Here is a 56741-nt window from a genome sequence, read left to right as displayed (position 1 = left end):
TAGGACACCTGGCGGCGCCGGTTCGTTGCAGCCGGTGAGCGGTGGCTGAGCTCGACGCGTCAGCCGGCAGGCGGCGGGGGCGCGTCGCCCGACCGGGTGGGCACGCTCGGCGCCGCGGAAGGGTCAGCCGTCGTGCCCGGGTGCGGCGTCACGGGCGCGCTGCCGATGCTCGACTGGCCACCGACGGCGATGCCGGCCTTGGCGAGGATGTCGCGCCCCTGCTGGGCCACCTTGTGCTCGGCGAAGACCTCGTAGCGGGTGGCCACGACCTGGCTCACCGACGAGAAGTCGCGCGCACCACGCGTGAAGGCGTAGCCGACCAGCGACCAGATGAGGCCGAACACCGCCCCGTACAGAGCGGTCGACAGCAGCAGGGTGAGGGCGCTGGTGGGCTTCGAGAACAGCGACAGGATGAGCCCGACGAAGAGGCCTAGCCAGACGCCGGAGAGCAGGCCCCCGAGCGCGACCCGACCCCACGTCAGCCGGGCGGTGACCCGCTCCAGCTGCTTGAGGTCGGTGCCGACGATGAGGCAGTTCTCGACCGGGAACTGGTTGTCGGACAACGTGTCGACGGCCTTCTGGGCGTCCTCGTACTTCTCGAAGACGCCGAGCGACATGGGGTACTCCAAGGACAGCGTCGCGAATCCCTGGCGTCCCCCCGGACCCTTCGGTTGCAGGCTCATGTCACCATCCTCGCATCCGGCGGGCCGGGTATCGGGTTCGTCAGGCCTTGAGCTTGTAGTCCTCGACGAGCCGCCGGCCGATGATCATCCGCTGGATGTCGGCGGTGCCCTCGCCGATGAGCAGCATCGGGGCCTCGCGGTAGAGGCGCTCGATCTCGTACTCCTTGGAGTAGCCGTAACCACCGTGGATGCGGAAGCTGTCCTCGACGACCTGCGAGCAGTACTCGGACGCAAGGTACTTCGCCATGCCAGCCTCGAGGTCGTTGCGCTGACCCGAGTCCTTCTTGCGGGCGGCTTTGACCATCATCTCGTGCGCGGCCTCGACCTTGACGGCCATGTCGGCGAGGCGGAAGAGCACGGCCTGGTGGTCGACGATCTTCTTGCCGAACGTCTCGCGCTGCTGCGCGTAGGAGACCCCGAGCTCGAAAGCCCTTCTCGCGACACCGCATCCGCGGGCGGCGACGTTGACGCGGCCCACCTCGACGCCGTCCATCATCTGGTAGAAGCCCTTGCCCGGCTCGCCGCCGAGGATCTGCGCGTCGGTCGTGCGGTGCCCCTCGAAGATGAGCTCGGTCGTGTCGACGCCCTTGTAGCCCATCTTGTCGATCTTGCCGGGCACCGTGACGCCCTGGGCGGTCTCGCCGAAGCCCGACTCCTTGTCGACGAGGAAGGTCGTCATGTTCCGGTAGACCGAGTCGGCACCGGTGTCGGTCTTGACGAGCACGGCCACGAGGTTGGCCGAGCCACCGTTGGTGAGCCACATCTTCTGGCCGTTGATGGTCCAGTCGCCGTCGTCGCCCTTGACGGCCTTGGTCTTGATGGCGGACACGTCCGAGCCGCAGCCCGGCTCGCTCATCGAGAAGGCGCCGCGGATCTCTCCGGTCGCCATCTTCGGCAGGTAGTGCTGCTTCTGCTCCTCGGTGCCGTGCTGGAGCACCATGTAGGCGACGATGAAGTGCGTGTTGATGATGCCGCTGACGCTCATCCAGCCGCGCGCGATCTCCTCGACACAGAGGGCGTAGGTCAGCAGCGACTCGCCGAGACCGCCGTACTCCTCGGGGATCATCAGGCCGAAGATGCCCATCTCCTTCATGCCGTCGACGATGGCCTGCGGGTACTCGTCCTTGTGCTCGAGCTCCGTGGCGACGGGGATGATCTGCTCCTCGACGAACTCGCGCACGAGCTTGACGAGCTCGTGCTGCTCCTCGGTGAGGCCTTCGGTCTGCTGGAGTCGGGACATGCGGGGATCGCCACCTTGCGAGTGCGTCGGGCTGGGACAACTCCGACCGAGTATGCCGCCGCGCCGGCTGCCCGGTCAGCGCGCTCGCGTGTGAGTACCGACACCTGTGTCGTGGGTCACCGCAGGCCGTCCTACCAGAGCTGTCCGAAGCCGACCTTCTTCGACTTGACCGGGCCCTCGAGGGTCGAGCGCTGGCTGAAGTCGCCGGCCTTGAGTCCTGCGGTGACCGTGCGCAGCAGCTCGGTGCGCGTGGCCCCGGGCACCTCCCTCATGGCCTTGAGGAAGAGGTAGGTGAAGGCGCCGTTGGAGCGGCCGTCGAAGGTCGCGTCGGACGCCGTCTGGTCGGGTCTGCAGGCGGCGAACAGCACGGGCTTGCTGGCCGTGCCGCGGCTCCTCGTCAGCTCGACGAGGGCCTTGCGGTCCACGGTGCGCACCGGCACGACGGCCCGCAGCGCCCGGGTCTGCTCCAGGCCGCGGCGGGTCGGCGCGGGGAGGAACCGTGGCTTGCGGCCGAGCAGCTGGGCCTGCATGACCTCGTCGAGGTCCTTGAGGCCCGTGCCGCTGTGGCAGGTGTCGAGCAGCACCTCGAGCAGCACCCCGGACGGGACCCGGGCGAAGAGGTCGCGCAGCTCGTCGTCGACGATGACGGTGTCGCGGTCCCACTGGTCGCCCTTCTGGCGGATGTCGTAGCACGCGAAGGCCTCGTCGAGCCCGTCGGGCTCGTCGTCGCCGCCCGGCTCGTTGGGCACCTGGGTGCCGTGGCTGGAGATCGTGAGGACGAGGTGGTCGCCCGCCTTGGCCGTCGTCACGAGCTGGGTCAAGGCCGCCATCACGGCCTTCTTCGTCGCGGCCGCGTCGGTGAGCACGGTCGTCGACCTGGCGGTGAAGCCCAGTGGCCGCAACGCCTTCGCGATGTCGTTGGCGTCGTTGGCGCAGCCGGCGAGCCAGCTCGTCTGCGGCAGCGACGCGAACTCGTTGATCCCCACGCACAGAGCCCTGCGTGCCATGGTCGTTCCTTCCTTCTCCTGAGCCCACCAGAGGGTGGGATCGACTGGGGCGTATGCCGTCTCAGACCGTCTCGAGCACGGCGTCGGGTCTCGCGTAGACGACGTACGCGAGCCAGGTCGGGTCGCCCGCGTCGCGTGCGGCCTCGCGGGCGACGGCGCTGGCGCGTGACATCTGGGTGCCCTTGAGCAGCTCGTCGTAGAGCGTCTCGACGAAGACCCTCGCCGGCTCCTCCCGGACCGACCAGAGGCACGAGACGAAGGCCGAGGCCCCGGCGTCGAGGAACGCCTTGGCGAAACCGCCGACGGTGGTGAGCAGCTCGCCCGAGCGCCCGGTCTGGCAGGCGTTCAGCACCACGAGCGGGCCGGCGACCTGTGGGTCGGTCCAGTCGGCGTTCTGCTTGACGTCGTTGGAGCTGAGGTACTGCTCGTGCACGGTCGCGCCGCGCCTCTGCCCGCGGAGCAGGACCTTGGCATCGGCGATGTCGTCGGAGCGCGCGGCTCCGTGGCCGGAGAAGTGCAGCAGGTCGAACCCACCCCCGCGCAGCAGCCGTTCGACGCCGTCGGGCGTCGCAGTCACGGGCTTGGCACCGAACCGCTCCTTGAGGTAACCGGCCTCGGCGACCCCGACGTCGTTCTTGAACATCGGGTTCGCGTAGACGGGGCAGATCGAGCGGGCCCGACCGCGACGCACCCGCATGCGCTGCGGGGGGAAGCTGCCGAGCTGCCACCGCACCAGTCCACCGGAGGCGAGGAAGCGCGGCGTCGTGCCCCGTTTGCCGCGTGGCGGCTTGAGGTGAACGAGCTCCCACGGGACGGAGGGCTCGTCGGTGTAGACGATGAGGTCGTGCACCCGGTCCCGGTGCTCCCAGAGACAGGCCTGCAGGTCCTCCGGGAAGAACTGGTCGAAGAGCAGCGTGCCGGTGTTCTGCAGCTGTGACATCCTCTGGCGCGCAGTGAGATCCGGGTCCTTGATGACCCGCTCGACCTCCGTGATGCGTTGCTGCACGAAGTCGTCCGACCCGATGATGGGCGCCGACTCGAACGTGCGGACGGGCTCGCCCGGCACGAGGCGGAGCGCGTAGCTGTAGACCCGCTCCCCCGTCACCCGGCGGCTCTCGACGATGTCGAGACAGGGCACACCCTGGAGCTCGGGGGCATCGACCCCCGTGTGGACCACCGCCGTCACCGGTTGCGGTTCGAGCAGCGTCGAGCCCGCGGCAGCGGCCTCGAGCGACAGCGTGGCGATGATCACGCTGCCCTGCCGGAGCACGATCGTGACCCGCACCGGCCCGACGGCGAGGGCCCGCACACGGAACGTGAGCTCGGCGGCCCAGTCGTCGCTGGCGGGCAGGCCGAACGGCTTGGGCGCGGGCTCCAGCACCTGGGCGTTGTCCTTGGCGTAGACCTGCACGCTCACGGCCTGCGTCGCATCGACCTGGACCGACTCGGCGACGTGGACCGTTCCGGCGGTGGGCGTGAGTGCCACGCGGGACAGGCGGATCCGCACGGTGAACTCCGACCCGGATGTCACCGTGGACGGCATCTCGGCGGCCAGCTCGGCACGCGTGTCCAGAGTCGGCCCGGGCCCTGGTGGGGGCTCGGCCGCCGGCGCCGGAGGCGGTTCGGCTTCCGCTCCCACCGGCTCGGCCGCGTCGGGGAGCTCGAGACCCCGGTCGTCGGGTGGCAGCGCCGCCGTCATCCAGTCCGGCAGGTGCGACTCGTCGTCAGAGGCGCCGAGGCCGAGCGGCAGCCACTGTGAGATCTGGCCGATCACCTGGAGCTGGGCGAAGTAGTTGACGTGGTGGACGACGTCGTTGGTGCCGAGCGCGCACGTCTCGGTCACGTGGAGCCCGGAGCCACCGACCGTCGACATCGAGTCGGTGTCGACGACGAGGTCGTTGCGCCCCTCGAAGAGCCCGTCGACGAAGCCCTCGGCCAACCGGACCGCGAGCTCCCGGGGGAACTCCGGCGGGTTGTGGTGGTCGTCGAAGAGCGACACGTGGAAGTCGGAGGTCACGGCGTACCACCTCGGCTCGTCGCGCCGCCGAGCGGCCCGCACCGCGTCGAGGGCGGTCACGAAGGCCCCTCCCGGGCGCATCGCGGCCAGGCCCGGCACGCCGTCGTCCCCGGCCGCGCTCGACGCGAGGAGCTTCACGAGCGCCCCGACGCCGCGCACCACACCACCGACGATCGCGCTGAACGGGGCGCCACCGGGCACGAGAGCGAGAGCGCCCGCCGTCACCATGACGAGGTTCGTGTAGAGGTCGACGAGGTCGTGCCAGCGTTCCGGGTCCGCAAGGTGCGTTCCGGCGTTCGTCGCTGCGACGAGCACGACCGAGCCGACCGTGGCGCGCAGCCCCGAGGCCGGCAGCACCGCCTCGACGAACGAGCGCGTCACGAGCCCCCCGCGACTGTGCGTGATGACGTCGATGACGAGCTCGCCGCCGAACGGCTCGAGAAGCGCCAGCAGGTCACGGGCGTTGCGCTCCGGGTCGACGCTGAGCGTGCGGTGGTCGAAGCCGAGAACGGCGTCGTATGCCGACACCAGCGTGTCGACGAAGCCCTCGGCCCCCGGCGTGACCGCGAGCGCGCCGAAGGCACCGGCCGTCGAGGAGAAGGTGCCGTGCACGAGGAGCAGCACCCGGGCGGGGTATTCGGTCGGGAGCCCCACCGCACCGATCGACTCGACCGGCTTCCACGCGTCCAGCGAACCGCCGGTCACGTGCACGAGCCCGGTGCGCACGCCGGACTCGAGGTGCTCGATGACCTCGTCGACGACGGCCGGCACGGCGAAGCGCAGGACGACGGCCTGCAGCGCGCCGTGTGCGAGGTGGCCGAGCAGGCCACGGTCGGAACGGTGCATCACTCCCGCACGAACGCCTTCGCGCGTCTTGGGACGCGTCGGTGGCCGCGGCTGCGTCGGCAGGGCGAACGAGACGGTTCGCCCTCCGGGGTCGACCGACCGGGTCCGCTCCCCGGCGCCCCCACGCACCGGCAGGTGCCACGAGTAGACCCCGTCGCGTTCGAGCAGCACGACGGCGTCGTCCCCGGCGTGCACGTCGACGTCGATGTGCACGGTGCCCCGTCGGTTCGGGGCAGGTGGCGCGTCGAGGTCGCGCCCGCGACGGGGTGCCAGGTCGATGCGGTCGACGACGACGAAGTCGCTGTCGCCGAGGAGGCCGACCAGCGCAGCCCGTTCGGCCGCGCGTGGACCGGGAAGCGGAAGATCTCGGTCCGCACGGTCCGGAGCACCGGCAGCGGACACGTCGTAGTCGCGGGGGGCGCGCACGCGCACCGCTCCCCCACCGAAGGACGCGGACGGCATACCTGGGCTCCCTCCCTGACGCTCCTCCTGCTGACACCGTAGAGGCGGACGAGGGGCTTGGTGATACAACGCCGGAACCCGTCGCGATGGGTAGCGCTCCCCATTCCGCGCCGGTCGCCGCGCTCCTACGGTCGGTCCCGCGGGGCGCCACAGGGGAACCCCGACGACGAAGGGACAAGACATGGGTTCCACAACCCTGCGGCGCCGTCCGGGTGCCTCTCGAGCGGCGCGCGCCGTCAGCACGATCCTGGCGGCCCTGGCCGTTGCGGCAGTCACCGTCATCGGGCACGAGGCGCCCGCGCAGGCCGTCACGTCGCTCACCACCCGCCAGCTGCAGCAGGACCTCTGGGGCCTGCTCTACTACGCGGGCCCCATCGACGGGGTCAACGGCTCGGGCACCAAGGCGGCCGTCAAGGCCTTCCAGAAGGACAACTGCCTCGGCCAGGACGGCGTCGCGGGGCCGGCCACACAGCCCAAGGTCATCGCCAAGGTCAAGGCGGTCCAGGCGAAGGCGGCCACGACGGCTGACGGCATCTACGGCCCGGTCACGACGAGCAGGGTCAAGGCGTACCAGAAGGCGCACGGCATACCGACGGGCGGACAGGCCGGCCCGCAGACGATGCGTGCGATGGGGATCACCCCGGTGCTCAGCTGCGCCCCCAAGCCGCCGACCGGGGGCTCGACCGTCGGCGGCACCATCTTGCGCACCGAGGTCCTGGCCCGGGCGAAGTACTGGACCGACCAGCGGGTGCCGTACAGCATGAACCGCTACACCGGCGACCCGCACGGACGCCAGTACCGCACTGACTGTTCGGGATTCGTCTCGATGGCGTGGCACCTCTCGTCGTCGCTCTCGACGGTGACGCTGCCGAGGGTCTCGCACCGCATCACCAAGAGTGAGCTGCGCCCCGGTGACGTGCTGCTCAAGGGCGGCCCCGGGTCGGCAGGCGCCTCGGGCCACGTCGTGCTCTTCCGCGGCTGGGCCAACTCGGCCCACACGTCGTACTACGCGAGCGAGGAGTCCGGCTCGCACGGTGCCATCGCCCGCACGGTCCCCTACCCGTACTTCTCCGGCTACGGCACGTTCCTGCCCTACCGGTACAACAAGATCGCCGGCTGAACCACCGGCGAAAACCGGTTGCACTCCGTGTGCCGCTGCGCCAGTCTCTACCCGAGCGCTGCGGCACACGGCCGCGCACCAGGACCCAAGGAGGGTGACATGTCCATCACGGCTCCGGGCACGCCTGCCCACACCCCTTCTTCCTTGGAGTTCTCTTGTCATTCCACGCTTTTCACGAAGACGAGCACGAGGTCTTCGACGCCCGCCTGACTGGCAGGCGGCCCGCCGACCTCGACGTCGAAGACTTCGCGTACGACTCGCTGCCCGATGCGCCGCCGGAGGGCGAGCGGTGGTCGAGCTGGGACGGCGCGACCCACGGTCCCAAGCCGCGGCCCGACTGGGTCATCACCGACCTGGGCGCGGTCGAGACCGACCTCGGCGTGCTGAAGACGGGCAAGGAGGCCGACGTCCACCTGGTGCGCAGGTGGGTGCCGGGCTCCCCTGACCGAGACGTCATCATGGCCGGCAAGCGCTACCGGTCGAGCAAGAACCGCCTCTTCCACCGCGACTCGGGCTATCTCGAGGGACGGCGCGTGCGCAAGTCGCGCGAGACACGGGCCATCCGGACCCGCACCTCGTTCGGCAAGGAGCTGATCAGTGGCCTCTGGGCCTTCGCCGAGTTCGAGACGCTGGTCAGGCTGTGGCACGAGGGGCTGCCCGTGCCCTACCCCGTGCAGATGTCCGACGACGAGATGCTGATGGAGTTCATCGGCTCTCCCGACGGGCAGGCCGCACCGCGGCTCGCCCAGACGAGGCCCGACCCGGTCCTGCTGCCGGTGCTGTTCGAACAGCTGCGCGAGGCGATGCTCGGGCTCGCCGAGCTCGGCTGGGCGCACGGCGACCTGTCGCCCTACAACGTGCTGCTCGACGGCCAGGGCGACGAGTCGCGGCTGGTCCTCATCGACTGGCCACAGGTCGTCGACGTCATCGGCAACCCGCACGGGCCGGAGTTCCTCGAACGGGACACGCACAACATGTGCGACTGGTTCACTCGTCGTGGGTATGCGGTCGACGAAGGTCTGCTCTTCGGTGACCTGATCGCCGCGGCGACGTCCCGCTGGTGACCGAGGCGAGGACCGCAGAGAACAGCCCGGTGGAGGCCACCCGTTCGTGGGGTGACCTCCACCGGCTGTCAGGCCCGTCCGCATGCAGTCGGGCGCGGCTCGGGGTCAGCTCACGTTGACCTTGCTGATCCGGGTGCCCCAGTTGGCCAGCGACGTCCGTGTGCCGCCGCAGGACCCGACGGGCGCGGTCGTGTACTGCGCCAGCGTGCACGACTGCCCGATGTACTCCGACGCGATCCAGATCGACTTGCCGTCGACGGCGGCCGCACCGTAGTCACCCCAGCGGGGACGTGCCGGCGCCGGGTCGTTGAAGACCTTCGTCCCGCTGAAGCCGTCCTGGGGGCCGACGCCTTCGGCCGCCACCGTCACGTCGCCGGCCCCCGCGAGCGCGTCCATGCTCGTGTAGGCCGCGCTCGGGAAGTGGTCCGCACCGACCAGGGTGAACGCCATGACGCCGCGTCCGCTCGGGGTCACGCCGATCGCCGGATAGGTGACGTTGTTGCCGGCGACGGCCACGTAGCCGCTCTTGGCGAGCGATGCGCTGAGGCCGCCCGAGACTGAGGGCTTGACGACGAAGTACTCGATGCCTGCCTTGTTCTCCCCGCCCACCGTGATCGCGGTGTCGAGAGCGCCCCAGAGCTTGCCGTTCGCCAGCGTCACCTGCTGCATGCGGGTGTCATTGCTGTCGAGCGGCGACTCGGCCTCCGGCTTGAACGGGTCCGGCACTCCGAGAAGGAAGCTCGTCGCGCACGGGTCCGAGTTGAGGCACTCGACGAGCGGCACGGGGCCCACCTTCTGGTCGGCCTTCGGCGGCACCGCATATCCGTTCACCGGGAGCACGACGTGGCTGAGGGCGACGGCCGGCGTGCCACCGAGGCTGGAGGTGTTCGTCAGCGCCCACACGAGGAGCTGGGTCGACGAACCGCCACCGTTGGCCTCGTCCGCTGCGTTCGAGCTGAGGAAGTACTCCGTGCCTCCCGCGCCGGTCGCGAACTGGCCGGGCGAGGACACTGCCGGCCAGACAGTGAAGCCCGCGTTCCCGTTGTCCATCCCCGCAGTGTCGACCTGCGTCACCGCGACGGTCGCCGAGTTCGCGGCGAGAGCTGCCTTGGAGAAGGCGTAGACCTGCGCACCATGGAAGCCGTCGGCGAAGAACGGGTACTCGTTCGTCGTGATGTAGAAGCCGTTCGCGTCGGCGCCGATGTGCGGGTAGTCGCCCAGGCAGAAGCCGCCGGCGCACTGGTGGTCGGGCGTGCCAGCGGTCCCGTTGTCCTGCGCGGCCAGCCGGTAGACCTTCCACGAGCCCGTCGGGTCGGCCGTGGTGCTCACAGCGGTGTCGAGGTGGTTGGTGCCGGTGAAGTCACCTGTCCCGGGGTCAACGTCCAGCGTCAGCACGGTGAGGAACCAGCGCTGGGACGCCGCGTCGAACAGGCAGCTCGGGTCGGTCACGAACGGGCCCTGAACGTTCGTCGTGCGGTTGATCGCCGCGGGGTAGCCCAGGAACGTGTTGAGGTCCACGACGCCGGTGACCGCGATGCCGCTCGTGTCGAAGACTCGCAGCACGTCGTTGGTGGCCTCGAGAACCCTGCCGTTACCGACGCACAGGCCTTGGTCGGGTGGTTCGAGCGAGAACTGGTTGCCGCCGTTGGCGAGACGCTGATTCCGGTGGTTCAGTCCCGCGAAGCTCAGCGCCAGGTCGGTGTGCGACTTGGTGACTGTCGAGCTCGCAGCGTGTGACCCGCTCCGGCCGGGCCGGCTGTTGGATCGGTTCGTGATGACCTTGTCCGAAGGTTGTGCACCTGCGTCGGAACCGCCCGCCCGGATCTCGGGGAACTGGAGTCCGTCTGCGCCGGTCGACACCCGGCCGAACTGAGCGGAGCCACTGCTCGAGATGAGCCGTGTGAGACCAGTGCCGCTGGCGACGGCCTGCTGCGGAGCCAGGGCGACCACGCCACCGGCCAGTGCGAGCGCGGCAACTGTCGCGCCCACGAGCGGGCTACTTCTGAAGAGCTTCCATTTCATGACGCCTCCATGCCTCCACGCATTCGGGCCGGCGACTGTGACATGGGTCACGCCCAGTCAGAACGGTAGGCCGCACAGGGTGGTGGTGGGAAGTGATCTGGCGTTCTCGTCGAACACGGGCTCGGCTCTCCGGCGAGCCGAGAGTGCTCTTCGAGGGGAAACAGCCTGACACGCAGCACATTTCGGTCACGACGGAATGTGCCGGTGGTGCTCACTCGTCCAGGAAGTCGGCAGGGTGGCCGAACTTGCCCGAGTGCACGAACGCCTCGAGCGGCAGGCGCGAGCGTGGTAGGCGCGCCCGGGAGCGAACCCAGTCCGGCATCTCGGCGTCGCCGTCCGGCCCCGCGGGCAGGCCGAGCGCGATGCCCGTCGTCACCGCCCAGTGCGCCGGCACCGCGAAGGCCTCGGCGGCCGCCCGGTGGTCGAAGCCGCCGAACTGGCGCACCTGCAGCCCCATCGATCGGGCCTGCACGGTGATGTGCGCGACCGCCTGGCCGAGGTCGAACATCGCGTAGTCGCTGTAGGCGATCTCGTGGTCCTCGTCGGTCGCGACCTGGTGCAGGGTCAGGATGATGGCCGAGGCCGACGGGGCCCAGACCTGGTTGGCCGACGACAGCAGCTCGACCATCGCGGCGTGGGTGTCGTCTCCGCGCAGCCCGACGATGAAGCCCCAGGGCTGCGAGTTGCCGGCCGAGGGCGACCAGCGCGCCGCCTCGAGGATCGCGCGCAACGCGTCCGGCGACAGCGTGTGGGAGCGGTCGTAGACGAGGACGCTCTCGCGGTCGCGCAACAGGGGCGTCAGCGTCTCCGGCTGCGCCGTCGGTCCCGCAGGCGTGTGCCGTCCGTTCGGCACCGTGGTGTCACTCACGTCGCGCTCACCTTCCTGACCCGGTCGCCGGCCTTCTCACCCACGGTCAACGATGCCCGACGCCGCTCTCTTCCCCCGCCACCTGTGCCCAGCGCCACTCCCCCGACCAATCGAGAGAACACTCCGTCACGCCCGGCGCCGGCCGACGGACCGCCACGACACGGCATACGGAGGCGTGCGCGTGCAGGAACGCCGCGTTCGTGGCGGTCCGTCTGCCGCGGTCAGTACGCGCGGCCGACGACGGCGAGCACGCCCTCGTCGTCCTCGGACCCGGGCACGGACCCGTCGGGCATCGTCAGACAGCGGACCGTCACGGCCGACTCGGCGAGGGTGGCCTCGCCCTCGGTCCCGAGCGTCGACCACGGGATCGTGGCCCAGCCGGTGCGGGCCGCCTCGGCGGCCTCGCCGAGGGTCGTGACCGCGGAGGTGTTGGCCTGCTGGTGAGCCAGCGCGGCGGCATACAACGTGCCGTGGTCCTCGTCGAGCGCACTCGTCACGGAGTCGACGACGCCTCCGAGCGGGACGGCGGTCTTGTCGCCGGCCACGCGCCGGGCCACGGTGACGCTGCCCTCGGCGAGGTCACGGGGACCGACCTCGACGCGCACCGGGATGCCCTTGAGCGCCGCGTCGACCGCCCGTCGCCCGAAGGGGGTGTCGACACGAGCGTCGAGCTCGGCCCGCACGCCTCGGGCGAGCAGGTCCGAGACGAGCTGCTCGGCCGCCGCGACGACGCCTTCACCGTCCTTGACGACGAGGACCAACGCCTGGACGGGCGCGAGTCGCGGAGGCACACGCAGGCCGGCGTCGTCGCCGTGGCACATGATCAGGCCACCGAGCATACGGGTCGAGGTTCCCCACGACGTCGTCCAGCAGGTCTCCTGGCGCGACTGCTCGGAGAGGTAGGTGATGTCGAACGCCTTGGCGAAGTTCTGCCCGAGCTCATGGCTCGTGCCCATCTGGAGGGCCTTGCCGTCGCGCATCATCGCTTCCAGCGCAAGGGTGTTCGTCGCCCCGGCGAAGCGCTCGCGAGCGGTCTTGCTACCGAGAACCACTGGCATCGCAAGGATCTCGCGCATGAACACGGCGTAGACGTCGGCGTGGATGCGCCTCGCGTACGCGCGAGCTTCCGCCTCGGTCGCGTGTGCCGTGTGACCCTCCTGCCAGAGGAACTCGCTGGTGCGCAAGAAGACTCGCGGCCGCATCTCCCAGCGCACGACGTTGGCCCACTGGTTGAGCAGCAGCGGCAGGTCACGGTAGCTCTGGGTCCACTTCGCCATGTACTCGCCGATGACCGTCTCGGACGTCGGGCGCACGACGACCTTCTCCTCGAGCTCCTTGCCGCCGGCGTGCGTGACGACCGCGAGCTCGGGACTGAAGCCCTCGACGTGCTCGGCCTCGCGGGTGAGGTAGGACTCGGGGATGAAGAGCGGGAAGTACGCGTTCTTGGCGCCGGCCTCCTTGATGCGCCGGTCCATGTCGGCCTGCATGCGCTCCCAGATCGCATAGCCGTACGGTCGGATGACCATGGTGCCGCGCACCGGCCCGTTGTCGGCCAGCTCCGCCTTGGCGACGACGTCCTGGTACCAGCGGGGAAAGTCCTCTGACTGAGGAGTGAGCACGGTCTTGGGCATGGGGCCGATTCTACGGACGGCACCAAATCAGGCGACCCGTGAGCGGGTCCGCAGGGCAGTCGAGCCCGTCAGGGGGCCAGCCCGCTCAGGCGTGCTCCATCGTGGCGACCATGAAGGCCTGCCACGCCTCTCGTGAGTCGGCCAGCTCACCCGGGCCACCGGCCTGCTCGAGGATGCGGGACGTGGCGTCCCTCGTGACGTCGTCGAAGTCGCCGGTCGTCTCGACGTCGGTGCGGCCCCAGACGTGGCGGCACATCGCCTGCACTGCCTGCACCTGTGCGTTCGAGCGGCGGATCAGCCGCGGCAGCTCGGGGCCGAACCGGCCGATGTCGACGTGGATGTGGTTCACATGGGCGTCGTCGAAGAGGTAGGTCAGCACGTCGGCGAACTCGTGGTGGAGGCCGGCGGCCGTGCGCCAGTAGAGCGACAGCCGACGGCGCAGCTCGCTCGCCGGCGCGTCGCGCCACTGGTCGTGTCGCAGGGAGGTGAGGTCGCGGCCACCGGCACGCAGCCGGGCGATGTCGATCGCCTCACCGGAGCTGTGCCACGACGTCGACGACCCGCGGACCCACGCGCCGTACGACCGGATCTCGTCGGGCGCCTGGCCGACGTGCTGGCGGTGGAGGGCGAGCCACTGGTCGAGTCGGGCGCCGAACGTCTCGGTCACGTAGTAGGTGGCCGGCCGCCCCGTGACCTCGTACGCGTACGTCGCCGGCCCGATGCGACGCCGCGCCTCGAGGGCACGGTAGTCCACGGGCTGCGGGTCGATCCGCAGCTCGGGTGGCGCCGGCTCGGCGAAGCCGGAGAGCTGCGGGAGGGACGGGAGACCGGGACCGCGCGAGACGGCATACGCCCCACCGACGGCCACGGCCCCGACCGCTCCGATCGTCAGGAGGCGGCGGCGCGTCACCCCCGACCGGGTCGCCCGAGCGTCCGGGTCGGGCGAGGTCGCCCGTCCGCGCTCCGTCGTGTCGGAATCCATGACTGCTCCAACGTCCGACGGCACGTGTCCGATCCCGGCGTGGAACCGCAACGGGCGGCCGGCCCTCCGACCGGCACGAACGCGCTGCCCGCCCGGGCGGACGACAGGGACGGAGAGCCATGGCCAGGTGTGCGCAGTGCGGCAAGCAGGTGGGTGGGCTGGGCGGCGTGACGGGGGGCCTCGTGACGACCGCGACCGGTCGCCGGCTGTGCCGCCCGTGCAACGACCGCCTCCTCGGAACGGCGGCCGGCATCATCGCGGCGGGGGCCGACGCATCGACGAGCGAACAGCTCGGGTCGGGCATCCTCACCGCCGGCTGGCTGGAGCGGGTCCGGGCTGCTCGCCGCCGGGGTCGGGGCGACTGAGCAAGCCTCCCGCGGGGCGGCATGCGCGAGGCCTACGCTCCCTCCATGTCGACTGCAGCGACGCCGCGACGCCGCACGGTGGTGCGTGCCGCTCTCGGCATCGGATCCACAGCAGTCCTGGCTGGGGTCACCGGCTGCGGTGGCGCACCTGACGGGGCGACACTGTCGGACGGCGTGCTCGACTCGCGGTACAGCCCCGACCGGCCTCGGTGGCGGCTCGCCGTGCCCGTCGGCAGGCCCGCGCGCGGGCTCGTCGTCGCGCTCCACGGAGCCGGCGGTGATGCCGACAACGCGTTCGGCCTGGGCTACGCCGACGCGGTGGCAACCACCGGCCTGGCCCTGGTGTCCGTCGACGGAGAACGCAGCTACTGGCACGCGCGCTCAGACGGCACCGACACGGGAGCGATGGTCCGTGACGAGCTGATTCCCTTGGCCCTCAGTCGATCCGGGCTGCCACAGTCGACGCGCATCGGACTTCTCGGGTGGTCCATGGGCGGGTTCGGCGCGTTGCTCATCGCGAGCGATCTCGGGCCTCGGCGCGTGACGGGGGTCGTCGCGGCGAGCGCGGCGCTCTGGCTCCGCGGCTCCCAGACGCCCGCCCGCGCCTACGACGGCAAGGCCGACTTCGACCGGCACTCCATCTTCAACCGGCTCGACCGGCTCGCCGATGTCCCGGTCCGGCTCGACTGTGGCCTGTCCGACCCGTTCATCGCCGCCAACCGCACTCTCGCGGGACGCCTCGTCGAGGTCGAGACCCACTTCGAGCCGGGCGGCCATGACGACGCGTGGTGGAGCGGCCACGCCGCGGCCGAGATGGGCTGGCTCGCGGAGCGAGGTTGACATGGACCTCCGGACGACCCGGCTCACCCACCGGCTCACGCTGCCAGGCGTCGAGGGTGCGCTGTCCACCGGCTTCGTGCCCTACGCCCCCGTCACCGCAGCAACGAACGTCGGCTACGACCTGCGCGATGCCGCGGCAAGGGTCATCTTCTCGGCCCGCTCCTGAGCGTCGGGTCAGGACAGGGCGGCGATGGCCTCCGCCGTGGCGAGCACCTTCTGCGCCGTGTCGACGTGGAGGTTCTCGATGAGGCGACCGTTGAGGGTGGCGACGCCGCGCCCCTCGGCCTGGGCCCGCTCGAACGCGGCGATGACTGCACGAGCGTCGTCGACCTGCGCCTCGCTCGGCGCGAAGACCTCGTTGGCCGGCTCGACCTGGCCGGGGTGGATGAGCGTCTTGCCGTCGAAGCCGAGCTCGCGCCCCTGCCGGGCCTCCGCGAGGAAGCCCTCGGTGTCCTTGACGTCGTTGAAGACCCCGTCGACGATCGCGACGCCGGCCGCCCGGGCCGCGAGCAGGGCGAGCTGCAGGCTCGCCGAGATCGCTGCACGACCGGGCACGAAGGTTGCGCCGAGCTCCTTGTAGAGGTCGTTGGTGCCGAGCACTAGGCAGGCGAGGCGCCTTGACGCACGGGCGATCTCCTCGGCGTGCAGCACGGCCACGGGCGTCTCGACCATCGCCCAGAGTCGCGTGCGCTCGGGTGCCCCGGCCGCCTCGATGGCAGCCACGAGCCCGCGGACCTCGTCTGCGGAGTTCACCTTCGGCACGACGATCGCGTCGGGTCCGGCGGCAGCTGCCGCGGCGATGTCGGCATCGTGCCACTGCGAGCCGATGCCATTGACGCGGATCGTCACCTCCCGACGCCCGTAGTCACCGGATCGCGCTGCGGCACAAGCATTCTCACGAGCCGCTTCCTTGGCGTCGGGAGCGACGGCATCCTCGAGGTCCAAGATGAGTGCGTCGACCGGAAGCGACTTGGCCTTCTCGAGCGCGCGCTCGTTGGAGCTCGGCATGTAGAGGACGGAACGGCGGGGGCGGTACGCGTCGGCACCGGCGGCATACGCCGTCTGCTCGGGCACGGAGTCAGCCTTCCTGCGTGGCAGGCTCGGCGGCATACAGCTCGGCGAGCGCGGGGTCGGTGCTGGAGAGGCGCTCGGCAAGCTCGACGATGACGAGGCACTGCTTGAGGCTCGCGTCGTCCTCCATCTTGCCGTCGAGCATCACGGCGCCGGTGCCGTCGCCCATCGCGGCGACGACACGGCGTGCATGGGCGACGTCCTCGGCCGACGGGCTGAAGACGCGCTTCGCGATCTCGATCTGCACCGGGTGCAGCGACCACGTGCCGACGCAGCCGAGCAGGAAGGCGTTGCGGAACTGGTCCTCGCACGCCACGACGTCCTGGATGTCGCCGAAGGGCCCGTAGTACGGGTAGATACCGTGCATCGCGCAGGCGTCGACCATGCGGGCGATCGTGTAGTGCCAGAGGTCCTGCTGCGCTGTGGCGCGTGACCCCTGGATGGCGCCGTCGACCGGGTCGGTGCGCACGAGGTAGCCGGGGTGGCCGCCGCCGACGCGCGTCGTCTTCATGCGGCGGTCGGCAGCGAGGTCGGCCGGGCCGAGCGAGAGGCCTTGCATGCGAGGTGAGGCGCCGCAGATCTCCTCGACGTTCACCATGCCGCGCGCGGTCTCGAGGATGGCGTGCACGAGGATCGGCCGGGTCAGGCCGGCCTTCGCCTCGAGCTGGGCGAGCAGTCGGTCGACGTAGTGGATGTCCTCGGCGCCCTGCACCTTCGGCACCATCACGACGTCGAGCTTCTCGCCGACCTCGGTGACGAGCGTCGTGAGGTCGTCGAGCGCCCAGGGGCTGTCGAGGGCGTTGACGCGGGTCCAGAGCTGGGTGTTCTCGCCGAAGTCGGTGGCCTTCGCGATCTCCACGAGCCCGGCGCGCGCAGCCTCCTTGCGGTCGGCCTTGACGGCGTCCTCGAGGTTGCCGAGCAGCACGTCGACGGTGCCGACGAGGTCTGGCACCTTGGCTGCCATCTTCGGGTTGCTCGGGTCGAAGAAGTGGATGACCCGGGACGGGCGGGCTGGCACCTGCGCCAGGGGCGTCGGCGCCCCCACCGCGAGCGGCCGGAAGAAGTCCTTGGCGCTGCGCATGGGCGCCAACGTAGCAACGGCCCCGAGACCCGCGTTATGACGACAGTCACGCCCACCGCCGAAGAGTCCGGCATCACTATGGTGGCGGTGTGACCGAGCGTGCGACCGAGCCAGCAACCCCGCCGGCGACCCCGCCCACGACCGGCGACACGACGGGCGCCCCGACCGGCGACCCGACCGGCCGCCCGACAGACCCGCACGGTGCACCGAGCGATCGGCAGGTGGGTCAGGAGGCCGGGCCGCGGCAGGCCAACGCGTCGGCGCTGCTGGGCGAGGCCATGACGAAGTCCGGCCTGCTCTGGATCGAGGTGTCCGACGACCGCACCTGGCCGGCGTGGCACGTCTGGGACGACGGGGCCGCCCTCGTCGTCAGCGGCCCCGGTGAGCAGCCGCTGCCGTGGCTGCCCAAGGAGGTCCGGGTCATCCTTCGCAGCAAGGACACCGGCGGCCGACTGCTGACCGTGCGGGCCCACGTGCACGTGCTCGAGCCCGGCACGCCGGAGTGGCAGCGCGCCACCGAGCTGCTGCGCGCCTCACGCCTCAACGCCGTCGACGACTCGGTGACCCGGTGGGCCGCCGAGTGCACCGTGACGGCGCTCGTCCCCTTCGACAGCCCGCTCGAGTCACCGGGGGCGTATGCCGCCCACGACCACCGCGAACCACCGGCGCGCACCGCGGCGACCACCACGTCGTGGCGCCCGTGGCACTGGGGCGGTCGCGGCGAGGAGAAGGCCGAGCGCAAGCGACTGCGCGACGAGCAGAAGGCCGCACGTCAGGCCGCCAAGGAGCGCGCCAAGCTGCGCAAGAAGCGCCAGCGACGTGGCGGCCGACGTCGGGCCCGCTGAACCCATAGCCTTGGCCCATGAGTGCGAGCACCCGAGTCTTCGTCGCACGCCTGACCGGGCTGAGCGTCTTCGACCCGCTCGGCGACCAGGTCGGTCGGGTGCGCGACGTCGTCGTGATGTTCTCGGCAAACCGGCCCGAGCCGCGCGTCATCGGTCTCGTCGTCGAGGTGCCGGGCCGGCGTCGCGTCTTCGTGCCGATGACGCGAGTCACCTCCATCGACGCGGGTGCCGTCATCACCACCGGCCTCGTCAACATGCGCCGGTTCGAGCAGCGCACCAACGAGGTGCTCGTCGCCGCCGAGCTCTTCGACCGCGCGGTGCGGGTCACGACTGCTGACGCCATCGAGGCCGGCATCGCCGACGCCCTCGTCGAGGACATCGCCATCGAGCAGGGGCCCCGTCGCGACTGGCTGGGCACCCGGGTCTTCGTGCGCCAGGCGCCGACCGGGATCTCCCCCGCCTCCAAGGCCATGTCACGCCTGACCCGACGCCGCTCCGGCAAGACCATGCTCGTCGACATCCGCGACGTGGTGGGGCTGCACCAGCAGGCCGGCGCGCAGAGCGCCGAGCGCCTCCTCGAGACCTACGACGACCTCAAGGTCGCCGACCTCGCCGAGGTCATCCACGACCTCAACCCGAAGCGACGCGCCGAGGTCGCCGCCGCCCTCGACGACGAGCGCCTCGCCGACGTCCTCGAGGAGCTCCCCGAGGACGACCAGGTCGAGATCCTCGCCGGCCTCGCCAACGAGCGCGCCGCCGACGTCCTCGAAGCCATGGAGCCCGATGATGCGGCCGACCTGCTCGCCGACCTGCCGCCCGAGCAGGCCGAGCAGCTGCTCCAGCTCATGGAGCCCGACGAGGCGGCGCCGCTGCGTCGGCTGCTCTCCTACGACGAGAACACCGCCGGCGGCATGATGACCACCGAGCCGGTCGTGCTCGGACCCGAGGCGACCATCGCAGAGGCGCTCGCGACCGTGCGCCGCGAGGAGCTGGCCCCCGCGCTCGCCTCGATGGTCTACGTCTGCCGCCCGCCGCTCGAGGCCCCGACCGGCCGCTACCTCGGGCTCGTCCACATCCAGCGCCTGCTCCGCGAGCCGCCCCACGGCGCCGTCGGGTCGATCATCGACAAGGAGATCGAGCCCCTCGCCGCCGGCGCCTCGCTCGAGACCGTGACCCGCACACTCGCGACCTACAACCTCGTGTCGCTGCCCGTCGTCGACGCCGACGGGCGCCTCATCGGGGCGGTCACCGTCGACGACGTGCTCGACCACATCCTGCCCGAGGACTGGCGTGAGGAGCGGCACGAGCTGGAGGTGCGCCCGTGAGCGAGCGCACCGAGCGGCGTACCGGCCCCCGGGCCGTGCGCGGCGACAAGCTCGACCAGCCGCAGGAGCAGCGGGCCCGCGTGCTCCCGCGGCTCACCTTCTCCCAGGAGGCGTTCGGGGTCCTGTCCGAGAGGTTCGCCCGCCTCATGGGTACGGCCGGCTTCCTCATCGGCATGACTGTGTTCGTCGCCGCCTGGATCCTCTGGAACGTGCTGGCGCCGGCTCGCCTGATCTTCGACGAGTTCCCGTTCATCTTCCTGACGCTGATGCTCAGCCTGCAGGCCTCCTACGCCGCCCCGCTCATCCTCCTCGCACAGAACCGCCAGGCCGACCGCGACCGCGTCGCGCTCGAGCAGGACCGGGCGCGCGACGAACGCAACCTCGCCGATACCGAGTTCCTCACCCGGGAGGTCGCCTCGCTCCGCCTCGCCCTGCGTGAGCAGGCGACCCGCGACTTCGTCCGCAGCGAGCTGCGCGGCCTGCTCGACGAGCTCGAGGACCGCGCCCTCATCCGGAACGCCGACGACTCCCCAGCCCCACGACGGGCGGACTAGCCCAGGCTCACGGCGTACCAGACCGTCACGTCGCTCGGCGGGGCAACATCGGTGTGTCGCGGTAGACAGCGGGCGTGGTCGGGAGGCCCGGCGCCGCGGCATACGATGGAGGACATGTCTGTCCCCGAGCTGCCCAGCCGTGACGCCATGCTCACGGCGCTGTCGAAGGTCAACGACCCCGAGATCCGCAAGCCGATCACCGAGCTCGGCATGGTCAAGTCGGTCGAGATCGACGACGCCGGCCGGGTGGCCCTCGCGATCTTCCTCACGGTCTCCGGCTGCCCGATGAAGGAGACGCTCACCAAGGACTCCAGCAACGCGCTCCTCGCACTCGAGGGCGTCACGTCCGTCGAGATCGAGCTCGACGTCATGAGCGACGAGCAGCGGGCCGAGCTGCGCTCGCAGCTGCGTGGCGGGGCTCCCGAGAAGGAGATCCCGTTCGCCAAGCCCAACAGCCTCACGCGGGTGTATGCCGTCGCCTCCGGCAAGGGCGGCGTCGGCAAGTCCTCGGTGACCGTGAACCTCGCGGCCGCGATGGCCGAGCAGGGCCTGCGGGTGGGCGTCGTCGACGCCGACGTCTACGGCTTCTCGGTGCCGCGGATGCTCGGTGTCGAGCAGCGCCCGACGCAGGTCGACGACATGATCCTGCCGCCGATCAGCCACGACGTGAAGGTCATCTCGATCGGCATGTTCGTGCCCGGCAACCAGCCGGTCGTGTGGCGCGGCCCGATGCTGCACCGGGCGCTCCAGCAGTTCCTGGGCGATGTCTTCTGGGGCGACCTCGACGTGCTGCTGCTCGACCTGCCGCCCGGCACCGGTGACATCGCGATCTCCGTCGCGCAGCTCATCCCGACGGCTGAGATCCTCGTCGTGACCACGCCGCAGCAGGCAGCCGCCGAGGTGGCCGAGCGGGCTGGCTCGATCGCGCTGCAGACCCACCAGCGCGTCGCGGGTGTCATCGAGAACATGAGCTGGCTCGAGCTGCCCGACGGCACCCGCCAGGAGATCTTCGGCTCCGGTGGCGGCCAGGCCGTCGCCGACTCGCTGAGCAAGAGCATCGGCGCCCCGGTCGAGCTGCTCGGCCAGATCCCGCTCGACACTCGACTGCGCGAAGGTGGCGACACGGGGACTCCCGTCGTGCTGGGCGAGCCCGACACCCCCGCCGGAGTGGCGCTGCGCGGCATCGCCCGCGGTCTCGGCGCCCGCGCCCGGGGTCTCGCAGGCCGCTCTCTCGGCCTCACCCCCGCCGGTCGCTGACCCAGAGACACCTCCAGCCCCAACCCATCGAGTGCGCAGTTTCCGACGTCGGAAACTGCGCACTCGACTCAGGCGAGGGAGTCGACCCAGGCGCGGTGCAGGTCGGAGAACCTGCCTTCGCCGCCCTCGATGAGCTCCTGCGGGGCGCCGTCCTCGACGATGCGCCCGTGCTCCATGACGAGCACCCGGTCGGCGATCTCGACGGTCGAGAGCCGGTGGGCGATGACGATCGCCGTGCGGCCGGCGAGGATGGTGTGCAGGGCCTGCTGCACCAGCCGCTCGGACGGGATGTCGAGAGACGACGTGGCCTCGTCGAGGATGAGCACGGCCGGGTCGGCGAGGAAGGCTCGTGCGAAGGCGACGAGCTGCCGCTGGCCGGCGCTGAGCAGGCCGCCGCGGTTGGACACCTCGGTGGCGTAGCCCTCGGGGAGCGCGGTGATGAAGCCGTGTGCGCCGAGGGCTCGAGCGGCGCGCTCCACCTGCTCGTCGGTCGCGTCGGGTCGGCCGAACCGGATGTTGTCGGCGACCGTGCCCGAGAAGAGGTAGTTCTCCTGGGTGACCATGACGACGGCCCGGTGGAGGTCGTCCGACCGCACGCTGCGCAGGTCGATGCCGTCGAGCAGCACGGCCCCGCCGGTGGGGTCGTAGAAGCGCGTCGCGAGCTTGGCGACGGTCGTCTTGCCGGCCCCCGTGGTGCCGACGAGGGCGAGCGTCTGGCCGGCCGGGACGGAGAGGTCGAGGTCGGGCAGCACCGCCGTGCCGGCGACGTACTCGAAGCTCACGTGGTCGAACCGCACCTCGCCCCGCGCGTCGGTCAGAGCCGCGGGCGCCGTCGGCTCGGGCACGTCGGGGGACTCCTCGAGCACCCCGGACAGCTTCTCCAGCGCCGCCGACGCCGACTGGAAGGTGTTGTAGAACTGCGAGATCTCCATCATCGGCTCGAAGAACTGGCGCAGGTAGAGCAGGAACGCGGCGAGCACGCCGACGGTGACCTCTCCGTTGAAGGCGAGGTAGCCGCCGTAGAGCAGCACGATGGCGATGGTGACGTTGCCGATGAGGCGGATGCCTGGCATGAACCAGGCCACCAGGCGGAAGGCCCCGAGGTTGGCTTGGCGGTACTGGTCGTTGACGTCGTCGAAGATCTGCTGGTTGCGCGGCTCGCGGCGGAACGCCTGCACGGCGCGGATGCCGTTCATGGACTCGACGAAGTGGACGATGACGAGGGCGACCTTCTCGCGGGTCGACCTGTAGCTGCGCGCCGACGCCTTGCGGAACCAGTTGGTGAGCCAGGCCAGGAACGGGCCGCAGAGCAGTGCCACGAGGCCGAGCTTGAGGTCGAGCACGAGGAGCAGCGCCGACGTGCCCGCGAGGGTGAGTGCGGCGGTGACGAGCCCGTCGAAGCCGGTCTCGAGCATCTCGTAGATGGCATCGACGTCGGAGGTCTGGCGCGAGATGACCCGACCGGAGGTGTAGCGGTCGTGGAACGCCGGGCTCAGGTGCTGGAAGTGGCGGAAGACCCGCCGGCGGATGGAGAGCAGGATGTCCTGTCCGATGGTGCCGGAGCGGACGAGGAACAGGTTGCGGGCGACGGCCTGCGTGACCGTGGCGAACAGGACGATGCCGACGACGAGCAGGAGCGGCTCGAGGTCGCCCGACTCACGGATCGGCGGGATGCCGACGTCGATGCCCTCCTTGACGAGGTAGGGGATCGAGAGACGCGCGGCGTTCTCGACGACGACGACGACCATGAGCAGCCACAGGGCCTTGCGCCACGGCCGCAGCAGGTCGCGCAGGAGCCGGCGCGAGCGGGTGGCGAGCCGTGCAGAGGTCTCGGCGGTCAGCTCGCCCTCGATCTCGTCGGCGGCCACGCCGCGCCAGCGCTGCGCCTCGTTGGTCGGCTGGGCAGGCGCGCTCATGCCCGCACCTCCTCGGACGAGTCGTGCTCCGTGTCGTGCGCGGTGTCGGACTCGTGTTCGGTGTCGTGGTCGCAGTCGTGTTCGGTGTCGGGGTGGAGATCGCCCTCCGGGACGGGGTCGGCGGCGAGCAGCTCGCGGTAGGCGGGCACCGTGTCGAGCAGCTCGCGGTGGGTGCCCACGTGCGTGATCGTGCCGCCCTGGAGCAGCGCCACCCGGTCGGCGAGCAGCACGGTCGAGGCCCGGTGGGCGACGATCAGCCCGGTCGTGTCGGAGAGCACTCGGGAGAGGGCCTCCTCGACCAGCTTCTCCGTGTGGACGTCGAGGGCGGAGAGGGTGTCGTCGAGAACGAGCACGGCAGGCCGCGAGAGGACCGCCCGGGCGAGCGCCAGCCGCTGGCGCTGCCCTCCGGAGAGCGACATGCCCTGCTCGCCGATGCGGGTGTCGAGCCCCCACGGCAGCTCGTGCACGAAGCCGGCCTGCGCGATCTCGAGTGCCGCAAGCACGTCGTCGTCGGGTGCGTCTGCGCGGCCCAGGGTGACGTTCTCGCGGGCGCTCATCGAGAAGAGCGTCGGCTCCTCGAACGCGGTCGCCACGAGGCTGCGCAGCTCGCCGAGCTCGAGGTCGCGCACGTCGACGTCGTCGATGGTGATGCGCCCCCGCGTGACGTCGAACAGCCTGGGCACGAGCGCCGTCAGCGCCGTCTTGCCCGTGCCGGTGGCGCCGACGAGCGCGAGCGTCTCGCCCGGGGCGAGGTCGAGGTTCACATCGCGCAGCACCAGCTGGTCGGGCGCGTCGGGGAACGCGAAGTCGACGTGGTCGAACCTCAGGTGCCCACGGCGGGCCGCGGCCGGGAGCTCGCCCGAGACGATGTCGGGTGGCGTGTCGAAGATCTCGAGCACGCGAGCGGCCGCGGTCATCGCCTCCTGCGACATGGCGAGGATGACGCCGAGTGAGGAGACCGGCCAGACGAGCGAGAGCATCAGGGTGATGAAGGCGACGAGCTCGCCCGGGGTCAGCGCGCCGCGCCCGACACCGATCGCCCCGAGGAGCAGCACGACGACGACGGCGAGGTTGGGGATGACCTCGAGGAAGGTCCAGAACTTCGCCGACAGGCGCACCTTGTCGATGCTCGTCGCACGCAGCTCGAGGGCGGCGCGGTCGTAGCGCTCGGCGACGTGGTCGCTGCGACCGAACGACTTGATGACGCGGATGCCGACGGCCCCCTCCTCGGCCTGGGTCGCGAGGTCGCCCTGCTGGTCCTGGACCCGGCGTGACACGACGACGTAGGCCTTCTCGAATCGCATCGAGAGCCAGATGATCGGCACGGCAACAGCGACCACGACGAGGCCGAGCGGCCAGTACATCGTGAGCAGCACGATGGTGACGGCGACGAGCTGCAGCACGTTGACGACGAGGAAGAGCAGGCCGAACCCGCTGAAGCGCCGGATCGCCGAGAGGTCGGTCGTGGCGCGGGAGAGCAGCTGGCCCGACTGCCACCGGGAGTGGAAGCTCATCGGAAGGCTCTGCAGCCGTTCGTAGAGGTCGCGGCGCAGGTGGGTCTCGAGGCCGAGCACGGCGTTGGACTGCACCCATCGGCGCACGAAGATCAGCACCGCCTCGAGCACCCCGAGGGCCAGCGCCAGCAGGCCGAGCGGCAGCACCGGGGCGAGCTCGTGCCGCGTGATGGGCCCGTCGATGAGGGCCCTCGTGACGAGCGGGATCGCGATGGACAACCCGACCCCGGCCAGGGACGCGGCGAACATGACGACGAGCGCCCACCGGTGCGGGCGCAGGTAGCCGCGCAGGCGCCATAGCGAGTGGACGGAGGCGGGTGGCTGCGAGGCTGGTCGTTCAGGCATCAAGGGTTGACGATATCCCCGAGCACCGACAGCGATACCTCTGGGTCAGATCTTTCGCGTCAGGCCGCCGCGATCCGCCTCGATCCGCCACATCGGACCGGGCCCAGGCCGTCAGGTCGCCTCTGTGTCCCAGGGCGTCGGCACCGTCGGATCGTGCCAGCGCGGGGCGCTGACCGGCTTGTCGACGACGGGATCAGGCTCGGCCTCCTCCGGCGGGGAGGACAGGGCATCGCGCACGATCTTGCGCGGGTCGTACTGGCGCGGGTCGTAGGCCCGCCAGTCGACGTCGGAGAACTCCGGACCCATCTCGTCCTTGAGCTGCTGCTTGGCCCGGTCGGCCATCGTGCGGGCCTGTCGCACGAACTTGCCGAACTTGGCGGCGTACTCCGGTAGTCGCTCAGGCCCCAGGATGACGATGGCGAGCAGACCGAGCAGGAGCAGCTCCCACCCGTTGATGTCGAACACAGTCCCTCGCTTCCAGCGCGTCTCGGCTGCGCCATCGTACGTCGGCAGGCCGGGAGCTACTTGGGAGGCTCCGCCTCGAGCGTCATGCTCAGCTCGATCTCCTTGCCGCCGCGCTCGACCTTGAGCTTCACGGTGTCGCCGACGGCCCGCGCGCGGATCGCGACGATGAGCTGGTCGGGCGTGCGGATGCGCTTGCCCTCGAAGCCGACGACGATGTCGCCGCCCTTGACGCCGGCCTTGGCGGCGGGCCCGCCGGCCGTCACCGCACCCGGGGTGGCGAGCACCTGGGCGCCGTCGCCGGAGAAGGTGCGGTCGAGCGAGACACCGATGACCGGGTGGGTGGCCTTGCCTGTGGCGATGAGCTGGTCGGCGGTGCGCCGGGCCTGGTCGCTGGGGATGGCGAAGCCGAGACCGATGCTGCCGCCGGTGGAACCGGTCGTGCCCGGGACGCGGGCGATGGCGCTGTTGATGCCGATGACCTCGCCGCTCATGTCGAGCAGCGGACCGCCCGAGTTGCCGGGGTTGATGGCCGTGTCGGTCTGGATCGCGTTGATGTACGAGGACTCGGAGCCCTCGCCGGCGGTGACCGGTCGGTTCAGCGCGCTCACGATGCCGGTGGTCACCGTCTGGTCGAGCCCGAGGGGCGCCCCGACGGCGATCACCTGGTCGCCGACGACGACCTTGTCGGAGGGCCCGAGCCGCAGCGGCGTCAGGTCGGTGCGGGCGATCTTGAGGACGGCGAGGTCGTAGCTCGTGTCGCGCCCGACGATCGTGGCCTTCTGGGCGTCGCCGTTGCTGAGCACGACCTCGATGTCACCGTCTGGAGCCGCAGCGACGACGTGGTTGTTCGTCAGCACGTGTCCCTTGTTGTCGATGACGAAGCCGGACCCCGTGGCCGAGCCCTCGCTGCCGCCGTCGACCTTGATGGTGACGACGCTGGGCAGCGCCACCGCGGCGATGTTGGCGACGGACCCCGGCGGTCGCGCGGTGGCGCCCGGCCCCGGCTCGGGAAGGGTCGAGACGCCGCTGTTGATGCGGCCCTCGGCAAGCTGCCCCGCCACCCCGCCGACGACACCGGACAGCAGGCACAGGCCTGCCACGGCTGCAACGAGACCGCCCCGGCGTCGACGCGCAGGAGGAGTGGGCTCGTCGGTCAGCAGGACGCCGCCCCCGGCAGGCGCGTCGGGCACCGTCTGGCCGTGGGCCGGCCCCTCCGGGCCTGCGCTCGCGTATGCCGTCGCGCCGGCTGCCGCTGCCGTGCCGAGGCCTGCGCCCGCCCCGCCGCCGTCTGGGCCGCCTGCAGGGCTGCCGGAGTCGGCCGCGGGACCGGATGTCGGGCGGCCGGTCGCCGCGTCGGGCACCGGCGGAGCGTACGCAGAGCGGTGCGCCTCGTCGGCGCGCGCGTCGGCACGGTCGCTGCCCCAGGGGCTGTCGGCCTTGGCCGGAACGCCGGCGCCCTCGCCCGGGTGCTCGCCGCCGAAGACGTCGAACCAGGCGTCGTCGCCACTGTCGTCGCGCTCAGAGCCCGTGTCACCCGCACCGACCGAGCCACCGACCGAGCCACCGACCGAGCCACCCGTCGAGGCACTGCTCGAGACCGGGGCGACCGACACCCGGGGCTCGGACGTGGGTGCCGCCGACGTAGGCGGAGGGGCCGCGGGGATGGCGCGGGTGTCGTGCAGGTCGATGATGCCGGTCTGCTCGCGCTCGGGGGCCGGCGCCCAGGCGTTCGGCCCTCCCTCGCCCTCCGGTCGTGCAGGCCCAGCGGGCTCGGGGGCCTGCACGCCCGGGGTCGGCTCGCGGTCCGGCGTCGTCGACTCGTCGGTCATGGGCCTGATTGTGCCGAACCGACATCGGCACCACGCAAGAGGGCCTTGGCCCCGGAGGACGTGGGTGCGCGGTTGACGACCCGGGTCGTGACGACCCAGTAGGCGGGTCGGCCGCCGAGGTCGGTGCGCTGCGAGTCGCGCGTGGTCACCCGGCTCACCGGAAGGGCCGTGCCACCGAGGTTCGAGGAGCCCGCCGGGTTGGCACCGAAGCTCGCCGCCGGTCCACGCACCACGGCGGTGCGGGTGCCCGGGACCGGGGTGATGGCCAGGCCCCACGCCGCGGCGACGGAGGCGCCCGCGGCGATCGAGGCGACGACGGCGGCACGCATCGGCGAGCGGTGCAGGGCCGGGGCCGTCGGGCGCACCGTGGGCACCGGGTCGTAGGACGGCGCTGACGGCATACGGAAGCCGAGAGGTGGCATCGGGACTCGCGGCGCACCGGGCGCCGGGGCTGCCTGGGCGGGGACCGCCGAGGCGAGGCCCATGAGCGAGGTGCGCAGGCTCATCGGCACGCCGGTGTCGGCACGCAGTGACGCGACGATGCGCCGCTCCTGGTCGGCGGCGGCGCGACACGTCGTGCAGCACACGACGTGCTTGTCGTAGAGGTGCATGAGCGCAGGCGGGAGCGCGTGGTCGACGTAGGCCCGCACGTGTCCCTTGAGGTGCGGCGTCACGACATCACCCCCGGCCCCATCAGCGCGTGCTCGCCGCGACTCGACGACCGGGAAGGCGCAGGCCGGCGCGGCCGGTGCGCGTGCCGGGCTTGGCAGGACGGGCCGCAGCAGCGACCTCGGGTGCGCGGTGGGCCAGCGCCTCACGCAGCTGGGCGCGGCCGCGGTGGATGCGGGAGCGCACCGTGCCGAGCTTGACGCCGAGCGTGGCGCTGATCTCCTCGTAGGAGAGGCCCTCGATGTCGCAGAGCACGACCGCGGCGCGGAACTCCGGGGCGAGCGCGTCGAGGGCCCGCTGCACGTCGTCGTCGAAACGGGCGTCGTGGTAGGTCTGCTCCGGGCCCTTCTCGTAGCTCGGGAGGCGACCGGCGGCGTCGTCGGGCAGTGCGTCGAAGCGGATGCGCTGCTTGCGGCGCATCTTGTCGAGGAAGACGTTCGTGGTGATGCGGTGCAGCCAGCCCTCGAAGGTGCCGGGCTGGTAGGAGTGCAGTGACCGGAATACGCGCACGAAAACGTCGTGCGTCAGGTCCTCGGCGTCGTGGGGGTTGCCCGTCAGGCGGTACGCGAGGCGGTAGACGCGGGCCGAGTGCTGCTCCACGATCTCCTCCCAGGTGGGAGGCGTCCATGTCGAGTCGGCCTGCTCCCCGGGGGCGGGAGAGGTGGACGTCACGCTGGTGCTCACGGGGGAACGGGGCCTTTCACGGGGACGGTTCAACGACAAGAACGCCGTCGATGGTCGATTCGTTCCCACTGATCGTCCCGAGTCAGGCTGTCCGGGCGCCAGCCGGAACCTGTGGATCGGCTGTGGGGGCGAGCTCGGGCGGGTCACCGGGCGGCCACCGACAGTCGCCGGCTGGTCACGGCGACTGCTCGCCGCCGTCGCGCGGTACGGCCTCGTGGTGGCGGCGACCGTGCGTGCGGCGCTCCTCCTTCATCTCCGCCTCGAAGAGGTGGCGCCGTCCGTCGACGAGTTCGTCCCTGGCGAGCTGCTCCAGCCGCTTGAAGGTCGCGTAGTAGCCGTCGTCGTACTCCTCGACGATCTGGAAGGTCCACCTGCCCTCGACGACGTTGCGCCCGACGAGCTCGGTCGAGACGGTGTCGGCGAGCTCTGCGTGGCCCGAGTCGCGCAGCAGGTCCACGGCCTCGCCGAGGGCCAGGTCGGCCATGCCGGTGAGCCGGTGGAAGCCGTAGAGGTGCCCCCGGGCGTCCTCGACCACCTCGAGGGCCTCGGAGAGCTTGCCGAGGGCCTCGACCGTTGCGTCGTCGACGCCCTCCGGGCGCGTGTGTTCGGGCAGTGGGCGATCTGCTTCGTCCATGACCTGATCCTTACCCGATCCGGCCTGACAGGTGGCCGAACCCGCCCATCCGGTCACAGTAGGGTGACGGACATGAGCACGCAGAAGGTCGCAGCCTGGTCGCACGCCGAGGAGTTCGTCGCCGCGAGCGAGCACGTCGACGAGGCCCGCCGCCGCGGTGAGGAGCTCGGCGCCGAGTCGGTCGGCAACGGCGTCGGCTCGGTGCTGCAGGTGCTCGCGGCGGCCATCGGCGCCAAGGCGGTCATGGAGATCGGCACCGGCGCCGGGGCGTCGGGCCTGTGGCTGCTCGGCGGCATGCCGGCCGACGGCATCCTCACGACGATCGACCTCGACACCGAGCACCAGCGCGCCGCCCGCGAGGCGTTCGCGGCCGCCGGCATCGCCCACCAGCGCACCCGAGTCATCGCCGGCCGCGCCCTCGAGGTGCTCCCCCGCATGACCGACGCGGCCTACGACCTCGTCGTCGTCGACGCCGACAAGCAGGAGTACCCCGACTACCTGGCCCAGGCCACGCGCCTGCTGCGTCCCGGCGGAACCCTCGTCATGACGTGGAGCGACAAGGAGTCCGACCCGGCCAACCGCGACGCCGAGACCCGCACCCTGCGTGACGTCGGCCGCAGCATCCGCGACCACGACCAGTTCGCCGTGTCGCTCCTGCCCGTCGGCGAGGGCCTGCTCGTCGCCGTCAAGCGTTAGATCACGTATGCCGCCCGGCCGGCCGGGCGGCATACGTGATCGGTGATGCGGGCAGGGACGCGAAACGGCCCCCGACCGGGTTGGTCAGGGGCCGTCGAACCTGGATCAGGCGAAGGGTCAGTTGACGCCGTCACAACCCTGGATCGCGTCACGCAGAGCCGCAGCCTCGTCGGGAGTCATCTCGACAACGAGCCGGCCACCGCCCTCAAGGGGCATCCGCAGCACGATGCCGCGGCCCTCCTTGACGACCTCGAGCGGGCCATCGCCGGTCCTCGGCTTCATTGCTGCCATGGTTCCCCTTCCCTAGGAATCCTCGGTCTTTGGCCCCATTATTCCGTGTCTCGTTTGCGAGACCTAATCCGGGATGTGAGAGTCCGCACGTCAGGACCGCGAAGAGCCCTTCCCGCTTCCCCGACGGGACGGATTGGGACAGAGTGACGCCCATGACCGAGACCGTCGACCCCACCGTGACGCCCGACTCCCCCGCCCCCCTGCTCGTCGAGGTGACCCACGGGATCGCGTGGCTGCGGCTCAACCGGCCGGAGGCCATGAACAGCCTCGACAACGCGCTCAAGGACGCCCTCGTGGGCGCGTTGACGGAGGTTGCCGACGACCCGGCGGTGCGCTGCGTCGTGCTCACCGGCTCGGGGCGGGCATTCTGCGTCGGGCAGGACCTCAAGGAGCACGTACGCAGCCTCGCCGACCCCAGCTCGACCCTCGCGACGACGGTGACCGACCACTACAACCCGATCGTCACGGCGCTCTCGACGATGAACAAGCCCGTCGTCGCCGCCCTCAACGGCGTGGCAGCAGGCGCCGGGCTCAGCTTCGCGCTCGCCTGCGACTTCCGCATCGCGTCCGACCGGGCCGGTCTCAACACCTCGTTCGCCGGGATCGCGCTCTCGTGCGACTCGGGCGCCTCCTGGTCGCTCCCCCGGCTCGTGGGCCCGGCGAAGGCGAAGGAGCTGCTCCTGCTGCCGCGCACCGTCCCCGCCGACGAGGCGCTTGCCCTGGGCCTGGTGACGAAGGTGGTGCCGGCCGACGAGCTCGAGACCGCCGTGGGCGAGCTCGCGCGTCAGCTCGCCGACGGCCCGACCCTCGCGTACGGCTCGATCCGTCGAGCCGTCGCCTACTCGGCGAGCGCCGACCTGGCAGACGCCCTGGCCAACGAGGCCGAGCTGATGGCCCTCACCGGTGCGAGCAACGACCACCGGGCGGCCGTCGACGCCTTCCTCGCCAAGAGGCCGCCGGCCTACACCGGCACCTGAGCAGGCGCGGGCGCCCGGGTCGCGCAGACGCTGCCGGCCCTTCGGGGCGATGAGCCGGCCGATGGAGCTGCGCCCGGTGGGGTGATCACCCCACCAGGGGCCGGACCATCGGCCGTACCACCGTGTATCTCCGTCTCACCCAACCTCACGCAGGCCGTCGGCGCCGCGCTCCTGGGCGGTGACGGGCGCTCGCACACCGGTGCGCACCGCTGCCTCGTGGGCCCGTTCGATGCGGCGCAGCTGCGCCCCGGGGTCGCGAGCGAGTGCCGCCGGGGTGACACCGACGACCACGACGCGCACCGCCGACAGGTCGGAGCCCTGCACGACGGTGGCCTCCCAGTCGAGGCCGTCGGCGTGATACCGCCGCGACTGGACCATGACGGCCATCCCGACCTCGTCGAACCAGACGTCGGGGGACGTCAGCGCCTCGCCCGAAGGACCCGTCAGGAGCGGGTTCGCCATCGGTCTGGGCAAGCGGGTCGAGGTCCGGATCAGCGCGAGAAGGTCGGACTCGGGCACCGACCAGGCGCCGGCGGCCACCTCGGCCAGCACGCGCCGCAGGCGGATTGAGCCCGGGCGCCCCCTGGCGTCGACCCAGTGCTCCAGGTCGTCGAGCCGGACGAGTCGGCGCTGCACCGCCTCGATCACGATCGCCCGGGCGCCTCGTTCGTCAGCGGTCTCGGCCGCGGCATCCACGACCGCCCGCGCCAAGCACCCCAGCCGCAAGGGTCCTCGTGTCAGGACCGGCTCCCCGACGAGGGTCGTGCTCCGGACGTCGACCCAGGCGATGCGACGAGACCGTCTGGGCGTAGGCACCAGCACCTTGACCGGCATCCCCAGCCGGCAGCCCGTGATGCCGTGAAGCGCTGCTGCCGTCGACCCGGCGAGCCACGCCCCGTCCCCGGCGACGAGCTGTGCGGCGACGAGACGCTGCTGGTCGGTCGGCAGGCCGGTCTGCAGGGCGTAGACACCGGGCAGCAGCAACCTCCAGTCCCGGCCCACCCGCCAGCGCATGGTCTCGCGGGTGACACCGGCCGCCAGCAGCTGACGACGTGTCACGATCCCGCACTGCGACTCGGCGACGGCGGTCGCGGCGTCTGTCAGGCCCATACGATCAGCCTGGCGCGTCGGAGCACACGGGCATGACAGACCCGCGCAGCTGTGGACAGCGCGGCATCCCCGGCGTCAGGTGTGGACAGCTCGATCGCCCGCCAGATCGTCCGCCGGTTCTGGTGGTGTTCACCCCACGTGCCGCACGATCACCCCGCGAGTCATTCGGCCCGGACCCCCACGCGGGTGGCCAGACGCGTCAGGTCACGGGGGGTAGTCGCCCGTGGGCGAGGGGACGTAGCGCCAGAGCACGTCGGTCCACCAGTACTGGCCCGCCACGAAGACGACGAGAAGCGGCACGAACCGCCACAGCAGGCGCCTCCAGGTGTTGCCGCGCCGGTCGGCCCACCCCGCGCCCAGCACGACCACGAGCAGCGGGAACAGGGGCAGCAGGTAACGGAAGATGCTGGTGAACGGGTCGAGCGTCGCGATGAGGTAGAAGGTGTAGCCGAGCGTCCAGGTGCGCAGGTCGGCACCGAGGTTGCGCGCCCACGGGCCGACGACCATGAGCAGGATGACGATCGGGCCGCCGACGAGCCACGGTCCCCAGGTCGGGTCCTGCACCCGGTCGATCCACGGCACGAACAGCTCGACGGTGTCGTAGCTGCGCCACGAGGCCATCGTGTCGGTGTAGGCCGAGCTCGACCCGGTGCGCCACCACGCGATCGCCGGCCACAGCAGGCCCGCCACACCGCAGCCGACGAGCGAGGCGAGCATGGACGCGTACGTCCCCCTCGAGATCGCGCGCTCGCGTCGCCTCCGCCACCGCATCACGACGACCACGAGGGTCACGAGACCCAACGGCACCGCGATGGGCCGTGACAGGCCGATGAGCAGGGCGACGGCCGTCGCGACCAGCCACCGCTCCCGGGAGAGCGCGTAGAGGTAGCCGAGCAGCAGCAGCATGGCGAGCGACTCGGTGTAGGCGAGCTGGAGCGTCACGGAGGCCGGGAAGCTCGCCCAGAGAGCGACGACGAGGTATGCCGCTGGGTCGCCGATGCGCTCGCGGAGCAGCAGCCCCATGAGGACTGCGGCGCCGACGCCGCAGAGCAGCGCGATGGTGGAGGCGACGGTCGGGAAGCCGAGGCCGGTGAGGGCCATGAACAGGCGCGACAGCAGCGGGAAGAGCGGGTAGAAGGCCCACGGGTTCTGTCCGACCCGCCCGGAGTCACCGACCGGCAGGACGTCGGGGTAGCCGGTGTGGGCGATGATGCCGTACCACTCGCCGTCCCACAGGGCCGTGAACGAGAAGTAGGTGACCGGCACCCCGTCTCCGCCGGTCATGCTGCTCGGCACCTGGTGCGGCAGCACGAGCAGCAGGATCGTCGTCGACACGACACGGGCGAAGGCGTATGCGGCGAGCACCCAGGCGATGAAGACGCGCCGTGAGGCCAGAGGGCGCAGCGGGTGGACCTCGGTCATGGGGTGCGTTCGTGACCGACCGACGGTGCGGACGGCGTACGTGCCTCGCCCTCCTCGACGCCCGGATCATCGTGCTCGTCGACGCCGTCGGGTTCGGCAGGGGTGCCGCGACTCGCCACGATTTCGGACCCAGGGTCCGCCTCGGGGGTCGCCGCGGGGTGCAGCTCGGGGTCGGGCCCGTCGTCGGTCGCGGTCTCGGCGACTCCCGGGGCGGGCTCGCCCCGCAGCACGGCGATCTGCTCGTCCTTCTCCCGCAGCTCGCGACGCAGCCGGTCGACGACACCGTCGACCTGGCTCATGCGGTAGCCCCGCGCCCCGACGTCGAAGACGAGGTCGTCGAAGTCGGTGTCGGCCAGCGGCTCGTCGGGCAGCGGCTCGTGGCTCAGGCTCGCACTGGCGCGCCCGAGGCCACCGCCGGCGAGCCCCAGCAGGAGCGCGACGACCAGGCACAGCACGATGATCCCGACGAAGAGGATGAACCACTTCACGTGCGCGGCTCCTCGTAGGTGCGGATCAGCTTGACGGCCTCCTGGGGGTCGTCGGTGACGATGAGCCGGTCGAGGTCGGCGGGGCTGATCATGCCGTGGTCGAGCACCGTGGAGCGCAGCCAGTCGAGCAGTCCCTGCCAGTAGTCGACCCCCATGAGCACCACGGGGAACTCGGTGACCTTGCGGGTCTGCGCCAGCGTCAGCGCCTCGAAGAGCTCGTCGAGGGTGCCGAACCCGCCGGGCAGCACGATGAACCCGCGGGAGTACTTGAGGAACATGACCTTGCGGGCGAAGAAGTAGCGGAAGTTGATGCCGAGGTCGACGTACTCGTTGAGCCCGGTCTCGAAGGGCAGCTCGATGCCGAGCCCCACCGAGGTGCCCTTCGCCTCGAAGGCCCCCTTGTTGGCCGCCTCCATGGCACCCGGGCCGCCACCGGTGATGACGGCGTAGCCCTCCTCGACGAGCAGGCGCCCCACCTCGACACCGATGGCGTATGCCGGGTCGTCGGGTCGCGTGCGCGCGGAGCCGAACACGGCGACCGCCGGCCCGAGCTCCGACAGGGCGCCGAAGCCCTCGACGAACTCCGACTGGATGCGCATGACGCGCCACGGGTCGGCGTGCAGCCAGTCGGCGCGCTGGTGGCCCTCGAGCAGGCGCTGGTCGCTGGTGGTCAGGGGGACCTTGTGACGCCGCAGGGTCACCGGGCCGGTCTGGCGGCGGTCCTCGCGCGGCTTTCCCGGTTTGCGGGTGGCGGGTTGTTCGTCGGTCACACCGACAACCCTATGCGGCGCGGCTATGCGAGCCAGCGCAGCAGGGCGGCCTCCGCGTCGCCGTACTGCCCGACCGGGCAGCGCTCGTCGTCCATGTGGGCGAGGTTGGGGTCACCCGGTCCGTAGTTGACGGCCGGGATGCCCAGCCCGGAGAACCGGGCCACGTCGGTCCAGCCCTCCTTGGCGCTCACCGGCACGCCGAGCGCGTCGATGAAGGCCTTGGCCGCGGGCAGGAGCAGCCCCGGGCGGGCACCGTCGGCGGCGTCGGTGAGCTCGACGTCGAACCCGTCGAAGACCTGCCGGACGTGCGCCAGCGCCGCGTCGGTGTCCTTGTCGGGGGCGTAGCGGTAGTTCACGGTGACGACGCACCGGTCGGGGATGACGTTGCCGGCGATGCCGCCCGTGATGCCGACGGCCTGGAGGGCCTCGTGGTAGTCGAGCCCGTCGACGGTGATCGTCTCGGCCTCGTAGGCGGACAGTCGCGCGAGGACGGCACCGGCGTCGTGTATGGCGTTGTGCCCCTTCCACGGGCGAGCCGAGTGCGCGGCGATGCCCTTGGTCGTGATCTCGACCCGCAGCGTTCCCTTGCAGCCCCCCTCGATGGCGCCGTTGGTCGGCTCGAGCAGCACGGCGAAGTCGCCGGCGAGCTGGTCGGGCGAGGTGTCGGCGAGACGGGCGAGACCGTTGAACGTGCCGTCGATCTCCTCGCACTCGTAGAAGAGGAAGGTGAGGTCGCGAGCCGGCTCGGTGACCTCGGCCGCGATGCGGAGCATGACGGCGACACCGCCCTTCATGTCGACGGTGCCCCGGCCCCACAGCTCGTCGTCGACGCGGCGGGTGGGCAGGTTGGGCACGTCGGTCAGCGGGACCGTGTCGATGTGGCCCGCGAGCACGACCCGCTCGTCGCGGCCGAGGGAGGTGCGGGCGACGACGGTGTTGCCGTCGCGGGTCACCTCGAGGTGGGCGAGCGGACGCAGCGCGGCCTCGATGGCGTCGGCGAGCGCCTCCTCGTGCTGGCTCACGGACTCGATGTCGCAGATCGCCGCGGTGAGCGCCGTGACGTCGGCGCCGAGGTCGAGGACGGGGCCGGTCGCGGAGGTCGGGTCTGCGGGCAGCGGGGTCGACGGCATACGGGAAGGCTAGCGGCCACACCCTGCGCAGGCCCCCGGGGTCCGCTCCGCGGGTGCGTGTGCCGACCCGGCACGCTGCCCCATATCCTTGCCGCCATGTCGGAGCGCAGCGCATGGGGTCACGGACTGACGACGATCACGGACGACGGGCAGGTGCTCGACACCTGGTTCCCGCAGCCGGCGCTGGGCACGGCGCCCGCGGACGCGGTGGCACCCGAGGGCCTCGAGGTCCTGGCCGGCACCGACGGGGCCCGCCGCGTGCGCACCGAGGTGCGGCTCGTCGAGATCGACCTCGACGCTCCCCCGGCCGACGCGCCCGACGCGTACCTGCGCCTGCACCTGCTCTCGCACTGCCTCGTCGCACCCAACACGATCAACCTGGACGGCGTCTTCGGCGCGCTGCCGAACATCGCGTGGACCAGTGCCGGCGCCTGCGCCGTCGAGGGCTTCGAGCAGACCCGGCTGCGGCTGCGCGCCCGCGGGCAGCACGTCGCCGTCTACGGCGTCGACAAGTTCCCGAGGATGACCGACTTCGTGGTCCCCCAGGGCGTACGCATCGCCGACGCCGACCGCGTGCGCCTCGGCGCGCACCTCTCCGCCGGCACCACGGTCATGCACGAGGGCTTCTGCAACTTCAACGCCGGCACGCTCGGCACCTCGATGGTCGAGGGCCGCATCGTGCAGGGCGTCGTCGTCGGCGACGGCTCCGACATCGGCGCGGGCGCCTCGATCATGGGCACCCTCTCGGGCGGCGGCACGGAACGCGTGAGCATCGGCGAGCGTTGTCTGGTCGGAGCCAACGGAGGCATCGGCATCGCCCTGGGCGACGACTGCGTCGTCGAGGCCGGGCTCTACGTCACGGCGGGGACCAAGGTGACGCTGCCCGACGGGTCCGTGGTCAAGGCCAAGGAGCTGTCGGGATCCAGCAACATCCTGTTCATCCGCAACAGCGTCAGCGGTGCCGTCGAGGCCCGCGACCGCAAGGGAACGGGCATCACCCTGAACGCCGCCCTCCACGCCAACGACTGACCGAACCGGAACCCGACCCGACCACCGGTTCAGACCAGAGCCGGACCACCTGAGGACCCCATGCCGACAACCCGACCGGGCCCCGCCCTCGCTGAATCCCGCGACCGCGGAGGTCCACGCGGGCGTGCCCCTGTGCGCCGTCGGCGACGGTGGGTGACCCTGCTGGTCGTGCTGGCACTCGTCGGGGCGGGCGGCTGGTTCGGTGCCCGCTTCCTCATCTCCAGCGTGGTCAACCCCCAGTGCACCATCAAGGCGTCGGGCATGACCGAGACGTTCGACCCCGACCAGACGGCGAACGCGGCCCTCATCTCGGCGCTGTCGGTCAAGCGCCAGATGCCGCCGCGCGCCGCGACGATCGCGCTGACGACCGCCTTCCAGGAGTCGAAGATCCGCAACCTGCGCTACGGCGACCGCGACTCGGTCGGGCTCTTCCAGCAGCGACCCAGCCAGGGCTGGGGTACCGAGTCGCAGATCCTCGACCCCGTCTACGCGACGAACCGGTTTTACGACGCCCTGGAGAAGTTCAAGGGCTACGAGACGGCCGACATCACCAAGATCGCCCAGCGCGTGCAGAAGAGCGGCTTCCCCGAGGCCTACCGCGACCACGAGGGTCAGGGCCGCGTGCTTGCCTCGACACTCACCGGGCACTCCCCCGCGGGGCTCACCTGCCGTTTGGACGCCGTGAAGCAGGCGGTCTCCCCCTCCCGTGTGATCGGCGACCTGTCGCAGCAGATGGGCGTGACCGAGGCCCGTTCGGGCAGCGGCGGCGTGACCGTCAGCGCCGCGGACGCCACGACAGCCTGGGCCGTCGCCCACTGGGCGGTCGCGCGCGCCGAGATGTACGGCGTCACGTCCGTCTCGATCGGCGGGCGCACCTGGGACCGCAACCACGGCGACGAGGGCTGGTCGGCGGGCACGGCCGGCACCACGGTCACCGTGAAGCTCGGCTGACGGCATACGCCCCGGGTGAACCGGTCAGCCGGTCGCCCTGTCGAGGTGCTGCAGGAGGTCGTGGGCCGCGAGCTCGACGTCCTTGTGCCGCCACTCCGACGCGCGGTAGACGCAGGCGATGAGCGCCGTGCGGTGAACCCGCCGCAGGTCGCCGTAGACGAAGGCGTAGCGCGCCTTCGTCTCGTCGTTCGCGCCCTCGGTGAGCCCCAGGTGCCACGCGGCGTAGTCGTCCCACGAGTGCCGTTCGAGGTAGGCGTTCTGGGCCTCGGCGTCGGGCTGGGACCGCCCCCAGTCGCTGTCGAGGACGTACAGCCGCTTGTCGATGAGCTCGCGGCACCGGGCGACCGCCGCATCGTTGACGAGGTACGTGGCCATCGACCCATCATGCCGATGCCCCCGTCCCTGAGGGGCGGGGGCATCGGGTGGATCTCGGGTGGATCTCGGGTCGGACGACCGGGACGATCAGGCCGGGTAGCTGCGCTCGGCCTCGCCGGTGTAGATCTGGCGCGGGCGGCCGATCTTCGTCTCGGGGTCGTTCATCATCTCGCGCCACTGGGCGATCCAGCCCGGGAGGCGGCCGATGGCGAAGAGCACCGTGAACATCTTCGACTCGAAGCCCATGGCCTTGTAGATGAGGCCGGTGTAGAAGTCGACGTTCGGGTAGAGCTTGCGCTCGACGAAGTAGTCGTCGGCCAGCGCGATCTCCTCGAGGCCCTTGGCGATCTCGAGCAGCGGGTCGTTCTGGCCGAGCTTCTCGAGGATGTCGTCGGCCGCCTTCTTGATGATGGCGGCGCGCGGGTCGTAGTTCTTGTAGACGCGGTGCCCGAAGCCCATGAGGCGGACACCGTCCTCCTTGGCCTTGACCTTCTCCATGAACTTCTTCGGGTCGTCGCCCGAGGCATGCAGCTTGCCGAGCATCTCGAGGACGGCCTGGTTGGCGCCGCCGTGGAGCGGGCCGGACAGGGCGTGGATGCCGGCCGAGACCGAGTTGAAGAGGTTCGCGTGGGCCGAGCCGACGAGGCGCACCGTCGAGGTCGAGCAGTTCTGCTCGTGGTCGGCGTGCAGGATGAAGAGCAGGTCGAGCGCCTTGGCGACCGTCGGGTCGACCTCGTAGGGCTCGACCGGGTAGCCGAACGTCATGCGCAGGAAGTTCTCGACGAACGACAGCGAGTTGTCGGGGTACATGTACGGCTGGCCGACGCTCTTCTTGTGGGCCATGGCCGCGATGGTCGGCAGCTTCGCGAGGAGACGGACGGTCGAGATCTCGACCTGCTCCTGGTCGAACGGGTCGAGGCTGTCCTGGTAGAACGTGCCCAGCGCCGAGACGGCCGAGCTGAGCACCGGCATCGGGTGGGCGTCGCGCGGGAAGCCGTTGAAGAAGGCGCGGAGGTCCTCGTGCAGCATCGTGTGCCGGCGGATGGAGTCCTCGAAGCGCGTCAGCTCCTCGGGGGTCGGCAGCTCGCCGTAGATGAGCAGGTAGGCGACCTCGACGAACGTCGACTTCTCCGCCAGCTCGGCGATGGGGTAGCCGCGGTAGCGCAGGATCCCCTCGTCGCCGTCGATGTAGGTGATCGCGCTCTTGCACGATGCGGTGTTGACGAAACCGACGTCGTAGGTGACGAGGCCGGTCTCCTTCAGCAGGGAGCCCACACCGAGCCCGTCGTTGCCCTCCACCGCGTCGACGCCCGGGAACGTGAGTTCCTTGTCTGCGACCTTGAGTGTCGCGTCCACTGCCTTCGTCACTGTTCCTCGCCTCCTGTCACTCCGGCCCAAAGACGCCGGACGTATCCGCGAGCGACGTTACCCCAGCGTGCTCGTGGCCGAGAACACAGGTCCATCCCCGGGCCACTGCACGCCCACCTGCCGTGACGGGCGTGACGCACGGGGTCAGAGGCGCTCGCAGGCCGCCGCGATGCGCTCGTCCGTGGCGGTCAGCGCGATGCGCACGTGGCGGGCGCCCGCAGCGCCGTAGAAGGCACCCGGGGCCACGAGGATGCCTCGGTCGGCGAACTCGGAAACCGTTGTCCAGCAGTCCTCCTCGCGGGTCGCCCACAGGTAGAGCCCGGCCTCGGAGTGGTCGATGCGCAGGCCTGCACGGGTGACTGCCGCGACCAGCTGCTCACGCCTGCTGGCGTATGCCGCCCGCTGCGACTGCACGTGCGCGTCGTCGCGCAGGGCGACCGCCATCGCGTGCTGCACCGGTGTGGGCATGATCATGCCGGCGTGCTTGCGCACCTCGAGGATCGTCGCGACGATCGCGGGGTCACCGGCGACGAAACCTGCTCGGTAGCCGGCGAGGTTGGACTGCTTCGAGAGGGAGTAGACGGCGAGCAGGCTCGTGTGGTCGCCGCCGCAGACGTCGGGATGCAGGATGCTCGGCGTCGCGGTGCCGGACTGGCCCTCGCGCCAGTCGAGCTCGGCGTAGCACTCGTCGCTCGCGACGACGACGCCGTGCTCGCGGGCCCAGTCGACGACCTTGCGCAGGTGGTCGACGCCGAGGACCTGGCCGTTGGGGTTGCCCGGACTGTTGAGCCACAGCAGCTTTGGCGTCGTGGACGCCGTGAGGGGGCCCAGGCTCGTCAGCGACTGCGCGACGACGCTCGTCGCACCGGCGATGCGGGCGCCGATGTCGTAGGTCGGGTAGGCCACGGCCGGGATGCCGACGACGTCTCCTGCGCGCAGGCCGAGCAGCGTCGGCAGCCAGGCGACGAGCTCCTTGCTGCCGATGGTCGGGAGCACGCCGTCGGTCGTGAGGCCGGCGACGCCGCGCCGACGCGCGAACCACTCGACGACGGCCTCACGCACGTCGGTGGTGCCGACGGTCAGCGGGTAGCCGGGGGCGTCAGCCGCCTCGGCCAGCGCACGGCGTACGACCTCGGGGGTGCGGTCGACGGGGGTGCCGACTGACAGGTCGACGATGCCCCCCGGATGCGCGACCGCTCGCGCCTTGTGGGGCGCGAGCGAGTCCCAGGGGAAGTCAGGAAGGTCGAGCCCTCTGACGGTGAGGGTCACTCGTCGTGCTCCTGCGGGGGCAGGGCCTCGATGAGCGGGTGGTCCTTGTCGATGACGCCGAGCTTCGCCGCGCCGCCGGGGCTGCCCAGGTCGTTGAAGAACTCGACGTTGGCGTTGTAGTAGTCGGCCCACTGCTCGGGCACGTCGTCCTCGTAGTAGATCGCCTCGACGGGGCACACGGGCTCGCAGGCGCCGCAGTCGACGCACTCGTCGGGGTGGATGTAGAGCGACCGCTTGCCCTCGTAGATGCAGTCGACCGGACACTCCTCGATGCAGGCACGGTCCTTCAGGTCGACGCAGGGCTGGGCGATGACGTAGGTCATGGGGAGCGGGACCTCCTGTGGAGCGTTCGGGAGCGGATGCTGCACCGCCTAGTATGCCGGACATGAACGGCGACCCCACGCACGGCCCCACCGATGAGACCCACTCCGACACAGGCTCGGAGACCGGCTCGGAGACGGGCTCGGAGCCTGGCTCGGGGACGGGCTCGGAGGCGATCGCTCTCGGCGCCAGCGACACCCACGGCCACCGCCTCAGCGCGGGCCTGGCCATCGGCGGCCGCGTCGTCGTGCGCTACCGCCTCGCGGAAGGAGCGGAGGCCGCCGCGACCGACTTCGTCGGCGAGCTCGTCGCGCGGGATGCCGACTTCCTCATCGTCGACACCAAGACCGAGCGGGTGAAGCTGATCCGCGCCGACATCCTCGCCGCCAAGGCGGTTCCGCCGCCCGCGAGCCGCCCCGGCAGGCCGCACGAGCGGGTGTCGGCCGACGACCTCGAGAAGCTGATGGCGAAGGGGTGGCAACCGGTCGACCGCGGCGGCGTGGGCGACTGGGTGCTGCGCGCCTCCGACGGATTCACCGGCCGCGCCAACTCGGCGCTGGTGGTGGGCGACCCGTCCCTCCCGGTCGACAAGGCGATCGACTTCGCCGAGAAGTGGTACTCCGACCGGGGGCGCCCCGCGATCTTCCAGGTGCACGGTGAAGCCGGCTTCGACCCGGCCGAGCAGCCCACCGTCGCGGCCCTGCTCGACCGCGGCTACGAGATCGGCGGGGGCCAGGAGAGCTGGCAGCGGGTGCTCGTCATGACCGGCCCGTCCGCGGCGGTCCCCCCGCTCACCGAGCAGTCGGCTCCCGTCACCGCGGACGCCGAGCTGCAGCTCGACTGGCTGACGACCTACGGCCAGCAGCGCTCCATCGTGCCCGGGGCCACCGAGGCGGTGCTCACCGGCAGCGACGGGCAGCTCTTCCTCTCGGTGCGCGATCCCGAGAGCGCGGCGATCATCGGGCTCGCCCGTCTGGCGATCCACCCCGGCTGGGCGGGGATCTTCGGCCTCTGGGTGCACCCCGACCACCGGCGTACGGGCGTGGCCACGACCATCGTGTCGGCGGCCGCGATGGTCGCCCGCGAGAACAACATGCCGGCGATGTACATCCAGGTGTCGGGCGACAACGCCGCGGGCGTCGCGTTCTGGACGGACCTCGGCTTCACGGTGCACCACGAGTACACCTACCTCGCGAAGACGTCCGCCTGACAGGCCGTCACGGCGGGGTGGCCGCCGGGTTGGTGCAGACGATGTGGTCCTCGGGGACGTAGTGGGTCCGCACGGACTCGCTCTTGACGAGCGTGGTCGTGGCGTGACGGAACCACTGGCGGGTGACCGTCACGTCGAACCCCGGGTTGGGCTGCTGCGGGTAGCACTTGAGGCTGTTGGTGCGAATCGTCTTGGCAGGCACGATGTTTCGCCGCGGACCCTTGACCGACTTGATGTCCCACGTCTTGGTGCTCCAGATGCGGCCGTGGACGAAGCCGCCCTCGACCCAGGTCTGGAGGAGCATTCCGTAGGAGGTGTCGTTCTTCCACCGGTTGTCGACGGTCGGCCAGTACACCGTCGCCTCGCGCCCCTCGGGGTAGCGGGGGATGAAGAAGGCGTGCGCGGTGAACTCCTGGATGTCGGCCCCGGCGAAGTAGGCCATGTTGTAGATGACCGTCGAGACCTGGCTGATGCCGCCGCCCGTGCCCCGCGTCAGCCGGCCGTTGATGATGACGGTGCCGTCGGCATACCCCTTGTCGGTGGTGCGCTCGCCGAGGATCCCGTTGAGGCTGAAGGTGCCTCCCGGGGGGACGTAGGTGCCGTTGATCCGCTTCGTCGCCACGACGAGGTTGTTGGTGCGGGTCGGGTCGTTGGTCGGGAACGGGCTCTTGAAGTCGACGACCACGGTCGTCACGCCGGCCTTCTGGGCGTCCTGCGTGGTGAACGGTGGACGGGCGACCGTGGCGCTCACGTCGACCGTGCGGTTGGTGCCCGAGATCGCCGCCACGACGCGCTTGCCGATGGCGTCCTCGTCGACGGCGAGCCCGTCGACCGACGGCACGAGGCGGGGCTTGCCGTTGCCTGCCTCGAAGACCCAGCGCGCACTGCTCGCCGCGCGGGTGGTCGCCCGGACCTTCGTCGCGACCAGCCGCGTGAGCGCCGTCTGGTCGAAGGCCGGCTTGAGACCGCCGGCGCCGTCGGACACCACCGACACCATGGAGGCGTACTCTGCCGGGGCGAGCACGGCCCGGGTGGTGCCGCTGACGAGCGTCAGGGGCCCCGACATCGCGGTGCTGCCGAACTGGTCGGCAACCTGCTGGACCGTCTCGGAGCTGACCTGGGGGTCGGTGTCGCGGACCGCCGCGGTCGCCTCGGTCGCGTCGGGGAACGCCTTGCGCAGCGCGAGCTTCGTGGCCGCGATGTCGAGCGTGCGGCCTGGCACGGGCAGGTCGACGGCGACGGTCCCGCCGGGAAACGTCACGCGGCCCTCCACGGGCGTCACGGCGACGCTGGGGGCGAGCTTCTCGAGATAGGCGGTCAGGCGGTCGTCGTCGCCGCTCGTGAGCAGGGGCGCCTCGACCGACCCGGTCAGCTTGTCCCACACCCGCCTCGGGTCGAGCGTGAAACCGGTGAGACCGTCGAGGGACCGGTCGGCGTCGACGCTCAGGCCGGCCTCGCTGGGCACGACCTCGACCGGGTCGGCGCGCCCCGGGACGGTGAGGGCGATGGGCGTTGCGAGCAGGGAGCGCGAGCCCTTGTCGATGGCGGCCCGTGCGGCCTCGGGCGTCATGCCGCCGACCTGGATGTCGCCCACCGACACCGAGGCGGGCACGTGCTCGGCCGACCAGGTGCAGAGCCCGGCATAGCCGCCGCCGAGCACGACGACCGCGACGAGGAGGCGAAGCGTGGTGGAGCGGCGGTCGCGGCCGTGGTCACGGTTCGGCACGTACGGGTCGTCGGACATCGGCTCTCCGGTCAGCGGATCAGGGTGGCACGACCGTAGTGCCAGCGGCCCGTCTTTTCGGCGAGGCGCGTCACCGACTCGCCCTCGTGACGCGATCCCTGCCCGCTCCTCCCCCCAAAATCGAGAGAACGCTCCGTCACGTATCCCCCGGTGACGGAGCGCTCTCTCGATCGGGGACGACGTGACGGAGTGTTCTTTCGATCGGGGGACGAGGTGACGAAGTGTTCTTTCGATCGTCAGGCGAGAAGGTCGGTGCCGTGGTGGCCGGTCGGCCGCCACGTGAGCGGGTCGACCCGGCGGAACCCTTCGCGACCGGTCGTGCGCACGGCGATGAGGTTCGAGAGCGCGTGCACGTCGTCGCTCGCGACGAGCACCTGCGTCGCGTGGGCGCGCAGCGCGTCGTTCTTCACGGACCGCGCGGCGTCGTCGTGCACGACGTGGCTCACGGCCTCGTCGTCGACGACCGACGGTGGGAAGGGGTGGTCCCCTGCAGGCACGGTCAGCCGTGGGGCGTCCGGACCTCCCGCAGCCACGACTCCTCCGAGCTCGGGGTCACGCCACCACCCATCGGTGGCGAGCAGGGCCGGGTCGGCAGCGGCCAGCCACGCTCGGTCCTCGCGCACCCACCCGACCGGCGTGACGATCTCGTAGGTGCGCCCGGGCAGCTCCGCGGCCTCGAGCAGCTGGAGCGCGCGACGGGTGACCCGGTGCGCCTGGATGTGGTCGGGATGTCCGTAGCCGCCGTGCTCGTCGTAGGTGACGACGACGTCCGGACGGACCTCGCGCAACAGGTCGGTCACGAGGCCACCGGCCTCGTCGAGGTCGGCCCGCGCGAAGGCCTCGGCGCGGGCAGCCGCGGGCGAGCCGGCCATGCCCGAGTCGCGGTAGCGGGAGAGCCTGCCCGCCGACGCGTCGGCCCCGAGGACGTGCATCGTCGCGCCGATGCGTGACAGCGCGCGGACCAGCTCGCCGTGACGGTGGGGGCCCAGGCGGTCGGACGGGTCGCCCTCGAGGTGCGCGAGCGACGGCGGGATGACCTCACCCTCCTCGCCGAGCGTGCACGTCAGCACGTGGACGTCGTCACCGCGCTCGACGTGGTGGGCCATCGTAACGCCGCAGGTGAGCGTCTCGTCGTCAGGATGGGCGTGGACGAACAACAGGCGCGGCACGGGTCCCCTCTCGTTCTGTCGGCTCTGTCGGCTCGGTCGGCTCGGTCGGCTCGGTCGGCTCTGTCGGCTCTGTCGGCTTGGTCGGCTCTGTCGGCTTGGCCGGCTTGGCCGGCTCGGTCGCGTCGGTCAGGCCACGTCAGCGCACGGACGCGGTGGCGAGGTCGACGATGCCACCGACGCTGTGGTCCTCGTAGGACTTGACGCCGGCGCCGTGCAGGTAGAGGGCCTTGGTCGCGGACAAGCCGATGTAGCCGACCTCGCCGCGGATGGTGCTGTCGGCCTGTTCCCACACCTTGGCCCGGGCGGCCGGGTCGGCGGTCGCGTCGGCCTCGTCGATGAGGGCGTTGAGGGCGTTGCTCGAGAAGTAGCCGACGTCCTGGCCGGGACCGGAGGAGTCGATGTTGATGCGCGAGTCGAAGAGCGCCGGCAGCACGCCACCCGCGGACGGCCAGTCGGGCGTCCACACCCCACGGAAGACGTCGTACGAGTCGACCGACGTGGGCTTCTCGATCTCCACGTAGTACTCCTCGGGGGCCACGCCCTTGAGCTCGACGTCGAAGCCCGCGCGCTCCCACCCGGCGGCCAGGGCGGCATACGCCTTGTCGGCCAGCACCGAGCGGGCGTAGACGACGCGCAGCTTGACCGGCAGCTTGACGCCGGCCTGCTGGAGCATCCGGCGGGCTGCCTCGGGGTCGCCCTCGACGCCGTTGGCGGACGGCGGCCTGACCGAGTCGGGGTAGACCGTCGGCGACAGGACCGACCACGTCGGGGTGCCCGCGCCCTCGCCACCGGTGGCGGCGACGTAGGTCGCCCGGTTGGTCGACGTGGCCAGCGCCCTCCGCACCGCAGGGTTGGCCATCGCCTTGCTGCGCATGTTGATGGCCAGGTAGTCGACGTTGCCCGTGAAGGGGAAGGTCAGCCGCGCCTGGAGGTCGGTGCCCGCCTGGTTGCGCAGGGTCGGGCTCGCCTGCACCCACGACACGGCGTACGCGTCGTCGGCCTGCTGGTTGAGCAGCCGCTGGATGACCGTGGACTCGCCGAGCCCGGAGGACACCTGGATCTCGTCGGGGTACGCGTGCCGGATCGGGTCGGTGCGTGGGTCCCAGTGCTCGTTGCGCACGAAGGTGCCGCCCTTGCCGACCACCCACGGCGCCTTGAGGCGGTAGGGCCCGCTCGACATGACGGCGTACGACGCCTTGTCGGTCTTCGTGTCGGCCGACGCCTTGCGGGGGGCGAACTCGGGCAGCGCGACGATGTGCGGGAAGTCCGGCTCGGCGTCGCGCAGCTTGAAGGTGACCGTGCGGCCCTGGCAGGAGACGGCGCGGTCGAAGTCGGCCTGGTGGGCGGTGTCGGAGGGCCCCGCGTAGACGGGCTTCTCCAGGCCCTCGGCCGTGACCTGCGTCGGCATGTCGAGCAGGTAGCTGGCGTAGTTGGTGCCGCCCACGTGGGTGCGTCGGTCGAACGTGCGCGCGACGCCGTGGCGCACGTCCTCACAGCTGATAGGCGAGCCGTCCTGCCACGTGAGGCCGTCGCGGAGGGTGAAGCTCCACGACCGCGCGCCGTCGGACGGGGTGCCCGCGTCGGTCGCGAGGTCTCCCTGCACGTCGCGCTGGTGTGCCCCGGTGCCGTATGCCGTGAGCCCGCGCACGAAGGTGCGCTGGGCGAAGAACGCCTCGGGACCGACGTACATCAGCTGCGGGTCCCACGTCGCGACGGTGCCCGCGACGAGCACCTGCAGGGTGCCGCCGGGCTGCCCGGCGGCCGACGCCGACGTGGCGGGCACGGCGGCGCTCTGCGCCGACGTGTCGGGCGCGCCGGTGCACGCCGCGGCACCCGAAGCCAGGACGGCAGCCCCGACCCCGACGGCCACGCACCGGCCCAGAGACCGACTCAAGGACCGGCCCAGGGACCTGCTCAGCCCGAGTACCACGCGCCCCACCACAGGCACGGGTCGGTCAGCCTTCGGCCTTCGCCGCCGAACGCGCGCGTGACGCGGTTCGGGCGCGCTCGCCGGCGTCGAGGACGACCTTGCGGATGCGAACCGACTCGGGCGTGACCTCGACGCACTCGTCCTCGCGGCAGAACTCGAGGCTCTGCTCGAGGCTCAGCTTGCGCGGCGGGACGATCTTCTCGAAGTTGTCGGAGGAGGAGGCGCGCACGTTGGTGAGCTTCTTCTCCTTGGTGATGTTGACGTCCATGTCGTCGGCGCGGGAGTTCTCGCCGACGATCATGCCCTCGTAGACCTCGGTCGTCGGGTCGACGAAGAGCGTGCCGCGCTCCTGGAGGTTGACCATGGCGTAGGAGGTGACGACGCCCTTGCGGTCGGAGACCAGCGAACCGCTCGTGCGGGTCGTGATGGTGCCGAACCACGGCTCGTAGTCCTCGAAGACGTGGTGGGCGATGCCCGTGCCGCGCGTCTCGGTGAGGAACTCCGTGCGGAAGCCGATGAGGCCACGGCTGGGCACGAGGAACTCCATGCGGATCCAGCCTGTCCCGTGGTTGGTCATCTGCTCCATGCGGCCCTTGCGGGCCGCCATGATCTGCGTGATGGCGCCGAGGAACTCCTCGGGGGTGTCGATGGTGAGTCGCTCGACGGGCTCGTGGACCTTGCCGTCGACCTCGCGCGTCACGACCTGCGGCTTGCCGACGGTCAGCTCGTAGCCCTCGCGGCGCATCTGCTCGACGAGGATGGCGAGCGCGAGCTCACCACGGCCCTGGACCTCCCAGGCATCGGGGCGCTCGGTGTTGAGGATGCGCAGCGAGACGTTGCCGATGAGCTCCTTGTCGAGGCGGTCCTTGACCATGCGGGCGGTGACCTTCGAGCCGCGGACCTGGCCGACCATCGGGCTCGTGTTCGTGCCGATGGTCATCGAGATGGCCGGCTCGTCGACCGTGATGAGCGGCAGCGGGATCGGGTTCTCGGCGTCGGCGAGCGTCTCGCCGATCGTGATCTCGGGGATGCCGGCGACGGCGATGATGTCGCCGGGGCCGGCGCTCTCGGCTGGCTTGCGCTCGAGGGCCTCGGTCATGAGCAGCTCGGTGATCTTGACGCGCTGCTGCGAGCCGTCGTGGCGGCACCACATGACCTGCTGGCCCTTCTTGATCGTGCCGTTGAAGACACGGAGCAGGGCGAGGCGGCCGAGGAAGTTGGAGGCGTCGAGGTTGGTCACGTGCGCCTGCAGGGGCGCCTCGTCGTCGTACGTCGGCGCCGGGATCGTCTGGAGGATGGTCTCGAAGAGGGCCTCGAGGTCCTCGCCCTCCGGCAGGCCACCGTTGTCGGGGCGCTCCAGGGAGGCGCGGCCGGCCTTGGCCGACGCGTAGACGATCGGGAAGTCGATCTGCTCCTCCGTCGCGTCGAGGTCGAGGAAGAGCTCGTAGGCCTCGTCGACGACCTCGGCGATGCGCGAGTCGGGACGGTCGACCTTGTTGATGCAGAGGATGACCGGCATCTTCGCGGCGAGCGCCTTGCGCAGCACGAAGCGGGTCTGGGGCAGCGGGCCCTCGGACGCGTCGACGAGGAGCACGACACCGTCGACCATGGACAGGCCGCGCTCGACCTCGCCACCGAAGTCGGCGTGGCCGGGGGTGTCGATGATGTTGATCGTCACGCCGTCGGCCAGACCGCGGTCGGAGGCCGCCTTGCCCGTGTAGTGCACCGCGGTGTTCTTCGCGAGGATCGTGATGCCCTTCTCGCGCTCGAGGTCACCGGAGTCCATCGCGCGCTCGTCGACGTGCTGGTGCTCACCGAAGGCACCGGACTGCCAGAGCATCTTGTCGACGAGGGTGGTCTTGCCGTGGTCGACGTGGGCGACGATGGCGACGTTGCGGATGTCCGCGCGGGTCTTCATGGGCATGAGGAACAGTCTCTCAGGGTTTCGGGGGTGGTCCGGACCACGGCTGTGGGTGGTGCCAGCGGTGTGTGAGGGGACGTCAGGGGCTGCTGGGGCGGAGGACGGCCTCGAGCTGCTCGACGATGGGCAGGTCGGCCGGTAGCCAGGCCACGGCGCGCAGGTCGTCGAGCGCCAGCCACCGCAGCTCGTCGTGGTCCTCGATGGGAGCCGGCGTGCCCTCGACGACCTCGGCGAGCCACACGAGCATCTCGTAGCGGTCGCCAAGTGGCCAGGTGCTGCCCGGCAGCGGCCCGGGCACGTGCGACCCGAGCTGCACGCGGACGCCGAGCTCCTCGAGCACCTCGCGGTGCAGCGCCGACAGCGGCGACTCGCCCTCGTCGACCTTGCCCCCTGGCAGCTCCCACCCCCCGGCGAGCGCGGCGGGCTCGGTGCGCCGGGCGGAGAGCAGCCGGGTGGGCCGCACGAGGTCGTCGACGATTGCCGCCCCGACGACGAGGCGGACTGGCTGGCGGTCCGAGGTGCTCCTGCTGCTCATGGCGACGTCGATGGTGCCACACGGAGGCATCGCACCGGTGCGCATCGGTGAGCGGTAGGAGGCCACCCGGCATACGTCCGGGGTTTACTGGAGGGCATGACACGACTGCTCACCGACGAGGAGATCGAGCGGCAGCTCGGCGACCTGCCCGGCTGGACGCGCGACGGCGACACGATCCGTGCCTCCTACGAGGCGCCGGAGTTCCTCACCGGCATCTCCCTGGTGCAGGAGGTGGGCGCGGCCGCCGAGGCGATGGACCACCACCCCGACATCGACATCCGCTGGCGCACCGTCAGCTTCGCGCTGTCGACGCACTCCGAGGGCGGCCTCACGCAGCTGGACGTCGAGCTGGCCCACCAGATCAGCCAGGAGGCCGCGCGCAAGGGCGCCACCGCCTCCGGGTGACGGCGCGACCAGACGGAACGGGGCGGCCGCGTAACTTAGGATCACCTCATGCGATCGCACTCACGCTCCGGCTCGCGCGCCGAGTCCCAGGAGGGCCATAGTCCCTGGCCGGACCCCGTCCGGCCGTCCCCGCCCCACCACCTGCTCGTGCGGGTGGTGATCGCATGAGCACCGCCCTCGGCATCGGCCTGGGCATCCTGCTGATCCTCGCCCTCACCGCGGCGACCGGCTACTTCGTGGCGCAGGAGTTCGCCTACGTGGCCGTCGACCGCAACGCGCTCAGGCAGCTCGCCGACGACGGCGACGCCGCCGCCCAGCGGGCCATGAAGGTGACCTCGCAGCTCTCCTTCACCCTGTCGGCCGCCCAGTTCGGCATCACCGTGACCGCGCTGCTCGTCGGCTACGTGTCCGAACCCCTCGTGGGCGAGGGGCTCGCCGAGCTGCTCGACCCCTCGATGTCGTACGCCGCCCGGCTCAGCCTGTCGGTCACCGCCGTCCTCGTCTTCTCCACCATCGTGCAGATGGTCTTCGGCGAGCTCGCTCCGAAGAACCTCGCGATCGCGCGCACCGTGCCGCTCGCCCGGGCCCTCAGCCGCTCGACCCTCGCCTACCTCACGGTGTCAGGCCCGCTCGTGCGCCTCTTCGACCGCGCGTCGACGGCCCTGCTGCGCAAGGTGGGCATCGAGCCCGTCGAGGAGCTCGAGCACGGCGCCACCGCCGAGGACCTCACCCGCATCATCGACGAGTCCCACGCCGGCGGCCTGCTCGACGACGACCTGTCCGAGGTGCTCGAGGGCGGACTGCGGTTCCGCGAGCTCGACGCCGGCGACGTGATGACCCCCCGCGTACGCGTCACGACCGTTCGCGCCGACGCCTCGGTGTCGCAGCTCGTCGAGCTGCTCGACACCGGCTGGTCGCGCTTCCCGGTCACGGGCCGCGACGGCGACGACATCGTGGGCGTGGCCGGCATCGCCGAGGTGCTCTCGGTCGAGCCGGGACAACGGCCCAGCACGACGGTGGGGTCGGTCGCCTCCGACCCGACGGTCGTGCCCACGAGCGCCCCGCTCCCCCGCGTGCTCGAGCAGATCCGCGCCGACCACCGGCAGCTGGCCGTCGTCGTCGACGAGCACGGCGGCTTTGCCGGCATCGTCACCTTCGAGGACATCGCCGAGGAGGTCGTCGGCGACATCCTCGACGAGGACGACACGCCCCAGCCGGGCGTCGTCGAGGCCGGGCCCGACACCTGGGTGGTGCCCGGCCATCTGCGCCTCGACGAGCTCGACAGCGCCAGCGACCTGACGCTGCAGAGCGGCGACGAGTACTCCACTGTCAGCGGTCTCATCCTCGAGCACCTCGGGCGCACCGCGGTCGTCGGCGACGGCGTCCTCGTCGAGGCGAGTCGCGAGGTCGTCACGGACCGTCACCAGGACGTCGACGGCCGGACCGGCACCGAGGCCGCCGACGACACCGACTACGCCGACGGCGACGACCCGGCATCCGCCTCCAGCGGTGACGACGAGCCCCGGCGCCTGCCCGTGTCGGTGCGCCTCACGGTCGAGGGGGTCGAACGGCACGTGCCCTCTTCCGTGCGGGTGGAGGTGCTCGACCTCATGTCCGACCTCGAGGCCCTCGACGCCGAAGGCGACGACCAGGGTGATGCCGTGCGGCCCCCCGCCACCGACGAGCGGACGGAGGCCGGCCGATGATCACCGCCCTGCTCGTCTCCCTCCTCCTGCTGGTGCTCAACGCCTTCTTCGTCGCGGCCGAGTTCGCAGTGGTCGCGAGCAAGCGCCACCGCCTCGAGACCCTCGCCGAGCGCGGCTCCGTGGCGGCGCGAGCCGCCGTCCGAGCCAACCGCGAGCTGTCGCTCATGCTGGCCGGAGCCCAGCTCGGCATAACCCTGTGCACGCTGGGGCTCGGCTCTCTCGCCAAGCCCGCGGTTGCCGAGCTGCTGACGCCCGTCTTCACGTTCGCGCGCCTGCCCGACGCGGCGGCATACGTCGTCTCCGTCGTGCTGGCCGTCGGCATCGTCGTCTTCCTGCACATGGTCGTCGGCGAGATGGCCCCCAAGTCGTGGGCCATCGCGCACCCGGAGCGGTCGGCGGTCCTGCTCGCACTTCCGTTCCGCGGATTCGCGTGGGTGGCCCGGCCGGCCCTGAGCCTGCTCAACGCACTGGCCAACGGGTGCCTCCGGCTCGTGGGGGTCACGCCCCAGAACGAGCTCGGGCAGGTGCACGGGCCCAAGGAGCTGCAGCTGCTCATCGCGAGCTCCAAGGACCACGGCATGCTCGCCGAGCCCGAGCACCGCGTGCTGGCCGGTGCGATCGACCTCGACACGACGTCCCTCACCGAGGTCGTCGTGCCGATGGACCGGGCGATCGGGGTCCCCACCTCCGCCACCTGCGCCGAGGCCGAGGCCCTGTCGCGCGACACCGGCCGTTCGCGGCTCGTCGTGCGCGAGGGTGGTCGACCGGTCGGCATCGCCCACGTGCGCGACATCGTCCGCGCGCCCAGGCAGGCCCCCGTCACCACGGTCACGGCACCGGCGCTGCACGTCGACCAGGGGCTCTCCCTGCTCGACACGGTGTCGCTGATGCGGGCCGCGCGCGCCCAGCTCGTCATCGTCGACGGGCCCACCGGTCCCGTCGGCCTGGTCACGATGGAGGACCTCCTCGAACGCGTGCTGGGCACCTTCGAGGACGAGACGGACCCGTCGGCCGAGTCCTAGCCGCACGCGTACGCGGACAACCGGGACAGACCGCCGCCGGGACGCAGCACGCGTCCCGGCGGCGGCAATCTTCCGGCCACGGGGGCCAGATCGCCGGAAGATATCCACCGCGTCACGATTCGGCCACGTCGGTTGCTGCCGGTGGCGCGCCGTTGAAAGATGGGGCGCGCGGTCATGGGGGACGGTAGGTTTCGGCTGCACATCAGCATGTTGGCGGCCGACCGGTCCCCGGCACCGATCACGACCCGGAGGTGACGGCACGTGAGCACTCCCCTGGAGACCGAGCCCGGAGCCGCGACAGCGGCACCAGAGTCGGTGCTCGTGGGCGAGAAGCGGATCGAGGGACGCTCGCTCGGCCAGATCGCCTGGGCGCGGCTCAAGCGCGACAAGGTCGCACTCGGCGGCGGCTTCTTCGTCCTGTTCCTCATCCTGGTCGCCATCTTGGCCCCGCTCATCGTGGGCCTCCTCGGCCACGACCCGAACGAGTTCCACCAGGAGCTCGTCGACCCCGACCTCCAGGTGCCGACGGCCCGCTTCGGCGGCGTCTCGTGGGACTTCCTCTTCGGTGTCGAGCCGGTCAACGGGCGCGACCTCTTCAGCCGCGTGCTCTACGGCTCGCAGATCTCGCTGCTCATCGCGTTCCTCGCCACCCTGCTGTCCGTCGTCATCGGCACCGCCATGGGTGTCATCGCCGGCTTCGTCGGCGGCGCCGTCGACGGCCTCATCAGCCGCCTGATGGACATCTTCCTGGCGTTCCCGCTCATCGTCTTCGCGCTCGCCCTCGTCGGTGTCATCCCCGACTCGGCCTTCGGGCTGCACGGCGACTCGCTCCGCATCGCGGTCATCGTCTTCATCATCGGGTTCTTCAACTGGCCCTACATCGGGCGCATCGTCCGCGGCCAGACGCTGTCGCTGCGCGAGCGCGAGTTCGTCGACGCCGCCCGCAGCCTGGGGGCGCGCACTCCATACATCCTCGTCAAGGAGCTGCTGCCCAACCTCGTCGCGCCGATCCTCGTCTACGCGACCCTGCTCATCCCGAGCAACATCCTCTTCGAGGCGGCGCTGTCCTACCTCGGAGTCGGCGTCCAGCCGCCCCGCGCGACGTGGGGAGGCATGCTCGCCGACGCGGCGCGCTGGTACCAGGTGGACCCCTGGTTCATGCTCCCGCCGGGCCTGGCCATCTTCGTGACGGTCCTCGCCTTCAACCTCTTCGGGGACGGCTTGCGTGACGCCCTCGACCCACGGTCCCGGTAACCTCCGCGACCCGCACTTCCGCTGTACCGAAAGCAAGGAGCGCAAACACAGATGAAGAACACACGCATCATGGCAGTCGCCGCGGCGGCCGCCCTGGCCCTGGGGTTGTCCGCCTGTGGCGGCGGCGCCAGCAACACGGGCACAGGCTCCGGCACTGGCGGCAGCGGTGGAGGCAGCTCTGCGCAACCCGCCGCCGATGCCGCGATCGGCAAGATCTTCAACGCCTCCGACAAGAAGGGCGGCACGCTCCGCTTCGGCATGGCGGGCGACTGGGACTCCGTGGACCCGGGCGACACCTACTACGGCCTGTCCTGGAACTTCCTGCGCAACTACGCGCGCACGCTCGTCGTCTTCAAGGCTGCTCCTGGGGCCGAGGGCGCCAAGCTCGTTCCCGACCTCGCCACCTCCCTCGGCAAGCCGAGCGACGGCAACAAGACGTGGACCTACACGCTGCGTGACGGCCTCAAGTACGAGGACGGCACGCCGATCACGAGCAAGGACGTCAAGTACGGCGTGGCGCGCTCGCTCGACAAGGACACGTTCCCGAACGGCCCGACGTACTTCAACGACTTCCTGGCCGACGTGCCCGCCGGCTACTCGGTCTTCAAGGACAAGAACCTCGACAACCTGAAGTCGATCGAGACGCCCGACGACAAGACCATCGTCTTCAAGCTGAAGACGGCATTCTCCGGCTTCGACTACTTCGCCCAGCTGCCCTCCACGGCCCCCGTGCCGCAGGCCAAGGACACCGGCACGAAGTACAAGGAGCACGTGATCTCGAGCGGCCCGTACAAGTTCTCGGTCTACCAGCAGGGCAAGCGCATCGAGCTCGAGCGCAACACCAACTACGACCCGGCGACCGACCCCGAGTCCGGCCGCAAGGCGCTGCCCGACAAGATCACCGTCGAGCTCGGCCTCAACGCACCCGACATCGACAACCGCCTTCAGAGCGGTGGCCTCGACGTCGACATCGCCGGCACCGGCGTCCAGGCGGAGTCGCAGGGCAAGATCCTCGCCGACCCGACCCTCAAGGCCAAGACCGACAACGCGTCGGCGGCCCGCACCTGGTTCTCGGTGCTCAACAGCGACGTCGCCCCGCTCGACAACATCGACTGCCGCAAGGCCGTCGTGCTCGCCTACGACAAGACCGGCTACCAGCGCGCCTACGGCGGCAAGACCGGCGGTGACATCGCCACGAGCCTGATGCCGCCGAACGTCCCCGGTCACCTGGACATGGACCTCTACAACTTCGCCAGCAAGCCGCAGGGCGATGTCGACGCCGCCAAGGCCGAGCTCGCGAAGTGTGGTCAGCCGAACGGTTTCGAGACGAACATCTCCTACCGCACCGAGCGTCCCAAGGAGAAGGCGACGGCCGAGTCGCTCCAGCAGTCGCTGGCCAAGGTCGGCATCAAGCTGACCATCAAGCCGTACCCGACCGCCGACTACACCAAGCTGTATGCCGGCAAGCCGGACTACGCGAAGGCCAACAAGCTCGGCATCATCGTCTACGGCTGGGGTGCTGACTGGCCCGACGGCTTCGGCTTCCTGAGCCAGATCGTCGACAGCCGCGTCATCCGCCCGTCCGGCAACACGAACCTCGGCATCAAGGTTCCGGCGGTCGACGCCGGCATCGACAAGGCGATGGCCGAGAACGACCAGACGAAGCGCGAGGAGATCTGGGGCACCGTCGACAAGTCGGTCATGGAGGCCGCCGCCGTCATCCCCGGTGTGTGGTCGAAGGGTCTGCTCTTCCGTCCCGACACGATCACGAACGTCTTCGTCAACGACGGCTTCACGATGTACGACTACGCCGCGATGGGCGTCAAGCAGTAACACGCCTTCTCGCCAGTCACCGCAACACGCCCGACCCACCTGAAAGTAGGTGAAGGCGCAGACCCGGTGGCGGTGGGCTCACAGCAGTCCACCGCCACCGCGTCCGGCCGCTCCCCTTGCTGACGTACATGATCCGGCGCATCCTCGGCGCCATCGTCCTGCTCTTCGTCGTGAGCGCGGTCACCTTCGCGATCTTCTTCCTCGTGCCGCGCATCGGCGGTGCGACCGCCGACGACCTGGCCTCACGCTACGTCGGCAAGAGCGCAGGTCCGGCGCAGGTCCACGAGGCCGCCGTCCGCCTCGGCTTCACCGACCCGATCTGGGTGCAGTACGGCCGTTTCGCCAAGGGGCTCGTGGCGGGCTCCGAGTACAACACCGGCGCCGGCATCGACCAGTGCCCGGCGCCGTGCCTCGGCTACTCCTTCATCACGCAGAACCCTGTGCTGCCCGATCTGCTCGACCGGCTGCCGGTGACGCTC

Annotated in this window: 52 protein-coding genes (1 of these 52 running past the window's edge); 20 read left to right on the top strand and 32 right to left on the bottom strand. The window is 71.0% G+C overall.

All coding sequences use genetic code 11. From position 1 onward, the window contains the following. Window positions 1-59: 59 nt before the first annotated feature. The 4 genes from AB4091_RS03215 to AB4091_RS03200 all read right to left on the bottom strand — a co-directional run bounded on the left by AB4091_RS03215 (window position 60) and on the right by AB4091_RS03200 (window position 6255). Entirely contained in the window at window positions 60-683 is a 624-nt protein-coding gene (locus tag AB4091_RS03215; RefSeq protein ID WP_442290267.1) for a general stress protein, read from the bottom strand. A 40-nt stretch (window positions 684-723) separates the two neighbouring features. Then, window positions 724-1923 carry an acyl-CoA dehydrogenase family protein gene (locus tag AB4091_RS03210; RefSeq protein WP_442290266.1) on the bottom strand — a complete coding sequence of 400 codons (1200 nt, stop codon included), beginning with the start codon at window positions 1921-1923 and terminating at the stop codon, window positions 724-726. A 131-nt stretch (window positions 1924-2054) separates the two neighbouring features. After that, window positions 2055-2930: a caspase family protein gene (locus AB4091_RS03205; protein WP_442290265.1), complete on the bottom strand. Its 876-nt coding sequence runs from the start codon at window positions 2928-2930 to the stop codon at window positions 2055-2057. Between the two features lie 61 nt (window positions 2931-2991). Then, window positions 2992-6255 carry a DUF7379 domain-containing protein gene (locus tag AB4091_RS03200; RefSeq protein WP_442290264.1) on the bottom strand — a complete coding sequence of 1088 codons (3264 nt, stop codon included), beginning with the start codon at window positions 6253-6255 and terminating at the stop codon, window positions 2992-2994. A 181-nt stretch (window positions 6256-6436) separates the two neighbouring features. Between AB4091_RS03200 and AB4091_RS03195 the strand changes: the two genes are divergently transcribed. Further along, window positions 6437-7375 (top strand): peptidoglycan-binding domain-containing protein, encoded by a 939-nt coding sequence (locus AB4091_RS03195; protein ID WP_442290263.1) that lies wholly within the window; start codon window positions 6437-6439, stop codon window positions 7373-7375. Between the two features lie 155 nt (window positions 7376-7530). Continuing rightward, window positions 7531-8439, top strand: coding sequence for a serine protein kinase RIO (locus tag AB4091_RS03190; RefSeq protein WP_442290262.1), 909 nt, complete (start codon window positions 7531-7533; stop codon window positions 8437-8439). Between the two features lie 105 nt (window positions 8440-8544). Here AB4091_RS03190 and AB4091_RS03185 read toward each other — a convergent pair whose 3' ends face one another. The 4 genes from AB4091_RS03185 to AB4091_RS03170 form a co-directional block, all read right to left on the bottom strand. Further along, window positions 8545-10461, bottom strand: a complete 1917-nt coding sequence (locus tag AB4091_RS03185) for a hypothetical protein (protein WP_442290261.1) — start codon at window positions 10459-10461, stop codon at window positions 8545-8547. Window positions 10462-10672: 211 nt separating this feature from the next. Next, window positions 10673-11329, bottom strand: a complete 657-nt coding sequence (locus AB4091_RS03180) for a nitroreductase family protein (RefSeq protein ID WP_442290260.1) — start codon at window positions 11327-11329, stop codon at window positions 10673-10675. A gap of 221 nt (window positions 11330-11550) precedes the next feature. Continuing rightward, entirely contained in the window at window positions 11551-12960 is a 1410-nt protein-coding gene (gene proS, locus AB4091_RS03175; RefSeq protein WP_442290259.1) for a proline--tRNA ligase, read from the bottom strand. 85 nt (window positions 12961-13045) lie between these two features. Beyond that, window positions 13046-13942, bottom strand: a complete 897-nt coding sequence (locus AB4091_RS03170; RefSeq protein WP_442290258.1) for an extensin family protein — start codon at window positions 13940-13942, stop codon at window positions 13046-13048. A 119-nt stretch (window positions 13943-14061) separates the two neighbouring features. On the opposite strand from AB4091_RS03170, the gene AB4091_RS03165 reads away from it, so the two are divergent. From AB4091_RS03165 to AB4091_RS03155, 3 genes are read left to right on the top strand one after another with little or no spacing between them, the layout of a single operon-like run. After that, entirely contained in the window at window positions 14062-14307 is a 246-nt protein-coding gene (locus tag AB4091_RS03165; protein ID WP_442290257.1) for a hypothetical protein, read from the top strand. A 45-nt stretch (window positions 14308-14352) separates the two neighbouring features. Beyond that, window positions 14353-15147 carry an alpha/beta hydrolase-fold protein gene (locus AB4091_RS03160; protein WP_442290256.1) on the top strand — a complete coding sequence of 265 codons (795 nt, stop codon included), beginning with the start codon at window positions 14353-14355 and terminating at the stop codon, window positions 15145-15147. Window position 15148: 1 nt separating this feature from the next. Next, window positions 15149-15313: a hypothetical protein gene (locus AB4091_RS03155; protein WP_442290255.1), complete on the top strand. Its 165-nt coding sequence runs from the start codon at window positions 15149-15151 to the stop codon at window positions 15311-15313. Window positions 15314-15321: 8 nt separating this feature from the next. On the opposite strand, the gene AB4091_RS03150 is transcribed toward AB4091_RS03155, so the two are convergent. Both AB4091_RS03150 and AB4091_RS03145 read right to left on the bottom strand, forming a co-directional pair. Then, window positions 15322-16221, bottom strand: a complete 900-nt coding sequence (locus AB4091_RS03150; protein WP_442290254.1) for an HpcH/HpaI aldolase/citrate lyase family protein — start codon at window positions 16219-16221, stop codon at window positions 15322-15324. Window positions 16222-16225: 4 nt separating this feature from the next. After that, window positions 16226-17299, bottom strand: a complete 1074-nt coding sequence (locus tag AB4091_RS03145; RefSeq protein WP_442290253.1) for an HpcH/HpaI aldolase/citrate lyase family protein — start codon at window positions 17297-17299, stop codon at window positions 16226-16228. A gap of 89 nt (window positions 17300-17388) precedes the next feature. Here AB4091_RS03145 and AB4091_RS03140 point away from each other — a divergent pair, with 89 nt between their 5' ends. The 4 genes from AB4091_RS03140 to AB4091_RS03125 all read left to right on the top strand — a co-directional run bounded on the left by AB4091_RS03140 (window position 17389) and on the right by AB4091_RS03125 (window position 21280). After that, complete coding sequence (locus tag AB4091_RS03140) at window positions 17389-18144, top strand: hypothetical protein (RefSeq protein WP_442290252.1); 756 nt, start codon at window positions 17389-17391, stop codon at window positions 18142-18144. 17 nt (window positions 18145-18161) lie between these two features. Beyond that, window positions 18162-19469: a magnesium transporter MgtE N-terminal domain-containing protein gene (locus AB4091_RS03135; RefSeq protein WP_442290251.1), complete on the top strand. Its 1308-nt coding sequence runs from the start codon at window positions 18162-18164 to the stop codon at window positions 19467-19469. Continuing rightward, window positions 19466-20023 (top strand): DUF1003 domain-containing protein, encoded by a 558-nt coding sequence (locus tag AB4091_RS03130; protein WP_442290250.1) that lies wholly within the window; start codon window positions 19466-19468, stop codon window positions 20021-20023. Before AB4091_RS03135 ends, AB4091_RS03130 begins: the two co-directional genes overlap by 4 nt. A gap of 114 nt (window positions 20024-20137) precedes the next feature. After that, on the top strand, window positions 20138-21280 hold the full coding sequence (locus AB4091_RS03125; protein ID WP_442290249.1) for an Mrp/NBP35 family ATP-binding protein: 1143 nt from the start codon (window positions 20138-20140) through the stop codon (window positions 21278-21280). Between the two features lie 68 nt (window positions 21281-21348). Here the strand turns inward: AB4091_RS03125 and AB4091_RS03120 are convergent, their stop codons facing one another. The 7 genes from AB4091_RS03120 to AB4091_RS03090 all read right to left on the bottom strand — a co-directional run bounded on the left by AB4091_RS03120 (window position 21349) and on the right by AB4091_RS03090 (window position 29336). Further along, on the bottom strand, window positions 21349-23196 hold the full coding sequence (locus AB4091_RS03120; protein ID WP_442290248.1) for an ABC transporter ATP-binding protein: 1848 nt from the start codon (window positions 23194-23196) through the stop codon (window positions 21349-21351). Further along, entirely contained in the window at window positions 23193-25055 is a 1863-nt protein-coding gene (locus AB4091_RS03115) for an ABC transporter ATP-binding protein (protein ID WP_442290247.1), read from the bottom strand. The genes AB4091_RS03120 and AB4091_RS03115 overlap by 4 nt, the downstream gene beginning before the upstream one ends. A 111-nt stretch (window positions 25056-25166) precedes the next feature. Beyond that, on the bottom strand, window positions 25167-25520 hold the full coding sequence (gene tatB / locus AB4091_RS03110) for a Sec-independent protein translocase protein TatB (RefSeq protein WP_442290246.1): 354 nt from the start codon (window positions 25518-25520) through the stop codon (window positions 25167-25169). Window positions 25521-25576: 56 nt separating this feature from the next. Beyond that, window positions 25577-27349, bottom strand: coding sequence for a S1C family serine protease (locus AB4091_RS03105; protein ID WP_442290245.1), 1773 nt, complete (start codon window positions 27347-27349; stop codon window positions 25577-25579). Further along, window positions 27346-28023: a hypothetical protein gene (locus AB4091_RS03100; RefSeq protein ID WP_442290244.1), complete on the bottom strand. Its 678-nt coding sequence runs from the start codon at window positions 28021-28023 to the stop codon at window positions 27346-27348. Before AB4091_RS03100 ends, AB4091_RS03105 begins: the two co-directional genes overlap by 4 nt. Before the next feature lie 19 nt (window positions 28024-28042). Further along, on the bottom strand, window positions 28043-28702 hold the full coding sequence (gene sigE / locus AB4091_RS03095) for an RNA polymerase sigma factor SigE (RefSeq protein WP_442290243.1): 660 nt from the start codon (window positions 28700-28702) through the stop codon (window positions 28043-28045). A 175-nt stretch (window positions 28703-28877) separates the two neighbouring features. Beyond that, window positions 28878-29336 carry a hypothetical protein gene (locus tag AB4091_RS03090; protein WP_442290242.1) on the bottom strand — a complete coding sequence of 153 codons (459 nt, stop codon included), beginning with the start codon at window positions 29334-29336 and terminating at the stop codon, window positions 28878-28880. A 72-nt stretch (window positions 29337-29408) separates the two neighbouring features. Here AB4091_RS03090 and AB4091_RS03085 point away from each other — a divergent pair, with 72 nt between their 5' ends. After that, complete coding sequence (locus AB4091_RS03085) at window positions 29409-30032, top strand: O-methyltransferase (protein WP_442290241.1); 624 nt, start codon at window positions 29409-29411, stop codon at window positions 30030-30032. A 117-nt stretch (window positions 30033-30149) separates the two neighbouring features. Here the strand turns inward: AB4091_RS03085 and AB4091_RS03080 are convergent, their stop codons facing one another. Then, complete coding sequence (locus AB4091_RS03080; protein WP_013493416.1) at window positions 30150-30323, bottom strand: DUF3117 domain-containing protein; 174 nt, start codon at window positions 30321-30323, stop codon at window positions 30150-30152. Between the two features lie 152 nt (window positions 30324-30475). On the opposite strand from AB4091_RS03080, the gene AB4091_RS03075 reads away from it, so the two are divergent. Beyond that, window positions 30476-31300 carry an enoyl-CoA hydratase/isomerase family protein gene (locus AB4091_RS03075; RefSeq protein WP_442290240.1) on the top strand — a complete coding sequence of 275 codons (825 nt, stop codon included), beginning with the start codon at window positions 30476-30478 and terminating at the stop codon, window positions 31298-31300. Between the two features lie 135 nt (window positions 31301-31435). On the opposite strand, the gene AB4091_RS03070 is transcribed toward AB4091_RS03075, so the two are convergent. The 5 genes from AB4091_RS03070 to dapE all read right to left on the bottom strand — a co-directional run bounded on the left by AB4091_RS03070 (window position 31436) and on the right by dapE (window position 36220). Next, window positions 31436-32410 (bottom strand): hypothetical protein, encoded by a 975-nt coding sequence (locus tag AB4091_RS03070; RefSeq protein ID WP_442290239.1) that lies wholly within the window; start codon window positions 32408-32410, stop codon window positions 31436-31438. Between the two features lie 204 nt (window positions 32411-32614). Further along, window positions 32615-33832, bottom strand: a complete 1218-nt coding sequence (locus AB4091_RS03065; RefSeq protein WP_442290238.1) for a hypothetical protein — start codon at window positions 33830-33832, stop codon at window positions 32615-32617. Beyond that, the gene (locus AB4091_RS03060) at window positions 33829-34320 is read right to left on the bottom strand and encodes a cell division protein DivIVA (RefSeq protein WP_442290237.1); all 492 of its coding nucleotides are present in this window, start codon (window positions 34318-34320) and stop codon (window positions 33829-33831) included. Before AB4091_RS03060 ends, AB4091_RS03065 begins: the two co-directional genes overlap by 4 nt. Further along, the gene (locus tag AB4091_RS03055) at window positions 34317-35090 is read right to left on the bottom strand and encodes a TIGR00730 family Rossman fold protein (RefSeq protein WP_442290236.1); all 774 of its coding nucleotides are present in this window, start codon (window positions 35088-35090) and stop codon (window positions 34317-34319) included. Before AB4091_RS03055 ends, AB4091_RS03060 begins: the two co-directional genes overlap by 4 nt. Before the next feature lie 23 nt (window positions 35091-35113). Further along, on the bottom strand, window positions 35114-36220 hold the full coding sequence (gene dapE / locus AB4091_RS03050; RefSeq protein ID WP_442290235.1) for a succinyl-diaminopimelate desuccinylase: 1107 nt from the start codon (window positions 36218-36220) through the stop codon (window positions 35114-35116). Between the two features lie 96 nt (window positions 36221-36316). Between dapE and dapD the strand changes: the two genes are divergently transcribed. Together dapD and AB4091_RS03040 are read left to right on the top strand one after the other, a co-directional pair. Beyond that, window positions 36317-37249, top strand: coding sequence for a 2,3,4,5-tetrahydropyridine-2,6-dicarboxylate N-succinyltransferase (dapD, locus tag AB4091_RS03045; RefSeq protein WP_442290234.1), 933 nt, complete (start codon window positions 36317-36319; stop codon window positions 37247-37249). Window positions 37250-37309: 60 nt separating this feature from the next. After that, window positions 37310-38200 carry a hypothetical protein gene (locus tag AB4091_RS03040; protein WP_442290233.1) on the top strand — a complete coding sequence of 297 codons (891 nt, stop codon included), beginning with the start codon at window positions 37310-37312 and terminating at the stop codon, window positions 38198-38200. A 24-nt stretch (window positions 38201-38224) separates the two neighbouring features. On the opposite strand, the gene AB4091_RS03035 is transcribed toward AB4091_RS03040, so the two are convergent. From AB4091_RS03035 to fdxA, 4 genes are all read right to left on the bottom strand, one after another. Further along, a complete protein-coding gene (locus AB4091_RS03035) occupies window positions 38225-38575 on the bottom strand; it encodes a hypothetical protein (protein WP_442290232.1) in 351 nt (116 codons plus the stop codon). Between the two features lie 87 nt (window positions 38576-38662). After that, a complete protein-coding gene (locus tag AB4091_RS03030) occupies window positions 38663-39943 on the bottom strand; it encodes a citrate synthase (RefSeq protein WP_442290231.1) in 1281 nt (426 codons plus the stop codon). A gap of 144 nt (window positions 39944-40087) precedes the next feature. Further along, complete coding sequence (dapC, locus tag AB4091_RS03025) at window positions 40088-41212, bottom strand: succinyldiaminopimelate transaminase (RefSeq protein WP_442290230.1); 1125 nt, start codon at window positions 41210-41212, stop codon at window positions 40088-40090. Then, on the bottom strand, window positions 41209-41535 hold the full coding sequence (gene fdxA, locus AB4091_RS03020) for a ferredoxin (protein ID WP_020143133.1): 327 nt from the start codon (window positions 41533-41535) through the stop codon (window positions 41209-41211). Before fdxA ends, dapC begins: the two co-directional genes overlap by 4 nt. Before the next feature lie 62 nt (window positions 41536-41597). On the opposite strand from fdxA, the gene AB4091_RS03015 reads away from it, so the two are divergent. Further along, on the top strand, window positions 41598-42743 hold the full coding sequence (locus AB4091_RS03015) for a GNAT family N-acetyltransferase (protein WP_442290229.1): 1146 nt from the start codon (window positions 41598-41600) through the stop codon (window positions 42741-42743). Between the two features lie 7 nt (window positions 42744-42750). Here the strand turns inward: AB4091_RS03015 and AB4091_RS03010 are convergent, their stop codons facing one another. From AB4091_RS03010 to AB4091_RS02990, 5 genes are all read right to left on the bottom strand, one after another. Beyond that, window positions 42751-44487 (bottom strand): VanW family protein, encoded by a 1737-nt coding sequence (locus AB4091_RS03010; protein WP_442290228.1) that lies wholly within the window; start codon window positions 44485-44487, stop codon window positions 42751-42753. A gap of 236 nt (window positions 44488-44723) precedes the next feature. After that, on the bottom strand, window positions 44724-45656 hold the full coding sequence (gene mshB, locus AB4091_RS03005) for an N-acetyl-1-D-myo-inositol-2-amino-2-deoxy-alpha-D-glucopyranoside deacetylase (protein ID WP_442290227.1): 933 nt from the start codon (window positions 45654-45656) through the stop codon (window positions 44724-44726). A gap of 136 nt (window positions 45657-45792) precedes the next feature. Further along, on the bottom strand, window positions 45793-47526 hold the full coding sequence (locus AB4091_RS03000) for an ABC transporter substrate-binding protein (RefSeq protein ID WP_442290226.1): 1734 nt from the start codon (window positions 47524-47526) through the stop codon (window positions 45793-45795). 85 nt (window positions 47527-47611) lie between these two features. Further along, the gene (gene typA, locus AB4091_RS02995; protein ID WP_442290225.1) at window positions 47612-49510 is read right to left on the bottom strand and encodes a translational GTPase TypA; all 1899 of its coding nucleotides are present in this window, start codon (window positions 49508-49510) and stop codon (window positions 47612-47614) included. Window positions 49511-49586: 76 nt separating this feature from the next. Beyond that, window positions 49587-50042, bottom strand: coding sequence for a (deoxy)nucleoside triphosphate pyrophosphohydrolase (locus tag AB4091_RS02990; RefSeq protein ID WP_442290224.1), 456 nt, complete (start codon window positions 50040-50042; stop codon window positions 49587-49589). A gap of 96 nt (window positions 50043-50138) precedes the next feature. Here AB4091_RS02990 and AB4091_RS02985 point away from each other — a divergent pair, with 96 nt between their 5' ends. The 6 genes from AB4091_RS02985 to AB4091_RS02960 all read left to right on the top strand — a co-directional run. After that, window positions 50139-50447 carry a 4a-hydroxytetrahydrobiopterin dehydratase gene (locus AB4091_RS02985; RefSeq protein ID WP_442290223.1) on the top strand — a complete coding sequence of 103 codons (309 nt, stop codon included), beginning with the start codon at window positions 50139-50141 and terminating at the stop codon, window positions 50445-50447. 164 nt (window positions 50448-50611) lie between these two features. Continuing rightward, entirely contained in the window at window positions 50612-52153 is a 1542-nt protein-coding gene (locus tag AB4091_RS02980; protein WP_442290222.1) for a hemolysin family protein, read from the top strand. After that, window positions 52150-53175, top strand: a complete 1026-nt coding sequence (locus AB4091_RS02975) for a hemolysin family protein (RefSeq protein ID WP_442290221.1) — start codon at window positions 52150-52152, stop codon at window positions 53173-53175. The genes AB4091_RS02980 and AB4091_RS02975 overlap by 4 nt, the downstream gene beginning before the upstream one ends. Before the next feature lie 261 nt (window positions 53176-53436). Continuing rightward, window positions 53437-54429, top strand: a complete 993-nt coding sequence (locus tag AB4091_RS02970; RefSeq protein WP_442290220.1) for an ABC transporter permease — start codon at window positions 53437-53439, stop codon at window positions 54427-54429. 51 nt (window positions 54430-54480) lie between these two features. Further along, window positions 54481-56262 carry an ABC transporter substrate-binding protein gene (locus AB4091_RS02965; protein WP_442290219.1) on the top strand — a complete coding sequence of 594 codons (1782 nt, stop codon included), beginning with the start codon at window positions 54481-54483 and terminating at the stop codon, window positions 56260-56262. Window positions 56263-56390: 128 nt separating this feature from the next. Next, window positions 56391-56741 carry the start of an ABC transporter permease gene (locus AB4091_RS02960; RefSeq protein ID WP_442290218.1) on the top strand. Its footprint extends 651 nt past the window's final position, so only the first 351 of its 1002 coding nucleotides appear in the window; the start codon lies at window positions 56391-56393; its stop codon lies off the right edge, out of view.

Source organism: Terrabacter sp. 2RAF25 (assembly GCF_052115265.1).
In the GTDB taxonomy this organism is placed as follows: domain Bacteria; phylum Actinomycetota; class Actinomycetes; order Actinomycetales; family Dermatophilaceae; genus Terrabacter.
The sequence above is the reverse complement of the archived record's forward strand: the minus strand, read 5'-3'. Positions and strand labels throughout refer to the sequence as shown.

Bases quoted from the DNA above. Each gene is read 5' to 3' on its own strand.
- AB4091_RS03215 (WP_442290267.1), bottom strand. From the start codon at position 683: ATGAGCCTGCAACCGAAGGGTCCGGGGGGACGCCAGGGATTCGCGACG.
- AB4091_RS03090 (WP_442290242.1), bottom strand. From the start codon at position 29,336: ATGGACGAAGCAGATCGCCCACTGCCCGAACACACGCGCCCGGAGGGC.
- AB4091_RS03185 (WP_442290261.1), bottom strand. From the start codon at position 10,461: ATGAAATGGAAGCTCTTCAGAAGTAGCCCGCTCGTGGGCGCGACAGTT.
- dapD (WP_442290234.1), top strand. From the start codon at position 36,317: ATGTCGGAGCGCAGCGCATGGGGTCACGGACTGACGACGATCACGGAC.
- AB4091_RS03105 (WP_442290245.1), bottom strand. From the start codon at position 27,349: ATGACCGACGAGTCGACGACGCCGGACCGCGAGCCGACCCCGGGCGTG.
- AB4091_RS03040 (WP_442290233.1), top strand. From the start codon at position 37,310: ATGCCGACAACCCGACCGGGCCCCGCCCTCGCTGAATCCCGCGACCGC.
- AB4091_RS03010 (WP_442290228.1), bottom strand. From the start codon at position 44,487: ATGTCCGACGACCCGTACGTGCCGAACCGTGACCACGGCCGCGACCGC.
- AB4091_RS03085 (WP_442290241.1), top strand. From the start codon at position 29,409: ATGAGCACGCAGAAGGTCGCAGCCTGGTCGCACGCCGAGGAGTTCGTC.
- AB4091_RS02980 (WP_442290222.1), top strand. From the start codon at position 50,612: ATGAGCACCGCCCTCGGCATCGGCCTGGGCATCCTGCTGATCCTCGCC.
- AB4091_RS02965 (WP_442290219.1), top strand. From the start codon at position 54,481: ATGAAGAACACACGCATCATGGCAGTCGCCGCGGCGGCCGCCCTGGCC.
- AB4091_RS03160 (WP_442290256.1), top strand. From the start codon at position 14,353: ATGTCGACTGCAGCGACGCCGCGACGCCGCACGGTGGTGCGTGCCGCT.
- AB4091_RS03200 (WP_442290264.1), bottom strand. From the start codon at position 6,255: ATGCCGTCCGCGTCCTTCGGTGGGGGAGCGGTGCGCGTGCGCGCCCCC.
- AB4091_RS03080 (WP_013493416.1), bottom strand. From the start codon at position 30,323: ATGGCAGCAATGAAGCCGAGGACCGGCGATGGCCCGCTCGAGGTCGTC.
- AB4091_RS03125 (WP_442290249.1), top strand. From the start codon at position 20,138: ATGTCTGTCCCCGAGCTGCCCAGCCGTGACGCCATGCTCACGGCGCTG.
- AB4091_RS03070 (WP_442290239.1), bottom strand. From the start codon at position 32,410: ATGGGCCTGACAGACGCCGCGACCGCCGTCGCCGAGTCGCAGTGCGGG.
- AB4091_RS02990 (WP_442290224.1), bottom strand. From the start codon at position 50,042: ATGAGCAGCAGGAGCACCTCGGACCGCCAGCCAGTCCGCCTCGTCGTC.
- AB4091_RS03075 (WP_442290240.1), top strand. From the start codon at position 30,476: ATGACCGAGACCGTCGACCCCACCGTGACGCCCGACTCCCCCGCCCCC.
- AB4091_RS03170 (WP_442290258.1), bottom strand. From the start codon at position 13,942: ATGGATTCCGACACGACGGAGCGCGGACGGGCGACCTCGCCCGACCCG.
- fdxA (WP_020143133.1), bottom strand. From the start codon at position 41,535: ATGACCTACGTCATCGCCCAGCCCTGCGTCGACCTGAAGGACCGTGCC.
- AB4091_RS03135 (WP_442290251.1), top strand. From the start codon at position 18,162: ATGAGTGCGAGCACCCGAGTCTTCGTCGCACGCCTGACCGGGCTGAGC.
- AB4091_RS03145 (WP_442290253.1), bottom strand. From the start codon at position 17,299: ATGCGCAGCGCCAAGGACTTCTTCCGGCCGCTCGCGGTGGGGGCGCCG.
- dapE (WP_442290235.1), bottom strand. From the start codon at position 36,220: ATGCCGTCGACCCCGCTGCCCGCAGACCCGACCTCCGCGACCGGCCCC.
- typA (WP_442290225.1), bottom strand. From the start codon at position 49,510: ATGCCCATGAAGACCCGCGCGGACATCCGCAACGTCGCCATCGTCGCC.
- AB4091_RS03210 (WP_442290266.1), bottom strand. From the start codon at position 1,923: ATGTCCCGACTCCAGCAGACCGAAGGCCTCACCGAGGAGCAGCACGAG.
- AB4091_RS03155 (WP_442290255.1), top strand. From the start codon at position 15,149: ATGGACCTCCGGACGACCCGGCTCACCCACCGGCTCACGCTGCCAGGC.
- AB4091_RS03065 (WP_442290238.1), bottom strand. From the start codon at position 33,832: ATGACCGAGGTCCACCCGCTGCGCCCTCTGGCCTCACGGCGCGTCTTC.
- AB4091_RS03035 (WP_442290232.1), bottom strand. From the start codon at position 38,575: ATGGCCACGTACCTCGTCAACGATGCGGCGGTCGCCCGGTGCCGCGAG.
- AB4091_RS03015 (WP_442290229.1), top strand. From the start codon at position 41,598: ATGAACGGCGACCCCACGCACGGCCCCACCGATGAGACCCACTCCGAC.
- AB4091_RS03120 (WP_442290248.1), bottom strand. From the start codon at position 23,196: ATGAGCGCGCCTGCCCAGCCGACCAACGAGGCGCAGCGCTGGCGCGGC.
- AB4091_RS03115 (WP_442290247.1), bottom strand. From the start codon at position 25,055: ATGCCTGAACGACCAGCCTCGCAGCCACCCGCCTCCGTCCACTCGCTA.
- AB4091_RS02975 (WP_442290221.1), top strand. From the start codon at position 52,150: ATGATCACCGCCCTGCTCGTCTCCCTCCTCCTGCTGGTGCTCAACGCC.
- AB4091_RS03195 (WP_442290263.1), top strand. From the start codon at position 6,437: ATGGGTTCCACAACCCTGCGGCGCCGTCCGGGTGCCTCTCGAGCGGCG.
- AB4091_RS03205 (WP_442290265.1), bottom strand. From the start codon at position 2,930: ATGGCACGCAGGGCTCTGTGCGTGGGGATCAACGAGTTCGCGTCGCTG.
- proS (WP_442290259.1), bottom strand. From the start codon at position 12,960: ATGCCCAAGACCGTGCTCACTCCTCAGTCAGAGGACTTTCCCCGCTGG.
- AB4091_RS02985 (WP_442290223.1), top strand. From the start codon at position 50,139: ATGACACGACTGCTCACCGACGAGGAGATCGAGCGGCAGCTCGGCGAC.
- AB4091_RS03165 (WP_442290257.1), top strand. From the start codon at position 14,062: ATGGCCAGGTGTGCGCAGTGCGGCAAGCAGGTGGGTGGGCTGGGCGGC.